Source organism: Sphaerochaeta sp. (assembly GCA_022482495.1).
GTDB lineage: Bacteria > Spirochaetota > Spirochaetia > Sphaerochaetales > Sphaerochaetaceae > RUG023.
In genome coordinates this window covers 1-57671 of sequence record JAKVPA010000008.1, presented here as the reverse complement: position 1 = coordinate 57671, position 57671 = coordinate 1, and the positions used below count along the sequence as shown (strand labels likewise).

The 57671-nt window shown below is 57.9% G+C and carries 54 protein-coding genes and 5 pseudogenes (1 of these 59 running past the window's edge); 44 read left to right on the top strand and 15 right to left on the bottom strand.

Going from position 1 to position 57671, the window contains the following annotated elements; translation table 11 throughout:
• A protein-coding gene (locus LKE28_09295) for a hypothetical protein (protein MCH3908408.1) crosses the window boundary here: on the bottom strand, positions 1-339 show its beginning. Its footprint begins 1137 nt before the window's first position; the window shows 339 of its 1476 coding nt (coding positions 1-339); it begins with the start codon at positions 337-339; its stop codon lies beyond the left edge, outside the window.
• A gap of 244 nt (positions 340-583) precedes the next feature.
• Here LKE28_09295 and LKE28_09290 point away from each other — a divergent pair, with 244 nt between their 5' ends.
• The 13 genes from LKE28_09290 to LKE28_09230 all read left to right on the top strand — a co-directional run bounded on the left by LKE28_09290 (position 584) and on the right by LKE28_09230 (position 12869).
• Positions 584-1804 carry an ATP-binding protein gene (locus tag LKE28_09290; protein MCH3908407.1) on the top strand — a complete coding sequence of 407 codons (1221 nt, stop codon included), beginning with the start codon at positions 584-586 and terminating at the stop codon, positions 1802-1804.
• A 75-nt stretch (positions 1805-1879) separates the two neighbouring features.
• Positions 1880-3235 (top strand): sigma-54 dependent transcriptional regulator, encoded by a 1356-nt coding sequence (locus tag LKE28_09285; GenBank protein ID MCH3908406.1) that lies wholly within the window; start codon positions 1880-1882, stop codon positions 3233-3235.
• Positions 3232-3570, top strand: coding sequence for a hypothetical protein (locus tag LKE28_09280; protein MCH3908405.1), 339 nt, complete (start codon positions 3232-3234; stop codon positions 3568-3570). The genes LKE28_09285 and LKE28_09280 overlap by 4 nt, the downstream gene beginning before the upstream one ends.
• Entirely contained in the window at positions 3525-4967 is a 1443-nt protein-coding gene (locus LKE28_09275; protein MCH3908404.1) for a M3 family oligoendopeptidase, read from the top strand. The genes LKE28_09280 and LKE28_09275 overlap by 46 nt, the downstream gene beginning before the upstream one ends.
• A complete protein-coding gene (locus LKE28_09270; GenBank protein ID MCH3908403.1) occupies positions 4951-5196 on the top strand; it encodes a TRAM domain-containing protein in 246 nt (81 codons plus the stop codon). The genes LKE28_09275 and LKE28_09270 overlap by 17 nt, the downstream gene beginning before the upstream one ends.
• Positions 5099-6082 (top strand): class I SAM-dependent RNA methyltransferase, encoded by a 984-nt coding sequence (locus tag LKE28_09265; GenBank protein ID MCH3908402.1) that lies wholly within the window; start codon positions 5099-5101, stop codon positions 6080-6082. Before LKE28_09270 ends, LKE28_09265 begins: the two co-directional genes overlap by 98 nt.
• Positions 6079-7992, top strand: a complete 1914-nt coding sequence (locus LKE28_09260) for an NAD(+) synthase (protein MCH3908401.1) — start codon at positions 6079-6081, stop codon at positions 7990-7992. The genes LKE28_09265 and LKE28_09260 overlap by 4 nt, the downstream gene beginning before the upstream one ends.
• 47 nt (positions 7993-8039) lie before the next feature.
• Positions 8040-8657, top strand: coding sequence for a hypothetical protein (locus LKE28_09255; protein ID MCH3908400.1), 618 nt, complete (start codon positions 8040-8042; stop codon positions 8655-8657).
• 14 nt (positions 8658-8671) lie between these two features.
• Entirely contained in the window at positions 8672-9235 is a 564-nt protein-coding gene (locus tag LKE28_09250) for a hypothetical protein (protein ID MCH3908399.1), read from the top strand.
• A gap of 55 nt (positions 9236-9290) precedes the next feature.
• Positions 9291-9902, top strand: coding sequence for a hypothetical protein (locus LKE28_09245; GenBank protein ID MCH3908398.1), 612 nt, complete (start codon positions 9291-9293; stop codon positions 9900-9902).
• Between the two features lie 113 nt (positions 9903-10015).
• Positions 10016-11023, top strand: a complete 1008-nt coding sequence (locus LKE28_09240) for an iron ABC transporter permease (protein MCH3908397.1) — start codon at positions 10016-10018, stop codon at positions 11021-11023.
• Positions 11020-11808, top strand: a complete 789-nt coding sequence (locus LKE28_09235; GenBank protein MCH3908396.1) for an ABC transporter ATP-binding protein — start codon at positions 11020-11022, stop codon at positions 11806-11808. The genes LKE28_09240 and LKE28_09235 overlap by 4 nt, the downstream gene beginning before the upstream one ends.
• Before the next feature lie 2 nt (positions 11809-11810).
• Positions 11811-12869 (top strand): ABC transporter substrate-binding protein, encoded by a 1059-nt coding sequence (locus LKE28_09230; GenBank protein ID MCH3908395.1) that lies wholly within the window; start codon positions 11811-11813, stop codon positions 12867-12869.
• On the opposite strand, the gene LKE28_09225 is transcribed toward LKE28_09230, so the two are convergent.
• Positions 12859-14010 carry a hypothetical protein gene (locus tag LKE28_09225; protein MCH3908394.1) on the bottom strand — a complete coding sequence of 384 codons (1152 nt, stop codon included), beginning with the start codon at positions 14008-14010 and terminating at the stop codon, positions 12859-12861. The genes LKE28_09230 and LKE28_09225 overlap by 11 nt on opposite strands.
• Positions 14011-14105: 95 nt before the next feature.
• Here LKE28_09225 and uxuA point away from each other — a divergent pair.
• The 8 genes and pseudogenes from uxuA to LKE28_09185 all read left to right on the top strand — a co-directional run bounded on the left by uxuA (position 14106) and on the right by LKE28_09185 (position 20705).
• A pseudogene (gene uxuA / locus LKE28_09220) lies at positions 14106-15183 on the top strand (mannonate dehydratase).
• Entirely contained in the window at positions 15173-15853 is a 681-nt protein-coding gene (locus LKE28_09215) for a GntR family transcriptional regulator (protein MCH3908393.1), read from the top strand. Before uxuA ends, LKE28_09215 begins: the two are co-directional and overlap by 11 nt.
• 13 nt (positions 15854-15866) lie before the next feature.
• Positions 15867-17477, top strand: a complete 1611-nt coding sequence (locus tag LKE28_09210; protein ID MCH3908392.1) for a mannitol dehydrogenase family protein — start codon at positions 15867-15869, stop codon at positions 17475-17477.
• 80 nt (positions 17478-17557) lie between these two features.
• Positions 17558-18544, top strand: coding sequence for a LacI family transcriptional regulator (locus tag LKE28_09205; GenBank protein MCH3908391.1), 987 nt, complete (start codon positions 17558-17560; stop codon positions 18542-18544).
• A gap of 66 nt (positions 18545-18610) precedes the next feature.
• Positions 18611-19081: a YhcH/YjgK/YiaL family protein gene (locus LKE28_09200; protein MCH3908390.1), complete on the top strand. Its 471-nt coding sequence runs from the start codon at positions 18611-18613 to the stop codon at positions 19079-19081.
• Complete coding sequence (locus tag LKE28_09195; protein ID MCH3908389.1) at positions 19081-19740, top strand: 2-dehydropantoate 2-reductase; 660 nt, start codon at positions 19081-19083, stop codon at positions 19738-19740. The genes LKE28_09200 and LKE28_09195 overlap by 1 nt, the downstream gene beginning before the upstream one ends.
• The gene (locus LKE28_09190) at positions 19691-19996 is read left to right on the top strand and encodes a hypothetical protein (protein MCH3908388.1); all 306 of its coding nucleotides are present in this window, start codon (positions 19691-19693) and stop codon (positions 19994-19996) included. Before LKE28_09195 ends, LKE28_09190 begins: the two co-directional genes overlap by 50 nt.
• 19 nt (positions 19997-20015) lie before the next feature.
• Positions 20016-20705 carry a cyclase family protein gene (locus LKE28_09185; GenBank protein MCH3908387.1) on the top strand — a complete coding sequence of 230 codons (690 nt, stop codon included), beginning with the start codon at positions 20016-20018 and terminating at the stop codon, positions 20703-20705.
• Between the two features lie 81 nt (positions 20706-20786).
• Here the strand turns inward: LKE28_09185 and LKE28_09180 are convergent.
• From LKE28_09180 to LKE28_09150, 7 genes and pseudogenes are all read right to left on the bottom strand, one after another.
• Positions 20787-22155: pseudogene (locus LKE28_09180) on the bottom strand (TRAP transporter large permease).
• 50 nt (positions 22156-22205) lie between these two features.
• Entirely contained in the window at positions 22206-22865 is a 660-nt protein-coding gene (locus LKE28_09175; protein ID MCH3908386.1) for a TRAP transporter small permease, read from the bottom strand.
• 166 nt (positions 22866-23031) lie between these two features.
• A complete protein-coding gene (gene dctP, locus LKE28_09170) occupies positions 23032-23976 on the bottom strand; it encodes a TRAP transporter substrate-binding protein DctP (GenBank protein ID MCH3908385.1) in 945 nt (314 codons plus the stop codon).
• 160 nt (positions 23977-24136) lie between these two features.
• On the bottom strand, positions 24137-25138 hold the full coding sequence (locus LKE28_09165; GenBank protein MCH3908384.1) for a TRAP transporter substrate-binding protein: 1002 nt from the start codon (positions 25136-25138) through the stop codon (positions 24137-24139).
• The gene (locus tag LKE28_09160; GenBank protein MCH3908383.1) at positions 25135-28059 is read right to left on the bottom strand and encodes a response regulator; all 2925 of its coding nucleotides are present in this window, start codon (positions 28057-28059) and stop codon (positions 25135-25137) included. Before LKE28_09160 ends, LKE28_09165 begins: the two co-directional genes overlap by 4 nt.
• A gap of 3 nt (positions 28060-28062) precedes the next feature.
• On the bottom strand, positions 28063-28470 hold the full coding sequence (locus LKE28_09155; GenBank protein ID MCH3908382.1) for a hypothetical protein: 408 nt from the start codon (positions 28468-28470) through the stop codon (positions 28063-28065).
• Between the two features lie 304 nt (positions 28471-28774).
• Positions 28775-29083, bottom strand: a pseudogene (locus LKE28_09150) (MFS transporter).
• A gap of 288 nt (positions 29084-29371) precedes the next feature.
• On the opposite strand from LKE28_09150, the gene LKE28_09145 reads away from it, so the two are divergent.
• The 7 genes from LKE28_09145 to LKE28_09115 are packed head-to-tail and all read left to right on the top strand — an operon-like array spanning position 29372 to position 35021.
• Positions 29372-29809, top strand: a complete 438-nt coding sequence (locus LKE28_09145; protein ID MCH3908381.1) for a hypothetical protein — start codon at positions 29372-29374, stop codon at positions 29807-29809.
• Positions 29806-30009, top strand: coding sequence for a hypothetical protein (locus LKE28_09140; GenBank protein ID MCH3908380.1), 204 nt, complete (start codon positions 29806-29808; stop codon positions 30007-30009). The genes LKE28_09145 and LKE28_09140 overlap by 4 nt, the downstream gene beginning before the upstream one ends.
• Complete coding sequence (locus tag LKE28_09135; protein ID MCH3908379.1) at positions 29999-30577, top strand: MBL fold metallo-hydrolase; 579 nt, start codon at positions 29999-30001, stop codon at positions 30575-30577. The genes LKE28_09140 and LKE28_09135 overlap by 11 nt, the downstream gene beginning before the upstream one ends.
• A gap of 1 nt (position 30578) precedes the next feature.
• Complete coding sequence (locus LKE28_09130) at positions 30579-31268, top strand: hypothetical protein (protein ID MCH3908378.1); 690 nt, start codon at positions 30579-30581, stop codon at positions 31266-31268.
• Positions 31265-33304 carry a DNA polymerase I gene (polA, locus tag LKE28_09125; GenBank protein ID MCH3908377.1) on the top strand — a complete coding sequence of 680 codons (2040 nt, stop codon included), beginning with the start codon at positions 31265-31267 and terminating at the stop codon, positions 33302-33304. Before LKE28_09130 ends, polA begins: the two co-directional genes overlap by 4 nt.
• Positions 33304-33921, top strand: a complete 618-nt coding sequence (gene coaE, locus LKE28_09120) for a dephospho-CoA kinase (protein ID MCH3908376.1) — start codon at positions 33304-33306, stop codon at positions 33919-33921. Before polA ends, coaE begins: the two co-directional genes overlap by 1 nt.
• Positions 33918-35021 carry a hypothetical protein gene (locus LKE28_09115; protein ID MCH3908375.1) on the top strand — a complete coding sequence of 368 codons (1104 nt, stop codon included), beginning with the start codon at positions 33918-33920 and terminating at the stop codon, positions 35019-35021. Before coaE ends, LKE28_09115 begins: the two co-directional genes overlap by 4 nt.
• Before the next feature lie 44 nt (positions 35022-35065).
• Here LKE28_09115 and LKE28_09110 read toward each other — a convergent pair whose 3' ends face one another.
• Entirely contained in the window at positions 35066-35911 is an 846-nt protein-coding gene (locus LKE28_09110) for a KamA family radical SAM protein (protein ID MCH3908374.1), read from the bottom strand.
• On the bottom strand, positions 35908-36093 hold the full coding sequence (locus tag LKE28_09105; GenBank protein ID MCH3908373.1) for a hypothetical protein: 186 nt from the start codon (positions 36091-36093) through the stop codon (positions 35908-35910). The genes LKE28_09110 and LKE28_09105 overlap by 4 nt, the downstream gene beginning before the upstream one ends.
• A 232-nt stretch (positions 36094-36325) precedes the next feature.
• On the opposite strand from LKE28_09105, the gene LKE28_09100 reads away from it, so the two are divergent.
• The 8 genes from LKE28_09100 (at position 36326) to LKE28_09065 (ending at position 44693) form a co-directional block, all read left to right on the top strand.
• A complete protein-coding gene (locus LKE28_09100; protein ID MCH3908372.1) occupies positions 36326-37624 on the top strand; it encodes an MFS transporter in 1299 nt (432 codons plus the stop codon).
• Positions 37617-38135 (top strand): hypothetical protein, encoded by a 519-nt coding sequence (locus LKE28_09095; protein MCH3908371.1) that lies wholly within the window; start codon positions 37617-37619, stop codon positions 38133-38135. Before LKE28_09100 ends, LKE28_09095 begins: the two co-directional genes overlap by 8 nt.
• Before the next feature lie 9 nt (positions 38136-38144).
• Positions 38145-39566, top strand: a complete 1422-nt coding sequence (locus LKE28_09090; GenBank protein MCH3908370.1) for a cysteine peptidase family C39 domain-containing protein — start codon at positions 38145-38147, stop codon at positions 39564-39566.
• Positions 39538-40299 (top strand): ATP-binding cassette domain-containing protein, encoded by a 762-nt coding sequence (locus LKE28_09085; protein MCH3908369.1) that lies wholly within the window; start codon positions 39538-39540, stop codon positions 40297-40299. Before LKE28_09090 ends, LKE28_09085 begins: the two co-directional genes overlap by 29 nt.
• Before the next feature lie 2 nt (positions 40300-40301).
• Entirely contained in the window at positions 40302-42425 is a 2124-nt protein-coding gene (locus LKE28_09080) for an ATP-binding cassette domain-containing protein (protein ID MCH3908368.1), read from the top strand.
• Positions 42426-42531: 106 nt separating this feature from the next.
• A complete protein-coding gene (locus LKE28_09075) occupies positions 42532-42780 on the top strand; it encodes a hypothetical protein (GenBank protein ID MCH3908367.1) in 249 nt (82 codons plus the stop codon).
• Between the two features lie 59 nt (positions 42781-42839).
• Positions 42840-43280, top strand: a complete 441-nt coding sequence (locus LKE28_09070) for a hypothetical protein (GenBank protein ID MCH3908366.1) — start codon at positions 42840-42842, stop codon at positions 43278-43280.
• A 45-nt stretch (positions 43281-43325) separates the two neighbouring features.
• Positions 43326-44693, top strand: coding sequence for a hypothetical protein (locus tag LKE28_09065; GenBank protein MCH3908365.1), 1368 nt, complete (start codon positions 43326-43328; stop codon positions 44691-44693).
• Here the strand turns inward: LKE28_09065 and LKE28_09060 are convergent.
• The 4 genes from LKE28_09060 to LKE28_09045 all read right to left on the bottom strand — a co-directional run bounded on the left by LKE28_09060 (position 44635) and on the right by LKE28_09045 (position 47940).
• Positions 44635-45612: a bile acid:sodium symporter family protein gene (locus tag LKE28_09060; GenBank protein ID MCH3908364.1), complete on the bottom strand. Its 978-nt coding sequence runs from the start codon at positions 45610-45612 to the stop codon at positions 44635-44637. The genes LKE28_09065 and LKE28_09060 overlap by 59 nt on opposite strands.
• 117 nt (positions 45613-45729) lie before the next feature.
• Complete coding sequence (locus LKE28_09055) at positions 45730-46314, bottom strand: manganese efflux pump MntP family protein (protein ID MCH3908363.1); 585 nt, start codon at positions 46312-46314, stop codon at positions 45730-45732.
• Positions 46315-46360: 46 nt separating this feature from the next.
• Positions 46361-46927 carry an elongation factor P gene (gene efp, locus LKE28_09050; GenBank protein MCH3908362.1) on the bottom strand — a complete coding sequence of 189 codons (567 nt, stop codon included), beginning with the start codon at positions 46925-46927 and terminating at the stop codon, positions 46361-46363.
• A gap of 20 nt (positions 46928-46947) precedes the next feature.
• Positions 46948-47940, bottom strand: a complete 993-nt coding sequence (locus LKE28_09045) for an elongation factor P--(R)-beta-lysine ligase (protein ID MCH3908361.1) — start codon at positions 47938-47940, stop codon at positions 46948-46950.
• 70 nt (positions 47941-48010) lie between these two features.
• Between LKE28_09045 and mnmE the strand changes: the two genes are divergently transcribed.
• From mnmE to LKE28_09005, 8 genes and pseudogenes are all read left to right on the top strand, one after another.
• Positions 48011-49324, top strand: a complete 1314-nt coding sequence (gene mnmE / locus LKE28_09040; protein MCH3908360.1) for a tRNA uridine-5-carboxymethylaminomethyl(34) synthesis GTPase MnmE — start codon at positions 48011-48013, stop codon at positions 49322-49324.
• Positions 49325-49328: 4 nt separating this feature from the next.
• A pseudogene (gene mnmG, locus LKE28_09035) lies at positions 49329-51157 on the top strand (tRNA uridine-5-carboxymethylaminomethyl(34) synthesis enzyme MnmG).
• Complete coding sequence (rsmG, locus tag LKE28_09030) at positions 51135-51782, top strand: 16S rRNA (guanine(527)-N(7))-methyltransferase RsmG (GenBank protein ID MCH3908359.1); 648 nt, start codon at positions 51135-51137, stop codon at positions 51780-51782. Before mnmG ends, rsmG begins: the two are co-directional and overlap by 23 nt.
• A gap of 2 nt (positions 51783-51784) precedes the next feature.
• Positions 51785-53230 (top strand): hypothetical protein, encoded by a 1446-nt coding sequence (locus LKE28_09025; GenBank protein ID MCH3908358.1) that lies wholly within the window; start codon positions 51785-51787, stop codon positions 53228-53230.
• A 103-nt stretch (positions 53231-53333) separates the two neighbouring features.
• A pseudogene (locus LKE28_09020) lies at positions 53334-54789 on the top strand (DUF87 domain-containing protein).
• Positions 54789-55607, top strand: a complete 819-nt coding sequence (locus tag LKE28_09015; protein MCH3908357.1) for an aminotransferase class IV — start codon at positions 54789-54791, stop codon at positions 55605-55607. The pseudogene LKE28_09020 and the gene LKE28_09015 overlap by 1 nt, the downstream one beginning before the upstream one ends.
• Positions 55608-55714: 107 nt before the next feature.
• Positions 55715-57346, top strand: a complete 1632-nt coding sequence (locus LKE28_09010) for a DEAD/DEAH box helicase (protein ID MCH3908356.1) — start codon at positions 55715-55717, stop codon at positions 57344-57346.
• 35 nt (positions 57347-57381) lie between these two features.
• Positions 57382-57671: 1-acyl-sn-glycerol-3-phosphate acyltransferase (locus tag LKE28_09005; protein ID MCH3908355.1), on the top strand; the 290-nt coding region annotated here is incomplete at its 3' end.

Below are 57671 nucleotides of genomic sequence, written 5' to 3'. Positions count from 1 at the left end.
GGAATCGGTGGCGTTTGAGGGGATGGTCAGGGAAAGCGAGGGGGATGCGGTGATGGCGGACAGATACGCCTGGTTGTCCCAATCGGAGGAGCTGTCATTGATGACGCTCGCTCCCTGGTAGGTCACGTCCCCGGAGGATACGGTGAGGGAAGTGGAATCGGTGAGCGTATCCGCTTTGGCAGCAAGCTTGCTGTTCTCCCTGGTCAACTGAGCCTGCTTCAGCGTCGGACTGTTCGCTTTCGCTGAAGAGAGGATTTCAGAAAGGTCCTTCGCGGAAAGAGGGCTCAACACCAGAAGGGAGAACATGATCAATGGCAGAATTCGGAAGCTTCGTTTCATCGGATACCTCATTGCCTTCAATCATAGTCAGGGAATTCCCCTTCGTATGCTTTGGCCACGGAATCGACACATAACTCTATACATGTTCACTTCCCTCCACAGGATTGTCACACAGGTCACCGCTTCCTCATATCCCCGGGGTCTTTGCCTTGTCCTCCCTCTTCGGTATCATGAAGCATGGGTCGGTTTCCGAACTTGACCCGGTATGGGCTTTGGACTATGAATGGAAAGAGGGAGGCGTGAGGTGAAACCGACCCGTTGGCTGATGGGAGACAAGACGGAGCTGTATCTGGTCATCATTTCGCTGGTGATCTCCTTCGCCATTCTGATCGCCATGGTGTTGTTCCTCTCCCAAGCCTTGATCGAACGGGAAGACCTGAAGATGCAGAGCGAGGCGGAACGCTCGTTCAATTCCATTTATCTCTCGTTGCAGGACGGAGACGCCCAGAAAGCCCAGAAGACGATGGAGGACGAGAAGGTCACCGGCATCGGCATCTATGACAGCACCGGCCGGCGGGTGATGAGCCTTGGCCAGGTACCCCAGGTGCTGGACATCACCGGCTTCTCACTGCACAACGGACAGCAGAGCATCGAGACGGGGATCATCAACTACAACACGACGACCGGCTTGATCGAATACCTCAGATACTCACGGCTGAACATCCTGCTGGATACCGGAAACCTCGCGCTGACCTCCAGCGGACTGCTCACCACACCGTTGGATTTCCCTGATGTGTTGTACGTGGTGCTCAACGGTACGGCATACCATCGTCGGATCGTGGGGCTGCGCATCCTGGGGTATGCCGCGTCGATCATCCTGGCGGCGCTTTTGTTTCTCGTCCTGCAGATTTATTTGAAGAACCGGGAATACCGGAGTGAATTGTCCAAGCAGGAGAATCTGGTCAGTCTGGGACAGGCTGCGCGTACGCTGACCCATGAGATCAAAAACCCGTTGTCCGCCATCACCATCCAGCTCGCGCTGTTGAAGAAGACGCTTCCGGCAAGCCATCACAAAGACCTGAAGGTGATGGAGAGCGAGGTGCAGCGGCTTACCCAGCTGACCAACAAGGTCAGCGATTTCCTGCGGAACCCGTTGGGAAACCCCACCGTCATCGACCTGAACGCGCTGTTCGGGGAGCTGTGCCAGACGTTTGAGCGTCCTGTTTCGTTCGTCGCCAAGGGGAACGAACGGATTCTGATGGATCCCGGGCGTGCCCGCTCGGTGTTTGAGAACCTGCTGAAGAACGCCATGGAAAGCTGCCAGGGACGTGATCCCCAGGTGTCGGTGGAGATCCGGGATGACAAACGGGGCAAGATCCACATTCTGGTGATGGACCGCGGGGATGGGATTCCCCGTCAGGATGCCAAGAAGATCTTCGATCCGTTCTTCACCACCAAGATCATGGCAGTGGCATCGGGCTGGCCATCAGCAGGCAGTTCGTCAAGGCGCGTGGCGGGGATCTGAAACTGTATGGAAGGGATGGCGGAGGAACCGTGGCGGAAGTGATTATGCCAAGCAGCCTCCATTTGGAGTAACGATATGAACGTATTGATCGTGGATGACGAGGAAGACATCAGGAATTCGTTGCAGCAGTACCTGAAGCTGGACGGGATCGACGGGGATGTGGCGGAGAACGGGTTGTCCGCCCAACGGATTCTCAGGGAGAAGCCGTATGACGCCGTGTTGGTTGACCTGAAGATGCCCGGCATGGACGGGCAGCAGTTGATCGAGTGGTTGCGCAAGGAAGGGTACCGGATGCCGGTGATCATGATGAGCGCCCATGGGGAGATTACCGACGCCGTCACCGCGCTGAAGGAAGGGGCCCAGGACTATGTGGTCAAACCGTTCGATCCTGAGGAACTGGTCATCCGGCTGAAGAAGCTCGTAGAGGCGCAGAACCTGAGGACCTTGGTGGAGGCGAAGAGCATGGAGGACGGGAAGACGCAAAGCGCCTTCATCGGCGAGAGCCCCGCCATCATGAAGATCAAGGCGTTGATCGCCAAGATCAAGGACACCACCTCCACCGTGTTGATCACCGGGGAGAGCGGCACCGGGAAGGAAGTGGTGGCCCGGGAGATACATGCCAACAGTCCGGTTTCCCAGGGGCCGTTCGTGGCCATCAACATCGGAGGAGTGCCGGAGAACCTGCTGGAAAGTGAGTTGTTCGGGTATGAGAAAGGAGCGTTCACCGGAGCGGTGAACCGCAAGACCGGCATGTTCGAGCTGGCCAATGGGGGCACGCTGTTCCTGGATGAGATCGGGGACATGCCGTTGTCGTTGCAGGTGAAGATTCTCAGGGTGCTGCAGGAGCGGAGGATCACCCGGCTGGGTGGTACGAGCGCCATGCCGATCAACGCGCGGATCATCGCGGCGACCAACAAGAATCTGGAGCAGATGGTCCGTGACGGGCAGTTCCGTGAGGATCTGTTCTACCGGCTCAACGTGGTCCGCATTGAGATACCACCGCTGCGGGAACGGAGCGGGGACATCCCGCTCCTGGCGGCGGGAATTCTTGCCCGGCTGAACCGGCAGGTGGGGCATAAGGTCAAAGGGTTCACCCCTGAGGCGCTGAAGCTTCTCTGTTCCTACCAGTTCTATGGAAACGTCCGGGAGTTGGAGAACATTCTGGAACGCGCCGTGATCTTCTCATCCGGGGATGAGATCACCCCGGATGACTTGGAGCTGAACAGCTCGGTGTTCACCAAGGAACAGAAACGCACCGAACAGCCGGTGGATGATGATCAGGCGAAAAGCCTGAAGGATGTGGAAGAGACGGCGATCATCCGGGCGCTCCAGCGGTGGGAGGGCAACCGGACCAAGGCCGCCCAGGAACTGGGCATTTCCCGCCGGACGTTGATCAACAAGATCGCCGAGTACGGATTGGAGGAATTATGACCGGTTGGAATATGGATACGTTGTACGGGACGGTGGGCAGCCCCCGTTTCCGCGGGGATCTCTCTCAGGTGGTGACGGATTCCCGCCGTCTGGAACGGGATATCAGACGGAAATCCTGTTCGCTTGTCGACGCATTGGATCGGTACCAGAAGATCCTGGATGTGATGGAGAGCCTTTCGGCGTTCGCATCAGCCGTCCGGTCGGTGGACACCACCGATGCCTTTCGCCATCCGCGCCTGTCTCCCATGTGGGGAAGGCCTCCCTTGCGGTGGACCATCTCCATGTCTCCATGCTTTCCTTCCTGGCTTCTCGTACGGAAGAAATCCATCGGTTGACGGAAGACGGACAGCCGTTGGCCTCCTACCGGTACGTATTGGAGGAGTTGTTGGAGGAGCAGCGTCATACGATGGATCCTGAACTGGAGGCGATTGCCTCCGACTTGAACCGGAGCGGCACGGACGCGTTCTCCCGCCTGCAGGAGTCTGTTTCGGCCAACGCCACAGTGGCGTGGACGGATGATGAGAAGAAGACGGCAACCGAACTCCGTGGCTACGCGTTCAGTCCGGACCGTACGCTCCGGGCGCTGGCGTTTTCCAAAGAAATTTCCATTTGGAAGGAACATCAGGACGCGTTTGCCGCGGCGCTGAACGGTGTCAAAGGAGCAACCATCACGCTGGATGGGAAGCGGGGCTATGCAAGCCCGCTTGCCCGCTCCCTGTCCCAGTCACGGATCGACCAGGCGACGTTTGATGCCCTGCTTTCCACGCTGCAGGACAACCTTCCGATGTTCCGCAGGTATCTCGAGACAAAGGCAAAGGTATTGGGGGTGGACCAGCTGGCGTTCTATGATCTGTTCGCCCCGGTGGGCAAGGGTGGAAGAACGTACACCTACGAAGAAGCCCAACAGTTTGTCATCCGGCAGATGGGCGCGTTCTCCCCGAAGATGGGATCGTTCGTCACCAAAGCGTTCCACGAGGGGTGGGTGGACCCGTTTCCGCACCAGGGCAAGGTGGGGGGCGCATATGATACCGCTTTCCCGGCGTTTGGACAGAGCCGTGTGATGGCCAATTTCGACGGAACGTACAATGGGGTGTCCACCTTCGCCCATGAGCTGGGCCATGCGTTCCACGACAGCATCGTGTTGCCGCTTCCCCATCTGCTTCGGACCTACCCGATGACATTGGCGGAGACGGCGTCGATCTTCAGTGAGTTCGTCGCCCTGAACGGGGCGTTGAAGGAAGGGGATTTCGATGAACGGCTTTCATTGACCGAGCACTTCCTGCAGGACGCCACCCAGGTGTGCGTCGACATCCTCTGCCGGTTCCTGTTTGAACAGGAGGTGTTCCACAAGCGGGCCAAGGAAGAGCTCACCGCTGATGCGTTCTGCCGTCTGATGGTCTCCTGCCAGAGGCGGACGTACGGGGAATTATCCGTCTACCACCCGTACATGTGGGCGGTGAAGAGCCACTACTACAGCAGTGATTTCAGCTTTTACAACTATCCGTACGCGTTCGGCCAGCTGTTCGGGCTGGGGCTGTACGCCATCTACGAGAAGCATCCCGAGGACTTTGAGGATACCTATGTCTCGTTGCTTTCCAAGACGGGATCGATGAGCGCCATGGATGTGGCCGCTTCCGTCGGCATTGATATCCGGGATCCCGCGTTCTGGCAACAGGGGATGGATGTCATCGGTTCGTTTGTGGACAGGTTCGCCGATGGTTGCCGTCTGTGAGCGCCTCGTCCAGGGAGGGCTGGGGTTTTCCCGCTCCTCGGATGGAAAGATCCTTCTCATTGAGGGCGCGTTGCCAGGAGAGACGGTGGAATGCCAGGTGGACCGGGTCACCCCGGACTACCAGGTCGCCCATGTCACCGGGGTGCTCGCCCCGTCTCCTGATCGCGTCCAGCCTCGCTGTCCGTACTACGGGAATCTGTGGCGGGTGCGACCTGCAGATTCTCTCTGACGCCCGTCAGGCGCAGACAAAAGAGGACCTGGTGCGTGAAAATCTCCGGAGAATCGGCGGAATCGCTGAGCTTCCGTCTCTTGGCGTTGCCTGCGGACCGGCGTGGGGCTATCGGTGCCGGGCTCGTTTCCATGTGCGCCTGACTTCCAAAGAGGTGGGGTTCCTGGGACGGCGGAGCAATACGCTGGTTCCGGTGGAGGATTGTCCCGTTCTGGTCCACCCGCTTCGGGATCTGCTGAAGGACAAGCATCGGCTCTGGGATGCGGCACGTCAGGTGATGTTCTCCGGTGGTGGCGAGGACGGCGTGTTTGCCGTCAATGCGTTTGCAGGGGATGATGGAGTGACGACGGACCGTACCGTGGTGCACCTGGAGGCCGGTGGGGTTCGTTTCTGTGTGGATGGTCAGGTGTTTTTCCAGGGAAACCGGTTCGTGCTGCCCCAGATGGGGGAATTCGTCCGGAACGCCGTAGTCGGGGAACGGGTGATGGACCTGTACGGAGGCGTGGGGACGTTCAGCGCGTTCATCGGGAAAGACAAACAAATCGTGTTGGTGGAGAAGGATCGTTCCTGCCTGCGCCTGGCCAAGGAGAACGCGCCGTTCGCCCGTTCCTATGCCGGGGATGTGAAGGATTGGGTCAGCAAGGAAGGGGTGGATACCGTGGTGTTGGATCCCCCGCGGATCGGACTGGACAGGAATGTCCCGTCCTTGGTGGCGGGATGGAAGCCCCAACGGATCATCTACATGTCCTGCAACAGCGTCACGCTGGCGCGGGACTTGGCGTTGTTCGCCTCCACGGGGTACCATCCCCTACAGATGAAGGTGTTCGACATGTATCCACAGACCTTTGGGCAGGAAGCGTGTGTGGTGTTGGGGAGGATGGAATGAGGGATGGATTCATTTCGGTCGGTACATATTCTCCGTTGGTGCACGTGGCGGATTGCCCGTACAACGTAGAGCGGATCAAAGAGGGGATCGAGAAGGCCTCCAAAGCCGGTGTTCGGCTTCTGGTCTTCCCTGAGCTCTGTCTGACAGGATACACCTGCGCTGATTTGTTTCTCCAACAGACATTGCAGCAGGGGGCCTTGGAAGGGTTGGCCGATCTGGTGATGTTCAGCCGAGGATTCGACCTGGTGATGGTCGTCGGTTGTCCTCTTTCGTTCTCCGGACGCTTGTACAACTGTGCGGTGGTCCTGTACAACGGCAAGATCCTTGGGGTGGTTCCCAAGCGGAACCTTCCCACCTACCAGGAGTTCTATGAAAAGCGGTGGTTCACCCCGGGGGAGGATGGGGTGCGGGAAGTGATGCTCTGCCGCCAGCTGGTTCCGTTCGGTTTTCCCTTGGTGTTCACGTGCGCATCACAACGGGAGTTTGGCTTTGGCGTGGAGGTGTGCGAGGATCTGTGGGTTCCTTCCTCCCCATCGGTGGATCTTGCCTTGGGCGGCGCCACGGTGATCGTCAACCCCAGCGCCAGTGATGAGCTGGTGGGGAAGGCGGAGTACCGAAGAAACCTGGTCGCCAGCCAGAGCGCCAAGTTGATCGCCGGCTACGTGTACGCCGACGCCGGATTCGGGGAATCCTCCACCGATCTGGTGTTTTCCTCGCATAACCTGATCGCGGAGAACGGTACGGTGCTTGCCCAGTCGTTCGCCCAGAGCGGGGAGGTGCTGAAGAGCGAGATCGACGTCAACCGGTTGACGCTGGAACGCCAGAAGGTGACGACGTTCGCCCAGAGCCATCGCGAATGCCATGTGGTGGAGTTCGCCATGCCGGTGAAGGAAGCGGTCCTGACCCGGCACGTGGACCGGAGTCCGTTCGTGCCCGCCGATGATGGGGCGAGGGATCAGCGGTGCGCTTTGATCCTTCGTCTGCAACGGCTGGGTTTGGAGAAACGGTTGGCCCACGTGCAGGGGAAAACCGTGGTGGTGGGCTTGTCCGGGGGACTGGACTCCACGCTTGCGTTGATGGTTTGTGTCGGCGCCTTTGATGATCTCAAGCTGGAACGCAAGGGAATCATCGCCGTGACGATGCCGGGTTTCGGGACGACCAGCCGGACGAAAAGCAACGCGACGCGGCTTGCCAAGGCGTTGGGGGTGACGCTCCGCGAGGTGGACATCTCCGCCGCGGTGCGGCAGCATTTCTCCGACATAGGTCAGGATGAGACGGTGCGGGACGTCACCTATGAGAACTGCCAGGCGCGTGAACGGACACAGATTTTGATGGACATCGCCAACCAACAGGGGGGACTGGTCATCGGAACGGGAGACCTGTCCGAACTGGCGTTGGGATGGGCGACGTACAACGGGGATCACATGTCGATGTACGGGGTGAACTGCTCCGTGCCGAAGACGTTGGTCCGGTTTCTGGTGCATTACGTGGCGGTGCAGTCCCCGGAGCAGGTCAAGGCGATCCTCCTGGACGTCATCGCAACTCCGGTCAGTCCGGAGTTGCTTCCCGCCAACGGGGATGGGACGATCAGCCAGGTGACGGAGGATATCGTCGGTCCGTATGAACTGCATGATTTCTTCTTGTACTACCTGGTTCGCTGGGGATTCTCTCCTGCGAAAATCTACCGGTTGGCCCGGTACGCGTTTGACGGAGCGTACGCCGATGGGGAGATTCTCAAATGGCTGAAGGTGTTCTGCAAGCGGTTCTTCGCCCAGCAGTTCAAGCGTTCCTGTCTGCCCGATGGCCCGAAGGTGGGTTCGGTGACCCTCTCTCCCCGTGGGGACTGGCGGATGCCTAGTGATGCCTGCGCCACTCTGTGGCTCGCCGAGTTGGACCGTATCATTTCTTAAAGGTTTTTTGTATCTTTCTTATATGATTCTTGTTTGAGTTTATGCATATGAAACTCAAACGATTGTTCAGCATCATGCTGCTGTGCCTCCTTTGTGGCGCCGTGGGCGCCCGATCCCTTTCCACCGCGTCGTTGCAGGTGGTGGGCGGGTATCTGTACCCCGGAGATGGTGGCTATGGTGCAGGAATGCAGTCGTTTGACAATTGGCATATTGGCGGTGGGATGGCATTTCGCTTTTCCTTGATGACGGTGGAAGCGTCGTTTTTGCCGTTCTCTTACTCGGATGACGAAAGCAAACTGCTCATCCTGATGATGCCTGGTGTTTCCATTCCGCTCTCCGTCGTGTCCAATCTGGAATTTGGGTTCGGCCCGTCGCTGGGGATGCTTGTGCCGACCAAGAGTGAAAGTGACAGCGCCTTCCGCTATGAACTCGCCGATGGTTCCGTGGTGGATTCTTCCACGTCGTTCGGTTCGTTGCTGATGCACAGTCGTATGTATTGGAAGATCGGGCTTTCCGCGCAGGTGGGGAATTTCGGGTTTCATGCCGGGTATCTTTGTCCTACGAACCTTTCCCTCTCCACGCTTCGTTCGTCCCCCAGCATTTCTGATTTCTTCAGGACAAGCGAGGGGATGTTGACCTTCGCGTTGAGTCTGGACATTTATTGAGCATGAGGTGGGGTATGGGCAAACGGTTCGGGATGGTCCTCGTAGCTCTGTCGTTGATGGGTGTGTTGTGTGCGGAGGGGGATGTGGGTGGCGGTTTTGGTGCGGGCGTCACGACACCGTTTCCTGTTTCCTCTTCTGATTGGGGTATCCAGCTGGGTGGGTACGCCCACGTGATGTGGTTTGGATTCAGCCTCACCGGGGAAGCCCGGATGGAAGAGAACGACGTCTCTGAGTTTTCCGTGTTCCCCAGTCTGGGACCATCCCTGAAACTTGGTCCGGTGCGGCTGGGTATTGAGGCGGGACCTCGTTTCCGTGTGGTTCGTGATGGTGATGGCAACTTCTGGCGCTACGATAATGACGGGTTCCTCACCGAGGCGGAGAAGGTCATCGAATATTTTTCCTATTCCCCGGTGGCGTACCGCGCATCAGCCGAATGGCAGACCGGACCGGTGGCGTTCGGTGTAACCTATCAGGTGGATACGTTGTTTCGTTTTAAACACTGGTATGAGGTGAAGGACCTGCTGGATGTGGATTGGAACACGGGAAGATACGGTTTTCTCATCAAATACCTTTGGTGAGTTTCTTGTGGATTTGGAAAAATCCCGATAGACTGATACAACAAGGAGAAACATTATGAAAAAAAGAATGATACTTGCATTGGTGCTTGTCGTACTGTTGATACCCTCCCTGCTGTTTGCGAAAGCCATCAGCCTGAGTCTGGGAGGAATCGCCATGTACAGCGTCAACGCAGGCAGTGTTACGGATGATACGGAAGCATTCAAGGACATTAATAACTATACGTTTGGCGCGGACGTACGTCTGAAGCTGCTGATGCTTGACATCACCGCCATGGGATTGTACAGCGGCTCGTCCACCGACGGTTCCGGAATGCCGGAAATCTCCGGCATCGTCACCGCCGGCTTGGCGATGGACCTGTTGGACACCATCCGTGTCGGTGTCGGTCTTGGACCCCGTCTCCGCGCGGAGAACAACGATGGTACATGGCAGGTGAAGACGCAGGATGGTACCGTGGTCGATGGCGCCTCGTTCCAGAATGTCGTGATGAACGCTCCGATGACCTATCGCGCCATGGTTGACTTCATGCTGGGCGGGCTCTCCGTAGGAGCCAGCTACATGGTGGATACCTCCTACACGTTCAATGATTACACCAATGTCCAGAATCTGATTGACGTGGATTGGGACAGTGGGAAGTTTGGTGTTTCGTTGTTGCTGAATCTGCAGTAAGCAAACAAGGAAAAAGTTATGATGGGCATGCGCTTCGGCGCATGCTTTTTTTATGATTTTTGCGGATTATTTCTTCCATTGTGTTGCATTGGAAATAATGCTACCATCGATGCATGACACGCCGTGGCCCATTCATTTGGATTGTCACCACCCTGTTGCTTTTGGTGGTGTTCTGTCTCTCCATCACGTGGGGACGGTATGCCTTGTCCATGGGGGATGTGGTGCGGATCCTGCTGTCACGGATCGTGCCGATCCATCGGACCTGGACAGTCGCCATGGAACGGGTCGTGTTCTCCATCCGTCTGCCGCGCATCGTCATGGCGATGTTGGCCGGGCTGGCGTTGTCCCTTTCCGGCGCGACGTACCAGGGGGTGTTCCAGAACCCGATGGCCAGCCCTGACATCCTGGGATCGTCCAATGGCGCAGCGTTCGGCGCGGCGCTTGCCATTCTGCTGGGCTTTCCTGCCTCCGGGGTGATGGCCCTCTCATTTCTTGCCAGCTTGGCTACGGTGATGTTGGTCTATGCCCTGTCCCGGGCGCTGAAGACCCGCCGCACCACCGGGTTGATCCTCTCCGGCATCATGGTCGGTTCGCTGTGCGGTTCGGGCACCTCGTTCATAAAGCTGGTCGCCGACCCCACCAACCAATTGCCTGCCATCACCTACTGGTTGATGGGAAGCCTTTCCGGAACGGACTGGCACACCGTGGCGATCGCCGTGGTGCCGCTTGCCATCGGGGTGGTGCCGTTGTTGTTTCTTTCCTGGAAAACCGATCTTCTCAGTCTGGGGGACGAAGACGCATTGACGCTGGGGGTGGATGTCAACCGGCTCCGGGGGGTGTTGGTCATCAGCGCCACGTTGGCCACTTCGGCGGTCATCGCCACCTGTGGCTTGATCGGCTGGGTTGGTCTGGTGGTTCCGCACTTGGCGCGCAAGGTCACCGGCAGCTCCCATACCAAGGTGTTCCCCGCATCGGCGTTGTTCGGCGCATTGTTCCTGCTCCTGGTGGATGACATCGCCCGGTGTGCCGCGACCAGCGAGATCCCCATCGGCATCCTTACGGCGTTCGTCGGGGCTCCGTTCTTCCTCTTTTTGATGCTTCGGGGAAAGGAGCACCTATGAGTATTGTGGTATCCGGACTGACCTATGGGTATGGAGAGGGGAAGCTTGCCCTGGACCATGTGGATTTCTCCGCCCGTGACGGGCAGGTCACGTCGGTGATCGGCTCCAACGGAGCGGGAAAGACGACGCTCCTGAAGTGCGTGCTTGGCATCCGTTCGGGATGGACGGGGCGCATCATGGTGGATGGAACGGATGTCCGCACCCTCTCGCGCAAAGCGCTGTCCCGCCAGTTGGCCTATGTTCCCCAGATATCGTATCCGACGTTCAACTATCCTTGTGTGGAAATGGTCTTGATGGGTGCCAACAACCGGGTCGGTGCATTGGGAAGCCCGGGAGCGCGGGAACGGGAAGAGGCGTTGGCCACGATGGATGGTCTTGGGATCGCCTCATTGGCCGACCGGCTGTTTCTGGAAGTATCCGGAGGGGAGCGGCAGTTGGTGCTGGTCGCCCGGTCGTTGATGCAGAAAGCGAAGAACCTGCTGTTGGATGAGCCGGTGGCCAATCTGGATCTGGGCAACCAGATCAAGGTGCTGGAGGAAGTGTCCCATCTGGCCGAACAAGGATACGCCGTGGTGATGACCACCCATAATCCCGAACAGGCCTACCAGTATTCGTCATCGATCGCGGTGTTCAAGGATGGTCGGTTGTTCTCCCAGGGGACGCCCCAGGAAGTGATGACCGAAGGAATGATCAAATCAGTGTATGGCGTGGATGTCCGGATGGAGAGCCTGTATGATGACGCCATCCGGGTGTGTGTCCACAGGAAACAGGGAGAGGAGAAATGAATTTGAATCTGAAACGAAATGTGTTTGTCGTAGTGCTGGCATGCCTGATGGCATGGTCGCTTTTTGCACAACCGGTTGTGGAACAGGCACCGCCTGCGGCAACAACGGTGGAATTCACCGATGATCTGGGGCGGACCGTCACGTTGCCGTCCAAGGTGGAGCGGATCCTTCCCTCCGGCTTGATCTCCCAGTACGTGTTGTTCCCGCTGGCGGCAGACCGCTTCGTCGGGATCTCCGTCCGGTGGAACGATTCGGCGAAGGGAATTGTCGACGCGAAGTATCTGGATCTCCCGTTCGCCGGCCAGATCTACGGAGGGAAAGCGACGTTCAACATGGAGGAAGTGTTGAATCTGGATCCCCAGGTGGTCTTCGACGTCGGGGAACGGAAGAACAACATGACGGAAGATCTGGACAAAATCCAGGCTCAGCTGGGCATCCCGGTGATCCACATCGACGCGACCACGGCGACGATGGACCAGACCTATGCCAAGTTGGGATCGCTCCTTGGGTTGGAAAAGGAAGCCAAGACGCTGGGTGATTACTGCAGCGAGACGCTCTCGCGCATCAAGACCATCACCGATGGGGGAAAGGTGCAGGGTATCTACGTCGTGGGCGAGAAAGGCATCAACGTGCTTGCCAAGAACAGCTACCAGGGAGAGGCGGTGGACATGATCCTGGATAACCTCGCCGTGGTGGAGAATCCGTCCGCCAAGGGAACGGGAAACGAAGTGGACATGGAGGCGATCCTCGGGTGGAATCCGCCGTATGTGATCTTCGCCGGGGACGCGGCGCCCGCCTACGAGAAGGCGAAGACGGATCCCCTGTGGCCCCAGGTGGAGGCAATCAAACGGGGAACATACTATCTGTCGCCGGATGTGCCTGCCGGTTGGCTTGCCAACCCGCCGTCCGTCAACCGGTTCCTCGGTTTGCTGTGGGGGGCGAAACTGCTGTATCCCGATCGCGCCACGTATGATATGGCTGAAGAGGCCAAACGGTATTTCTCATTGTTCTATCACGCCACGCTGAGCGACGAACAGGTGCAGAGCCTTCTCAGCCGTTGAGCCGCCTGCCAAGCGGCCAGTTGAGATTCGCCGTTACGGAGCGCAAAAGGTCCTCCGTGACGGCGTTTCTGTTTTCCGGAGTGAGGTGGACGCACAAGGAAGCGGCATCGCTCCGGATGGCGTCCAGAAACGGGGTGCTCCGGTCCTTCACCACGGCGATGGTGTCCACCCCGTCGTGCAGCGCGTCCCTCACCGCCTTCTGGAACCGCAGGGCGTCCCGCTCCATGTATCCCAGCTCATCCATGATCCTCAGCTTTCCCGGTGTTTGCAGCGCCTGGACGCCCAACGTATCAAAACCGTCGGCCCGTATCTGGCCTGGTTTTCCGACGATGCCATGTATGTTACTTGAGATGCCGTCCAGTACGACGACGTCGTCCTGTTTGTGGGTGAGAAATCCTGTCTGGGGAGCCGTGCAGTGTGCGACAAGCCGGGTGCGGAGCGTGCTCTTCCCGATCCCCTGGGAACCGGAGATGACCAGGAGGTGGTTGGTCCGGATGGTTGGGATGTCCGAGCGGCGGATGAAAAACAGACGCATCACGCCTTCCCTGTGGTACAGAAAGGGAAACGATCCCGCTTGGACTTGAAGCGGCGGGACGGTATCGTTGCCCCACAGCTGAAAGAATCGGACGGCGTCGGCACGACTTCGGAACCGTTGTCCTGCTTCTACCGTCACCTGCTCTTCCTCCCAAGGGATGGAGAGGGCGTCCAGCATCATCGCGGTACGGGATGCCGGATTGGATTCTGGCGCGTCCGGTCGGAAGCGGTGGCCCCCCCAGTTCTGCCTTACCAGACAGAGTGTCTTCGATGCATGGATTTCCCCCAACTCGAGGCATTCCACCGTGGAGCCGAAGTTGCAGCATGCCACCGTGTCCACCACGAGCGAAGGGGAAAGCTGGTGGACATCCTCCACCCGAGTGGGGAAGACGGCCGAAGCGGCGACCAATGGGTTCTGTTCCACAGCGATGACAGAACACCCCAGGGAGGCGAACGCCGCGGAAAGGAACCCCAGGCCGCTTCCGGCGTCCAACAAGGTTGTCCCGCTCCCATGGCGGACGATGGCCCGGGCGATGTCCCGGTACATCGGGTTCTGGGAGAACTCGTCTTTTTGGTAGGGGATTGCATCCGGTTTCCAGGTGAACATGGGAAAAGTGTACCCGGTTTCGGGAAAAGGGAAAAGATTCTTGTGGACAACTAATATATTAGTATGTTAATATAGGGCGAAAGGAGTTTCGTCCTATGCAGATGACATTACGTTGGTACGGTTCGAAGTTCGATACCGTCACCTTGCAGCAGATTCGGCAGATCCCCGGAGTGAAGGGGGTCATCACCACGTTGTACGATCTTCCCGCCGGCACGCTGTGGCCTCGGGAACGGATTCATGCCCTGAAGGAAGAGGTGGAGGCCTCCGGCCTGTCCATCCTGGGCATCGAGAGCGTCAACGTTCATGACGACATCAAGATCGGGCTTCCATCCCGTGACAAATACATCGACAACTATATCAAGACCTTGGAGAATCTGGCCTTGGAAGGCATCCACATGGTTTGTTACAACTTCATGCCGGTGTTTGACTGGACGCGGACCGACTTGGCGAAAGTTCGACCGGATGGTTCTACCGGTGCTGGCCTACGACCAGAAGGTAGTCGATTCCATCGATCCCCAGACGTTCTTCGACCAGACAAACAACCAGAGCGGCGGGCATGTGATGCCCGGTTGGGAGCCGGAGCGGCTTGCCCATGTGAAGGAGCTGTTCGCAGCCTACAAGGATGTGGACGCCGACAAGCTGTTCGCCAACCTGGTGTACTTCCTCGAGGCCATCGGGCCGGTGTGCGAGAAGTACGGCATCAAGATGGCCATCCATCCGGATGATCCCGCATGGCCGGTGTTCGGGCTTCCCCGGATCATCACCGGCAAGGAGTCGATCCTCAAGCTGATGAAAGCGGTGGACAAGCCGTACAACGGGCTGACGTTCTGCGCCGGTTCCTTGGGAACCAACCCGAAGAACGATCTTCCCGGCATCATCCGCGCGCTTCCCGGACGGGTGCATTTCGCCCATGTGCGCAACCTGCACCATTTCGCGCCGGGGGTGTTCGAAGAGGCTGCGCACCTTTCCAGTGACGGCTCGTTCGACCTGTACGAGATCTGTCGCGCCCTGTACGACATCGGTTTTGACGGACCGATCCGGCCGGACCACGGACGGATGATCTGGGGCGAGAAGGCGATGCCCGGGTACGGATTGTATGACCGCGCGTTGGGTGCAACGTACATCAACGGACTGTGGGAAGCGATCGACAAGAACGCGCGGCGTGGCCACTAAGATGGAACGGATGACGGCCAGCGAGCAGATTTTCCGTACACTGCGCGGGAAGATTCTGTCCACGGTGTTGCAACCGGGACAGATGCTGAACGTGCAGACGCTGGCCGACGAACTGGGGGTGAGCCGCTCTCCCGTCAGGGATGCCTTGCTGAAGCTCCGGGAGGAGCGCCTGGTGGAAATCCTGCCGCAGAGCGGGACCCGCGTGGCGCCGATCGACATGGAACAGGTGCAGGTGGAGCGGTTCCTTCGCACCAGCCTGGAGACCAACGCGGCCGTGCCGTTCTGTCGCAAGCGGACGGAACGGGATCTTTCCGACATGGCCTTGGCCATCGACGGACAGCGGAACGCCTGGCAGCGGGAGGACATGCAGATGTTCCTCTCCTATGACGACGCGTTCCACGCCGTGGTGTTCCAAAGTCAGGGACTGGGCAGGCTGTGGGATTTGATCCAGGACCAAAGCGGCAACTACCATCGCATCCGGCTTCTTTCGTTCAGCGTGCCGGATGTCTGTCCGTCCATCATGGAGAAGCACCAGGTGATGATCCAGGCGTTCCGTGACCGTGACGAAGCTGCGGTGACGGAGCTGGAGAAGACGCATCTGGGAAGATTGGATGCAGAGGCCGGGGAGATCGAACGCCAGCATCCCGGCTATTTCAGAAACCATACGTAATGAGGGGGTACTCATGCAATTGAATGCAGAAGGGATTGTGGATCAATCGGAATGGAAACGTAAAGGATTTGAGATGCCGCGGTTTGACCGTGACGCCATGGTGAAGGCGACGCTCGCTTCGCCCGTGTGGATCCATTTCGGAGCGGGAAACATTTTCCGCGGTTTTCCCGCGATGCTGATGCAGCACCTGCTGAACCAAGGGGATGCCAAGAAAGGCATCATCGTCGGGGAAGGGTTCGATTATGAGATCATCGACAAAATCTATGCGCCGCATGATGACATCTCATTGCTTGTCACGCTGAAGGCCGACGGTTCCATCGCCAAGACGGTGGTCGGCTCGGTGGCGGCGGCATACAAGTGCGACTCCTCGTTTGCCGACGAATGGAAGAAGTTCCAGGATGCGTTTGCATCCCCGTCGTTGCAGATGGTGAGCTTCACCATCACGGAGAAAGGCTACGGTCTGAAGGGAAAGGACGGACAGTTCTTCCCGTTCATCGTCTCCGATATGGAGAATGGCCCGGAAGGCAAGCTTGCCAGCATGATGAGCAAGGTGACGGCGCTGGTATACCATCGTTTCCTCACCGGCAAGGCGAAGCTGGCTCTCTGCTCGATGGACAACTGTTCCCACAACGGGGAGAAGCTGGAGACGGCGGTGAAAGCCATTGCCTCTGCGTGGGTGGAGAAGGGACGTTGCCAGAAGGGCTTCCTGACCTATCTTGACCAGGACGTGTCGTTCCCTTGGTCGATGATCGACAAGATCACGCCGCGTCCGGACGCCAAGGTGAAGGAGATGCTGGAGAAGGATGGTTTCACCGATACGGCGGTGGTGGTGACCTCCAAGAACACCTACATTGCTCCGTTCGTCAATGCGGAGGAGCCTCAGTACCTGGTCATCGAGGATGATTTCCCCAATGGCCGGCCTGCGCTGGAGAAGGCAGGGGTCTACTTCACCGACCGTGACACGGTGAACAAGGTGGAGAAGATGAAGGTATGCACCTGTCTGAACCCGCTGCACACCTCCTTGGCTGTTTTCGGGTGCCTGCTCGGCTACACGTTGATCGCCGACGAGATGAAGGATCCCCAGCTGAAGGAAATGGTCAAAATCATCGGCTACCGGGAAGGCATGCCGGTGGTGGTCAACCCGGGGATCATCGATCCCAAGGCGTTCATCGACGAAGTGGTGGACAAGCGCATCCCCAACCCGTTCATGCCGGACACGCCGCAGCGTATCGCCTGTGATACCAGCCAGAAGCTTCCCATCCGTTTCGGGGAGACGATCAAGGCGTATCAGGCCAATCCCGCGTTGCATCTGTCCGATCTGAAGGTGATCCCGCTGGTCTTTGCCGGTTGGTGCCGCTATCTGATGGGCATCGACGACCAAGGCAACGCTTTCACCCCCAGTCCCGATCCGCGGCTTGCCGAAGAGAGCGCCTATGTGGCGTCGGTGAAGCTGGGGGACAAGGGACCGTTTGACGAGGTGCTTCGCCCGATCCTCTCCGATACGACGCTGTTTGGTGTGGATCTGTACGCCACCGGCCTTGCTCCACTGGTCATCCGGTACTTCACCGAGATGGTCGAGGCGCCCGGTGCGGTACGCGCTACGTTGCAACGATACGTCCACTGACAAGACGACCCGCCGGTACCTCGGCGGGTTTTGTTTGTCCTTGTGTTGCAATCGATTGCGTCCCGATGTATCCTTTGTCTGTGACCATTTATGATATCGCTAAGGAAGCGGGGGTTTCGGGCAGTACCGTCTCTCGTGTGCTGAATGGAAAGCCAGGTGTCAACGCACAGACCCGCAAAAAGGTGCAGGCGTTGTTGGAGACCCATCATTTTTTCGCCAATGAGGCGGCCCGTGGGCTGGTGATGCAGACGCCCCGGATGATGGGGATTCTGGTGGCGGACATCCGCAACTCCCATTATGCCGAGGGTGCCTACCTGATCGCCCAGGAGTTCGCCAATCATGGCTATGGCGCGTTGATCTGCAACACCGGGGATGATGATCCTTCCAAGGTGGATTCCCTCCGGGTTCTGGCTTCTCGTCGTGTCGATGGCGTCGCGTTGATCGGTTCCACATTCCAGTGTGACGCCGTACGGGATGCCCTGCAGTTGTATTTTGCCACCACGCCGGTGGTCATCGCCAACGGCTATGTGGACCTGCCCCAGGCATACGGCGTGGTCGCCGACGAGGCGGAGGGGATCGCTTCCTGCGTTCGGTTGCTTTTAGGGCAGGGAAGGCGGCATCTTGCGTTCGTCAACGGGACGGACACGCCGAGCAACCGCATCAAGCAGCAGGGGTTCCTCAACGAGGTGGGAAAGGATCCTTCCGTCACGTCCTGGATCATCCCGGCATCTTCGTCGGACTACCAGGCGGGATATGACGCCACTGCCAGCTTGCTTGTCCAGCATCCCCAGGTGGATGGCATCATCTATGCCGTCGATCTTTTGGCTGCGGGAGGCCTGCGAGCTGTGCAGGATGCGGGGAGGGCTGTGCCCCAGTCCGTAGCGGTCATAGGCGTGGACAACAGTCCGTACGCGTACGTGACCACCCCCCGGCTGACCAGTCTGGATACCAAACTGGGGGAGCTTTCCCTCGGGTGTGCCCGCGCGTTGGTGGATGCCGTCGAAGGAAAACCGGGGAAAAAGAAGCAGGTGATCGTCTCATCCATCGTTCTCCGAGAGACAACCTGAACTTGACCAAGGAAGCGAAGATACCTATACTTTGGTGGATTGCAATCGATTGCAAAAGGAGCTGGCATGATTACCACACGATTGGATCGCGATGACAGTTGGCTTCCTGGCGTGCTTCGCCGGGTGTTCCAATACTTGCGCACCCATGATTTCTCTTCCATGGAGCCAGGGGAGTATCCCATTGAGGGGAAGGATCTGTTCGCAAGGGTGTTCACCCTTGAGACCAAGGACATCACCCAATGCAAAGCGGAGTTCCACGACATCTATCTGGACGTACAGTACTGGGTGGAGGGCGAGGAGCTGTTGGGGTGCTCCGAACGGCAGGGGAACGAGCCGATTGTCGGAGGAAACCCCAAGGATGACCTGTACTATTGTCCTGTGGCCGACGAAGAGTCCCGGGTGTACACCCGCAAGGGTGATGTCGTGATCTTCTTCCCGACGGACATCCATCGTCCCGGTGGGGCTTGGAATGGTCGGAGCGTCACCTGCAAGAAAGTGGTGGTCAAGGTGCGCTCTTCCCTGCTTGGAGGTGCGTGATGCGTATCGCTGTGCTTGGGGATGGCGCCATGGGATGCCTGTTTGGCAGCCTGTTGTCCGTCAGGAACCACGTGGTGCTTGTTGGCGTACATCCGGAAAAATCCGAACTGCTCCGCCGGGAAGGCGTGCGTATCGTCCAGGCGGATGGAGAGCACCTGTACCATCCTGACACGACGACGGATACCTCCGGAATGTCTCCGGTGGATCTGGTAATTCTGTTCGTCAAATCAATGCATACCCGGGAGGCGCTGCAGACAAACGCCGGTTTGATCGGCCCATCCACATTGGTCGCCACGTTCCAGAACGGAGCCGGTCATGATGAGTTGATTCTCCCGTTCGTCCCCCGGACCCGGATCATCATCGGCACGACGCAGGACAACGCGTCGGTACGGGATGTAGGGGTGGTGGTCCATGGTGGCTCCGGTGTGACGGTCATCGGACTGGTGGAAGGGGAAAGCAGTATCCTGGAGCCCATAGCGGCGGAATTCACCGCCTGCGGATTCCCGACCAAGGTCTCTTCCGAAGTGATGCGCAGCGTCTGGCGCAAGCTGTTCAACAATACCAGCATCAGCGCGTTGACCGCCGTCCTGCAGTGTTCGATGGAATATCTTGGGACAGCATCAGGAAACGTGGGATGCCGTCGTGTCATTGGTGGATGAGGCGCTTTCCGTCGCCAAGGCGGACGGGTATCCGTTTGACCGGGAGGACGTGAGGCGCGATATCCGTGGCGTTCTGGATCGTGCCCATGGCGGATATACGTCGATCTACTCCGACATCAAGGCGGGGCGAAAGACGGAAGTGGATATGATCAGCGGCTATGTGGTCCGCAGGGCGAAGGCCCTGCAGGTGCCCGTGCCGCGACAAGAGTTGATGGTGCGTCTGATCCACGCGCTGGAGACCAAACCCAGGGATTGACCCTGAAGGAGAAGGATATATGGATTGTGTGTATGAAATGCATGGGTTGAGGATCGTTGATCTTTCCAAGGAACTGGATCCCGCAACGGAAACCAGAAGGTGCAAGCTGTACCGTTTCAACACCGGAGGGCCGATCCCTGACTACCACACCAACATGGATTTGATGAGCCATCTTGGGACGCACTGTGAGTGTCCGTACCATCACAATGACGCCTGGCCGTCCGTGGCGGACCTGCCGCTCACCACGTTCTTCGGGAGAGCCATCTACGTGACGTTTTCCGACGCAAAGCCCAATACCTACATCACGGCGAAAATGCTGGATGCGGTGTGCGCCCCGAAGATGAAGGATGGGGACATCGTCATTCTGGATTCCCCATACAAACTCACGCCGTTCACGCCGAAGACCAATACGGCGGAGGACAAGCGGCTGCTGGTCAACGGGGAGACGGCCCAGTGGCTGAAGGAGCATCACGCCAAATGTGTCGGTTTCGGTGATGGCGTGTCCATCGAGAACCGAAATGAGGACGTCAAGCCGTTCCATGACATCCTTTTGGCGGAGAACATCGTGTTCCTGGAAGTGCTGAAGCATTTGGATCGGCTTTCCACCGATACGTTCTTCATGAGTTACGCTCCACTGCCCATCAAAGGGCTGGACTCCTGTCCGGTGCGGGCGTATGCCATCGAGGGATTGTCGGAGTTTTCCGCGTAACAGGTTGTTTCTTCCCTGCATTGCAAAAGGCTGCCGGTTTGGCAGCCTTTTGTGTTTTGGAAGAGGAAAACGGTTTTCCCGTTACGCTTTGGTGACCGACGGAAGCCAGGTGGACAGTGGCGGCCAGAAGGTGACGACCATCAGGGCGAACACCATGGTCAGGAACAATCCCATCATCCGCTTGCTGGTCGGTCCGAGTTCTGTTTTTCCAACAGCGCATCCGACGAACAACGCCGTTCCTACCGGAGGCGTGCACAGACCGATGGCCAGGTTGAAGATCAACATGATGCCAAACTGGATCTCAGACATGTGGATGATCGGGCCGGTCACGACCGGCAACAGGATCGGCGTCATGATCATGATCAGCGGAGCCATGTCCATGAAGCAGCCCAAGAGCAGCAACATCAGGTTGATGACCAGAAGGAGCAACACACGGTTGTCCGTCAGGGAGATCAACGAATTGGTGATCATCTCCGGGATGCGGAGGTTGGTCATCATGTAGGCGAACCCTTTTGCCGTGGCGATCAGAGAAAGCACCGTAGCCAGTGTCTTCAACGTGTTCTTCAGAACCTGGGGAAAATGTGAGATCCTGTCCGAACGATAAATCACATAGGTCAGCAGGAAGGCGTAGACACAGGCGATGGCGGCCGATTCCGTCGCGGTGAACACACCGGCGGCGACACCGACCATGATGATGACCAGCGTGAACATCGGCAGGATGGCGTTGAGGATCACTCCGACGCATTTGCCCATCTCACAGGTGAACTTCGGATTGGACAGAATCCTCCAGCCCTCCGGATTCTTCACGTTGGACCATTTGGTGCCAGCCGGACTCTTGGAAAACTTCAGCCAGCGCATCTTGTCTCCCGGGCCGATGATGATGCCTTTGGGGAAGTTCAGCCGTTTCCCGATAAAGAAGCAGTACACCATGAAGCACAGCCCCAGGAACAGACCGGGGAACAGGCCGGCCATGAACATGGCGCCGATGGACACGCCGCCACCAGCGGCAAGCGCGTAGATGACCATGTTGTGGCTGGGCGGGATCAACACGCCTTGGCAGGCGGTGGTGACGGTCAGGCCGACAGAGAATTCATGGTCGTATCCCTGCTTGTACATCATCGGGACGACGACGGTACCCAGGGATGCCACATCAGGCGACCGCTGAGCCGGAAACACCGCCGAACAGGGTGGAGGAGACGACGTTGACGTACGCCAGGCCTCCCCGGAATTTGCCGACCAACAGGTTGGCGAAATCGATGATCCGGTCGGAAATCTTTCCGGCGGCCATAATCTCTCCCATCAGAATGAAGAACGGGATGGCCAGCAGGGAGAAGTTGCTCACGCCGTCCAGCATCGGGGAGATCAACGCTGCGATGTTCAGTCCGGAAAGGGTCGCGGAGATCAACGTTGCGATCAAAAGCGCGAAGGTTACGGGGATGTGGAGGAACATCAGGATGAAGAATCCTCCGAGAAGGGCGAACGACGCCCAGCCTGTCATGCTCATTTGGAGGCCTCCTTGAGTTGTCTCGCCGCTTCACGCTGTTTCACGATGGCGACGTAATCCACTTCCTTCGCGCTGTACAGCAGGTCTCCTTTGTCCAAGACCCCTGTCAAGAACAGGATACAGTCGAACGTGATCAGGAAGCCGGCAAGCGGAATGGGAAGGTACTGCAGCCAGGTCGGCCAGCCGGTCATCGGCAGGGTACCGGGGAACTTCATCATCATCAGCATGCGTCTGCCGCCGAAGTACAGGAAGTATATTCCACAGACCAGCATGGAGGTGTCACACAGATAATCAAAAAACTTCTTGCCCCATTTGCCGCAACGGTTGTACAGCAGGTTGACGGAGATGTGGATGTGGTCGCGCACTCCGAACGCCATGGCGAGGAACGCGAACAACGTCACCAGGAGACGGGGGACCTCCTCCGCCCAACCGATGCCGGTATTGAAGACGTACCGAAGCAGTACGGTCATGAAGACGATGACGATCATCGAGGCAAGCGCGACTTCGGCGATGATCAACATGATGAAATGGGCCCAGTGGTTGATGACCCGCAACCATTCAGAGAACATGTGTCCTTGATTATTCGCGTAATCAGGCACCATGTTCTTGGCTACCGCCCATTCGTGGAATGATTGTTTGGAATGTCTTTCTTGCATGAAATTCCCCCGTGAGAACCAATACAGAGAACCAGGGAAGCGGATTTCCGCCTCCCTGGTGTGCATCAAACCTTAGTAGTTCTTTCCAATCTCTTGGATTTTCTGGATGACGTCGGTGTAATCCTTGCCATACTTGGCATACACGCCGCTCATCCGGCTCTGGAACTCAGCCTTGGCTTCCGGAGTCAGCTCGATGACCACCGTACCCTTGGCGCGGACGATCTCTTCGGACTCTTTCTCTTTGGCGGCCCAGGCTTTCTTCTCGAAATTCCTCGGTGTCCTTGGCGCACTGCTTGATGATGGCAAGATCATCGGCACTGACAGCCTTCAGGGCAGCGACGGAACCAAGCAGAATCTCAGGGACTCTGGTGTGCTCGTCAAGAATGTAGTACTTGGCGGCTTCGTAGTCACCCATGTTCTGGTAGGTCGGCCAGTTGTTCTCTGCACCGTCGATCACTTTCTGGGTGATGGCAGAGTAGACGTCGTTCGGTCCGATACCGGTCACACCGGTGGCTCCCAGGGAAGTGACCATATCAACCATCATCTGGTTGTTCTGCATACGAATCTTCAAGCCCTTCATGTCGGCGACGGAATGGACTTCCTTGGTCAGATAGAAGGAACGGGCACCTGCATCATAGTAGCAGAGACCCATCAGGCCGGAACCAGACTTCTCGATGTCAGCAAGCATCTGCTGGCCGATTTCGCCATCAAGGACTGCCCACTGGTGAGCGGCGTTCTTGTACAGGAACGGCATCTGAATGGCGTTGAGGGCGGGAACGTACGAAGCAACGGGGGATGCGGATACACGAGCGAAAGCAAGGTCACCAGCCTGCATGGCTTCGATGGATCCCGTTTCCTGTCCGTACAGCGTTCCGCCGGTGTACACTTCAATTTTTACTCTGCCATTGGTGCGCTCTTCGACCAAGCGGGCGAACTCGTGATCAGCAAGTGCCGTGGGATATCCTTCGGCGTGCACTTCGGAAAGCTTCAAGGTGACCGTTTTGGCGGGAGCAGTGGTTTTGGTGCCTGCGGCTTCCGTTCCACCTTGCGCGGCGACTGACAGGGTGAATACCGTCAGCACCATCAACAGAGCGACGAACAGTTTTTTCATACAAACCTCCTGAAAAATGGGACGCCGATACCGGCGTGCCGGATGTGGCGCGTCAGGACTTTTCCCATCGCTCCACATTCCGATTCATTTTCCCATTGGGTTTTTCACCTGTGAAGATGGAATTTTATGGAATCGGGCAAAATTTTTTCAGAAATGTACACTATGGAGTAGCTTGGATCTGTTGGATGATGTCCTGGTATCCCGAACCGAACGTGGTGTACAGCGGACGTACCGCTTCCTCAAACTTCTCCCGTTCTCCGGGAGCGAGTTCGGTGACCACCACGCCTTTGGAAAGGACGTGTTCCCTGGCCGTCTGTTCCTTCTCCGCCCAAAGTTTCCGCTCAATGGCGGAGGATTCCCTGGCGCACTGGGCAATGATGTCCCGGTCTTCCTGGCTCAGGCTGTCCCACGTCATGGCGCTGACGATCTGCATTTCCGGAACCCGGTTGTGCCCGTCGGTGACAAAGTACTTGGCAACCTCGTAGTGGCGGGTGGCTTCGTAGCTTGGCCAGTTGTTTTCCGCGCCATCCACTTCTCCGGTCTGCAGACTGGCGTACACGTTTCCATAGGGCATCTGCACCGGTGTGGCGCCCAGGGCAATGATCATCGCGCTCATCAGTTGGGATTCCTGGACACGGATCTTCAGGTGTTGCATGTCCTGGAGCGTGGTGATGGAATGTCCGGAGGTGTAGAAGTTCCGTGAACCTGCGTCATACCAGGAAAGCCCGATGATTCCTTTTGGCTCCAGGGAGCGGAGGAACTGGTCGCCGATCGCCCCGTCCAGGACATTCCACATGTGCTGGGCGTCCCGGTACAGGTAGGGGAGCTGGAGGATGTTCAGCGACGGCGCGAGTTCGGAGAGCGGGGAAAGCGAGCCACGGGCAAAATCAATCGCGCCGAATTCCATCTGTTCGAACACCGATTTCTCATCGCCCAGTTTTGCGTCCGGGTAGACGATGATGGAAATCCGCCCGTCCGTCCGTTGGTTGACCTGCTCGGCGAACCACAGGGCGGCCTGGGTGGTCGGGTACTCCAGTGGTTGGTTTTCCGCATATCTGAGTACCAGTTGCGGACTGGGTTGCTGGGTGGTGGCTGGTTCCTGTTTGGAACAGGAGAGAAGCAACAGCGGGATGAGCAGGAGGCACGGTATCAGACGTTTCATCCTTGCACCTTCTTGAAGTCCGTCGGGGAAACCCCGTATTTCTGTTTGAACACCCGGGCAAAATAGGTGTGGTCGGAGAACCCGGTCTTCTCCGCCGTGGTCTGCACGCTTTCTCCGCTGGAAAGAAGCGCCTTTGCTTTTTCCAACCGAATGTCCGTCAGGTACTCCACATAGGACTTGTGGAAGTATTCCTTGAACAATTTGGAGAAATAACTGGGGTTGATCTGCATCATTTCCGAAAGGGTGTTCACCCCCACCTGGTCGGCGTAGTGCAGGTGAAGATACCGGTCCACCATGGCGAACGAACGGCTGTACTTGTTGCGGTTGTCTTCTCGTACGGCGGATACCGCGGCGTCGATGTAGTCCATCAGATACACTTCCATCTCCCGAATGGAGGCTTTCTCCGGATCGGCGCGGAAGAAGTAGGGGATTTCCGCTTTCAACGTGTAGGTGAACACCACAATGGCTTGGTAGGCGGTCTCTTCGGGGTCGGGAAGTTCCTGGGAGATATCCAGAATGACGTGCGCTTCCTGCCTGGCCTGCTGCAGATCCCCGGCAAGCACCGCCTCCCGTGCCTTGGCGACGGAGTTGGCGATCTGCTGGGTTGCGATCTGGGTGTCCAATCCTTTGCGTTCCTGGAACCGCAGGGAACGCGCGCCTTCCTGACCGGCCCAGAGTCGTGCCATGGACGCGGAATGGATGGAACGGGGGATTTCTTTGAGGTTCTGGAACGGAAGCCCGATACCCTGGATGATTCCCGAATCCTGGGAAACTGCCTGCTCACACCGTTCCATCAACGCTTCCGTCCGGTTGGTGAACAGCAGAATGGTGATGCGGTCGAAACTGGAGTAATAGCAGAGTTTTGTCTCTTCAAGCAGAGGATCCGCCTGTTGGATTTCCTGCAACCGCGCCGTGGTGAGGTTGCTCACCACGATGGCAAAGCCGCATTCCAACGTGATCTGCAGCAGGCGGAAGTACTGGCGCGCTTTCTCTTCGTCCACCGTGCCGTATTTCAACGAGGCAAAGAAGTCCCGGGTGAATGCCCCAAGGACGGAACGCATCCGCTCCTCCGGTTGCTTCTGTCGGGCGATATAGGCCATCACTTTGTCCAACGTGCTGTTGAGCGCCTGTTGGGTGGTCGGTTTTACCAGATAATCCGTCGCGCCCAATTGGAGCGCTTCCTTGGCGAAATCGAACGTTCCCCAGGCGGTGAGAAACACGATGGCGATCCGCTGGTCGTATGCCTTGATCTGCCTGGCAGCCTCCAGACCGGAGAGCACCGGCATCTGGATGTCCATGAACACCACCTGCGGGTCATGCTCATGGACCATGTTGACCGCTTCCTCCCCGTTGGCTGCTTTCAGACAGGTGAAGGGACGCCCGCTGCGGAAGATCATCAAGGCGATGGCATCCCGTTCCAGATTCTCATCATCGACGATCAATGCCGTGTAGGTCATGTCAGTCCTCCTGTCGGGATGGTGATGGTAACCCGTGTGCCGCCTTCCTCGGATATCCGTTGCATGGTGAAGGATCCTTTTCCTCCGGTGAACATGGAAAGGCGATCCCGTACATTGACGATGCCGATGTGTTTCCCGTCGGATTGCAGATTCTCCACGGAGAAATCCGCTTTGATCCCCACACCGCTGTCTTCCACGATGATGGTGGCGCGGCCTAAGTCTTCCGTCGCCGTGACGGTGAGGAAAGCCCCCTTCGGGAAGCGGTTCAAGCCCATGCTTGATGGCATTTTCCACCAACGGTTGGAGGAACAACGGGGGAGCCATCAACGACCGGAGCGACGGAGCCAATGAAAGCGAATAGGCGAGCCGGTCGTTGAACCGCGCCTTCTGCAGTTCCAGGTATTGGCGGGTGAAGGCGAACTCCATCTCCAGGGGAACACTGTCCTTGTATTCCAGCGGATACCGGAGGAACCCTGCCAGCGTGTTGATCAACGTGACGGTCTTGTCCGCCTTCTCGAACAGCGCGGTATGACTGATCGTGGTCAGGGTGTTGAACAAAAAGTGTGGGTTGATCTGGCTTTGCAGGGAGAGGAACTGGGCCCGTTCCAACTCCCGGTGCATCTTCTCCTGCTGGAGCGTGTGCTGGTACAGCTGTTGTTCCAGTGAAATCCGCTCCTTCAGGCTCTGTTTCATCGTGTTCATGCTGGATTCCAGAAAGAGCAGTTCCCGAGGTCCGGAGGGAAGCAGGTCCGGGGTGTCCAGGTTTCCCTTGGTGATCTCCCCCGCGGTTTCCACCATGTCTCTCAGCGGATTGGTCAGCCGGTGGGTGATGCCCACACTGGCGATGATGGCGGTCGCGCAGACGACGAGGAGCACCAAAATCACCAGCACACGAAGGCGGGTCATCATTTCCTGGTTCCGGATGGATGCCAGGGAATCGGCACGCACCGCCTGGCTGAGCAATTGGTTGTAGCAGTATCCATCCAGGTAGGTGAAGACCTTCAGTCCCCAGTAATAGTCGCTGAATTCCGCTTCACTCTGCAGCGGGAAGGATTTGCCCATCATCGTATCGACGTAAGTGGTGAGGTAATCCAAGCCGTTCTGGATGGCCCGGACCAGAAAGTACCGGTCTTGGTTTTCCTGGTAGGTGACGGCAAGGTTGTTCGCTTCCGCTTTGGCCCGGTAGAGCGCGTCCCGGATGTTTCCACCGCCATGGGATATCTCCTCCAGAGTTTCCGCACCGGTCAACCCGGTGAAAAACTGCTGGTAGGTCTCTCCTGCTTCGCTGATGTTCCGGGACAATTGGTTGATCGTCTGGTAGGTGGAGATGCTTTGCTGCATGTTCCCGGCGATGGCGTAGACCCGGGAAAGCAGAATGAAGGACACGGCAAGCGTACAGGCCAGGATGGACAGACACAAGGTCAGGATGATCGTCTGGAATGTCGGCCTGAGGCGCCCTCCCATTGGTTACTCCTTTCCGTCCTTTTCCAGGATCCGTTTGGTGACCATCAGGGCCACCATGCAGAACAGCGCGATGGAAATGGTGGCGATGCCGCCGGCGATTCCCGTTTTCTCCGCGACAGCCCCGACGATGATCGGCATCAGGATGCCCCCGATGGACGCGATGGCGATGCAGTTCCCTGTAGCCACGGTGGAGCTGTTGTACCGGTTGGGCATCGTGCCCAGCGTTGTCGGGTAGGTGGCGCTCATGAACAGGCCGAGAAGCAGGACGGAGACCAACGTAACGGTTTTGTTTCCGCTGGTCAGCATCACCAAAAAGCAGGCCGTCTGGGCAAGACCCAGCACCAGCAACAGGGAATTCTTGTGGAGTTTGCCGCTGACGGCGGCACAGGTCAGTCTGCCGGCCAGCATCATCAACCACAGCAGGGAGGATGAGATCTGGGCGACGGCGGGAGCAAGTCTGCCCTGTTTCCTTGAAGTAGGTGATCAACCACCCCATGATGGACGCTTCATTGCACAGATAGAAGAACAGGATGCCGGTGTTGATCCACCAGTGGGCATCCTTGAAGTATCCCCGTCCCTGGTCCTGACTCTTCTTCATCGGCGTGTCGGAGAGGTTGGAGGTATCGATGGCGCCCAGGGAGAAGATTTCCAACTCGACGATCAAGGCGACGGAAATCCACCACCACGACGGGTTGTGGCGGGTCAACGCCAGGACGATGATCGGGGAAATGAACGCTCCGACGGCGAACGTGGAATGGAGAATGTTCAACGCGCTGGTCTTTTTGGTGGAAATCTCCGCCGTCACCACGTTGGTGATGTTGGACAATGTTCCCCGTCCCACACCGGTCAGGAGGAATGCGAAGAGCAGCAACACCGGGTTGCCGGTCAATACGATCATGGTAAGCCCGATGGCTTTCCCCGCGGTCAGGTACATGGTGCTTCGTTTTCTGCCGATGGCATAGGGCAGGTAGCCTGCGACAAACACGGCGATCAGGTTGCCTGCCTGATGGGCGGAGAGCAACATGCCCCGGAAGGTGTAGGAAAGGTGATACTCCTCCTGGAGGAAGGGAGGATTGCTCCGAAGAGCTGGCTCATCAGGCCACTGCAGAAAAACGCGAAATACATCGCGTACATCAGACGCTTGTTCTCGTTGGATACCCCCAATGAGGTGGCGATGGAACGCATGGGATACTTCCTTTTTGTGAATGGTGATTCTCATCCGTATTTGTACCGGTATTGGAGCGGTTTGTCCAGCGATTGGACTTGCATCGGCCGTCCGCAGCTGATAGGCTGGATGACAAGGAGTTCAGGTATGGCGAAACGGGGTTTCTTTGGTTCGTTCCTCCGGGCGTTGCTGATCGCCGTGGTGGTGTTTTTCCTGTTGTTTTTCTTCTGGCCGAATACCGCGGAGCGCTATTTGGGGGCCAGTTACCGGCACGCAAAGACATCGGTGGACGCGGCAGTGTCCCAAACGGTGGGACGGGCCATGGCGGCGGTGAAACAGAAACTTTCGGATCCTGCCATTCAAAAAAGGCTCGCGTCATTTGCTTCCCAAGCGGGAGACGCGTTCACCGACGAGGTGAAGAAGATCGTCCAGGATGCCGGGGATCTGACCAAGGAGCAGACGGCCAAGTTGCAGAAGGCGCTGTCTGATCCCGCGACGGTACAGAAACTCAAGGATGCGGCTGTAAAAGGTGGAGACGCGCTGGAACAGGGCATCGATTCCCTGGTGGAAACGGTAAAACAATGAACGTGACGTTTCTGGGGACGGGAACCAGCCATGGAATTCCCGTGCCTACCTGTACCTGTCCGGTCTGCACTTCTTCCGATCCCCGTGACAACCGCTACCGTTCCTCGGTGATGATCCAGCAGGATGACCGCGTGTTGGTCATCGACACCGGGCCGGAGTTCCGGCTCCAGGCGCTTCGGCGCCCACATCATGCACATTGACGCCGTGTTGTACACCCATACTCATGCCGACCATTTCTACGGCATCGATGACCTGAGGATGTACGCCAATGACAAACCGCTTCCCGTCTACGGCAACCAGGCGGTCAGCGATGACATGCATCGGCGATTCCCCTATGTCATCCATGCCCAGGCGATCCATGACGGGCTTCCCCATCTGGTTCCCACCGTGCTTCCTTCCTTGACGGAGGTGGAGATCGCCGGGTTCCCGGTGATGGAGATTCCCATCCACCATGGAGGGCACATCATCTCCGCCTATCGGATCGGGGACCTGGTGTACGCCACGGACTGCAGCGGCATCGACGCGCCATCCCTCCAAGCGATGCTGCATCCGTCCGTGCTGGTCATCGGGGCGCTCCGCTATCGTCCCCATCCCACCCATTTCTCCATCGACCAGGCGATCCAGGTCAGTGAGCAAATTGGTGCCAAGCGGACCTATTTCATCCATATGTGCCACGACATCAGCCACCAGAAGCTGTGTGATGAGCTTCAAAGCGCGGGCAGGACGACAATTCTTCCCTCGTATGATATGCTGTCCATCGAGGTGTAAGGTGAGCGAAGAACTGTTTTCTCCCAAGAAGAAGCTGTACATCATTGACGGATACGCGTTGATTTACCGGTCCTACTTCGCGTTGATCTCTTCTCCGATACGCGATGGGGAAGGGAACAACGTCTCCGCAGTGTTCGGGTTTTTCAAAACGGTGATGAAGTTGCTCAGGGAGTACCATCCCGATTATTTGGTGGTGGCGTTGGACAGCCACGCGCCGACGTTCCGCCACCAGCTGTATCCTGCCTACAAGGCAAACCGGGACAAGGCGCCGGACGACCTGCATGCCCAGGTGCCGGTGATCGAACGGATTCTGGAAGAAATGCATGTGCCGCACATCAACAAGCCGGGTTTCGAGGCGGATGACATCATCGCCACGCTCAGTGATGAGGCGAAGCGACAGGACATCGACACGGTGATCTTCACCGGTGACAAGGATCTGCTCCAGCTGGTGGACGATCGTGTCAAGGCGCTCCGTCCTCCCAAACCAAAAACCAACGATTACCGCATGTTCGGAGAGAAAGAAGTCAAAGAGGAGTACGGCGTCATGCCTGGGCAGATCGTCGACTACCTGTCGTTGATCGGAGATTCCAGCGACAACGTGCCGGGGGTGGCCGGCATCGGACCGGTGGGGGCCGTCAAGCTCCTGGCCTCCTATGGGACGCTGAAAGGGGTGTACCAGCATCTGGAATGATCTCTCCCCATCGGTGCGGGACCAAGCTGCTTGCCGCCAAGGATCATATGGACCTGACCCGTACGTTGATCGAGCTGAAGCACGATGTCATGGCCGTCGATTCGTTCGACACCCCGCAGTTCCTCTGCAAGGACATCGACTATCGTACGGCAAGCCAGGTGTTCGACCGCCTGAAGCTTGCGTCTTTGTCCAAGGAAGCCATCAGCATGGCTCCCCAGGCAGCCCAGGATGCCCAAAAGCAGGAGAATGACGATGCCAAGGCGGGCAAGCGGGGCGTGTATCATGGCGTGACGGACATGGGAGAACTTTCTCGGCTTCTTTCCGTTGCCCGTTCGGAGAGCGCATACCTGGCTTTTGATACGGAGACCAATTCCCTGGATGAAATGAACGCCACGTTGCTGGGCTTTTCCTTCGCGTGGAAGGAAGGGGAGGCGTACTACGTGCCGGTGGGTGACGATAACCGGAATGTGGTGAAGGCCATCCTTTCCGACGCGCTTTCCGTTTTCCAGATCATCGGGCAGAACGTCAAATACGACTACAAGGTGATGAAACGGTTGGGTGTGACGATGGCCCATCCGTACTTTGATACGATGATCGCCGCCTGGCTTCTGGACAGCGCGGGCCGGGCGTTCAACCTGGACTATCTGGCGGACAGATACCTGAACTACAAGACGATCCACTACGACGATCTCATCCCCAAGGGGAAGACCATCGCCGACGTGCCGCTTCAGCAAGCCAAGGAATACGGCGGGGAGGACAGTGACCTGGCCTTCCGTCTGTGGCGTCTGTTTGAGCCACAGCTCAAGGAGCGGCATCTGGACCGGCTGATGCGGGACGTGGAGATGCCCCTGATCACCGTGCTGGCTGAGATGGAATGGGCCGGCATCACGTTGGATGTCGGACGGGTGAAAAAGTTGGACGGAGAGTTCTCTTCCATGATGCAGACATCGGAAGCGCAAATCTACGCCTATGCCGGCACGCAGTTCAACCTGAACTCCCCTGCGCAGATGCAGAAGGTGCTGTTCACCGACCTGAAGATTCCTCCCGGGGCGAAGACCCGCACCGGCTACTCCACTTCGAGTGATGTCCTCGAGCCGCTTGCCGACACCTATCCGATCGTCAAGGAGATCCTTGCCTACCGTCAGGTGAGCAAACTGAAGAACACCTATGTGGATACGTTGCCTGGGATGATCGAGCAGACGGATGGCAGGATTCATCCCCACTTTCTGCAGACCGGGACGGAGACGGGGCGTCTTTCCTGCAACAATCCCAACCTGCAGAACATTCCGGTGCGCAGTGAGGAAGGGCGGAAGATCCGAAGCGCGTTCGTCGCGTCCCCGGGATGTGTGTTCCTTTCGGCGGACTATTCGCAGATCGAACTGGTCGTCCTGTCCCACATGGCTCAGGATACCGAGTTGATGGACGCGTTCCGGGCCGGAGAGGACATTCACCGCAGCACGGCGGCGAAGATTTACCATGAGTTCGACGCGTTCGTCACGCCAGAGCAGCGACGGGTGGCCAAGACGATCAACTTCGGCGTGGTGTACGGCATCAGCGCCCACAGCCTGTCGATAGATCTGGGCATCACCCACGCCGAGGCGAAGTCGTTCATCGACAACTACTTCGATACGTACAAGGGGGTTGCCGCCTACATCGATCGGATCCATACAGAGGCGGAAAAGAACGGATTCGTCACCACGCTTCTGGGACACCAGCGGGAGATCAAGGAGATTCGCAGCGCCAACCATACGGAGAAGGCCAAAGCCCAGCGGGTATCGGTCAACACGGTGATCCAAGGGTCGGCGGCGGACATCGTCAAGCTTGCCATGCTGAAGGTGACAGGCGCCATGCGGGAAGCGAAGGTGCGATCCCGCCTGCTGCTGCAGATCCACGATGAGTTGATCTTCGAAGTTCCCAACGAGGAAGTGGAGATGATGACGAGCCTGGTGAAGAAAGCGATGGAAGGGGCGTATCAGCTGTCCGTTCCGCTGAAGGTGAGCATTGAGACGGCGCCGGATTGGGGAGGCATGCACTGATGGTGGTGGTTGGTTTGACCGGCAAAGCCTGTTCGGGGAAAAATGTCATTGCGGGGATGCTGGCGGACAAGGGATGGCGCATCGTCGATGTGGACAAGCTGGGGCATCCGATCCTCCAGCAGGCGGCCGACGAGGTGCGTCGGGATTTCGGACCGGAGACGATCGGTCCGGATGGTGTGGTGAACCGCAAGGCGTTGGGGGCGCTGGTGTTCGCCGATCCTTCCAAGCTGAAGACGCTGGAGGCCATCACCCATCCACGGATGGTCGCCGAATGCAAACGGATCATCGCTGAGGAGACCGCTTCCGGAGGACAGGTGGTCGTGTTGAACGCGGCGCTTTTGTCCCGGATGCACCTGGATGGACTTTGCGATCTTGTGGTGTTCGTGCGTGTGCCGTGGTACATCCGTTACCGTCGGGCCCAGATGCGTGACGGAATGGATCTTGCTCGGTTCCGTAACCGTGATGCGTCGCAAAAAGACATCGCCATCGACACCATCGCGCCAGGGCGCAAGGTGGTGGTTCTGGACAATGCGGGGAGTTTGGAGTCGATTCATCGACAAGTAGCGGCGTTGTGTGATACCATAACCCAAGCGATGGGCAAGGACTGGCAGGTATGAAACAAGCAGGACGGATCAGAATATTGGTGTTCACCACGATGTTGGCGGCCATGACGTTCGCCGTAGTATGGCTGACGCGTCCGGCAGCGGACAATGAGATGATCGAGATCGCAAAATCCCGGCAGCTGCAGCCGTTGATGGAAATCGATCAACCGGCCCGGCTCTCCAAGACGGTGGATGATGAGAATCGTCAGACGGCCGAGGATCTCTACCCATACCTTTCGGAAAAGATCAAAGCGGACAAAACGCTGACCGATTTCTTGGTCGCCACGGTAGGGGATGAGTTCGACCAGCGCCTGTCCACCTATACGAACACCACATTGCCCAACACACTCTCCACCTTCCAGAAATCCGTACAGCAACAGGTGGACCAGGCACTCGCCGCTCAGAAAAACGCCACGGACGCGCAGCTTGCCCAGTTGCAGAAAGATGTGCGATCCCAGATCGAAAAGCAGGTACCCCAGGCGGTGGATGCCATGATACCTTCATTGGTCACCGCGTTGGTCAAGGAGTTCAGCGATCATCAGGATACCTACCTGCCCCAGCTTGCCGAGGCGCTCAAACCGTACCAGAGTCTGGATGAGGAGCAACTGAAGAGCGTCTATCTTGCCTATCGGAACGCCATCATCGCCGATCTGGTACCGGCCATCCTGGATCAGGGTGAAGCGGAAGTGAAAGCGGAGATCGACACGTATCTGGACAGCCGGTTCGCCGAGTTTGCCACGACGTATCCTGCTGCAACGGAAGCCACGCAACCCGCAGCCACGCTCGAAGCGGAGAGCCAGGCCCCCACAGCGGAAGAAACGTCTGCCGTGGTGACGGAAAGCGCTCAACCTGTGGCTTCGGAAGCGACAGCCCAGACGGAAAAAGCGGCCACTGCGGAGCCGGTGGCGGAAACCTCTGCCACTACGGAGGAAGAGACGGAATCCACCACTGTGGCCGTGGCGGAAACGACGGAGACGAGTGTCATCTCGGCTCCTGAGATTACGGAGAAAGAAACTCCTGTGACCCTTACGCAGGAAGATTACATGACCCAGCGGGAGAAGATCCGGCAACAGGCCATTCAGGACGTACTGAACAAGATTGGATCAGGAACGTGAACCGCGTTGACGGGAAAGATGAGGACCGGGAAACCGGTCCTTTTTCATGTCTGCGGGTCGCGGTAATGACGGATTCCACCTTCCGGGGTGCGGAACGTCCATACTCCGTCTTCCTGGGAGACAATGTATGACTGGCAGAGGGGGATTTTTCCGCCGCCATGGGGGAGATCGGCTGCGTAGACCGGCATGGCCAGGCCGGAAAGCCTCCGTCTGAGTTCCTGCTCGATCTCCATGCCGCGGGCCAGTGGAACGCGGAAATAATCCGTACCGGAAACCAGATCCCCCTGGAACAGGTAGTACGGTTTGATTCGGTTTGCAACCAGTTTGTTGCAGAGTTCTTCCAGCACATCAGGGGCATCATTCACACCACGGAGCAACACTGTCTGGTTCATCGCGGGAATCCCATGGTCGACGAACCGGGCGACGGCTTCACGCGCCGCGTCGGTCAGTTCCCGGGGATGGTTGAACTGGGTCATTACATAGAAGGGGGCGGTGTGGTGGGAGGTGATCATTTCCACCAGGCTGTCCGTCACCCGCTGGGGCTGGGAGACGCAGATGCGGGTACAGAGCCGGATGACCAGATCGGCTCGCGCCGTACGGAAGATGGTGATCATCCGGTCGATCGCCTGGTCGGAGAGGGTCATCATGTCCCCACCGGTGAACAGGATTTCCGTCACTTCCGGGTGGGCCTTGCAGTATGCGGCTGCTTCCTCCATTTCCTTTTCGCTTGCCGGTCCTTGGAACGTCCCGGTGAAGCGTCGGCGGAAACAGTGCCTGCAGTACATCGGGCAGATGTCGGTCACCAGGAACGCCACACGGCTGCGGTAGCGATGGATCAGGCGACTGGTGACGCTGTGGCTCACCTTCTTCCAACGGGTCGAGATCCTCATAGGGCTGGGATGTCTGTTCGTAGCGGGTGGGGACCACCTGGCGTCGGAGCGGGTCGTTCGGGGTCGTTGGGATCGATCAACGAAAAGAAATAATCGGTGATGTTCACCGGGAGGTGGGGTTTCCGCTCATCAAATGCACGTTCATCATCGGTCAGATCGAGACGCCCGGCCAATTCTTGCATGGAATGAATTCCGCTCATATGTTCTCAGTTATAGGGAAAAAGCGGAAAGATTGCAACGAAGAGGGAAAAGAGGGAAAGGTTCGTGGTGTTGCTGGTTTGTACGAGAAAACCATCAATTCCTCCGAAGGAAAGCGTTTCTCCATGGACGTGTGCGCTTCTCGGGGGTAGCATGGAAGAATCAACGTTCCCAAACAGAAAAAATATGGTATGCTTGGGGACATCGGAGACGGTTATGCAGCAGGAAGCGAAAAAAAAGAAAGATCTGAAAGGGTACTATCTGACCACGTTCCTCATTGGGTTGGGTTTCTTCACCATGGGGTTGATGGATCCCCTGTACGACACGTACGTGCCGATTTTCTTGGGAAAATTCATCCAACGGAACTCGGTGATCGGCACCATCATGACGTTGGACAACATCCTTGCCATCTTCTTGATTCCTGTGTTCAGCACCCTGTCCGACCATACCCATACCAGGATTGGGCGGCGCATGCCGTACATCATCACCTGCCTGCCCATCAGCGCGGTAGCCTATGCGTTGATGCCGTACGCGGCGTTGAAGAGCCTGGTGTTGCTGGTTACGTTGATTTTCATCCTGAATCTGTTCAAACAGGCCGTCAGGGGCCCGGTCGTCGCCCTGATGCCTGACATGATCCCCGGAGACCTTCGCAGTGAGGCCAACGGGGTGATCAACACCATGGGGGGCATCGCCACCATCGTCGGTACGGTAGGGCTCGCCCGGCTGATGAACGTGCCGGTCTCTGTGCCTGGGTTCGCGGAGAAGCAGACCGGCATTCTGGCGTTCCCGTTCGCGTCCCTGTTGGTGTTGCTCGCCGTGTTGCTGCTGTTCCTGTTCGTCAAGGAATCCAAGGGGCAGGGAGGCGGTCAGGCCTCTGAGAAACGGGAACCGATCTGGGCTTCCATCAAGGCGGTGGTTGGGGAGAAGGACAAGAGCGCGTTGTTCATTCTCCTTTCCCTGTTGTTCTGGTTCATTGGGTATCAGGGGATTCTGCCGTTCGTCGGCAAGTATTCTCTGGAAGTGCTGCATACCAGCAAGGGAACGGCATCCCTGGCTGCCGGCATGGTGGGCATCGCCTACGCGCTGTTCGCCATTCCTTCCGGACGCTTCGCCCACCTGCACGGCAGGAAGAAGACGATCCGCGGCGCGTTGGTCTGCCTGGTGGTTGTCCTCCTGTTGATCTTCATCCAAGGGGGGCTTTCCCTCTCTTCGTCCGTGGCAAAATACACGTTCTGGTTGCTGCTGTTCCTGTTTGGCATCTTCTGGGTCACTGTGGTGACCAACAGCTTCCCGATGCTCTGGCAGATGTCCACCTATGAAACGGTGGGGATCTACACCGGGTTGTACTACTTCTTCAGCCAGCTGGCGTCGATCATCTCGCCGCCCATCGCCGGGGCGTGTATCGACCGCTTCGGCTATCGTTCCTTGTTCATCTACGGTTGCGTCTCCATGCTGGTGGCGTTCTTCCTGATGGCCAAGGTGGACAAAGGCGAACCGGAGGATGCCAATGCCTGACGATGGCCTGTTCCGCAAGGAAAGTCTGGAGCACATCACCAACCCCCAGCAGCTGGACAGCTACATCGTGGTGACCCACACCGGCTGGTGGTTTCTGCTGGCCGCGCTTCTCGTCCTGATGGTCTCCGTGTTCATCTGGGCGGCGGTAGGGAGCATTCCTGAGACGATCAACGCCAAGGCGTTGGTGGTGGATGGCACGCATCTGGTTGCCTATCTTCCCGTGTCGGAGAACAACTTGTATCTGGTGGGCAAGCAGGTTGCCATCACTCCTCCCCGTGGCAAGCAATCCTATGATGCTCGGGTGTATGCCGTTTCCCAGACGCCGCTCTCCCGGCAGGAAGTTGCCTCCACCGTTTCCAGTGACTGGCTGTTGTTCAACTTGATGACCAGCAACTATGCGGACCGGGTGACGATCATCTCCAACCAATCCCTTCCCGTCGCGACGGGTACGTTGTGTGACGTGAATATTCTGTTGGGACGGATCAAACCGATCCAATACATCCTCCAGTAGGGGGCGGAAATGGGCGGAAGAATGGTTCGGGTTCCCCAGGTGATGCAGATGGAAGCGGAGGAGTGCGGCGCCGCGTGTCTGGACATGGTCTGCTGCTTCTACCACAAATGGTTGCCGCTCGAGCAGGTCAGGCTGGACTGTGGCGTCAGCCGTGATGGCGCAAACGCGCTTGCCATGGTCAAGACAGCCCGTTTGTACGGGCTTGGACCGAAAGCCGTATCCTGCAATCTGCAATATCTGAAGGAAAAGGCAAAGCTTCCCGCCATCCTCCACTGGGAATTCAACCATTTTGTCGTGCTTGCGGGATTCTTCCGGGGTAAAGCGGTGATCAACGATCCTGCGGTAGGCCGTCGCACCGTGACGATGCAGCAACTCTCCGATTCGTTTACCGGCATCTGTCTGGAGTTCTCCCCTGACGAAACATTTGTCCCCGAGGGGAAAAAGCCCAGTGTGTGGCGGTTCATCGGTTCCCGAATCGCCGGCATACGCCGTTCCCTGGTATTTGTCATGCTGGCCACGTTGCTCTCTTCCGCTACGGCGGTGGTGATGCCGGCGTTCTACCGATTCTATCTTGACCGGATCCTGGGAAAGGATAAACCGGGGTATCTGTCCCCATTCCTGATGGCCCTCCTGCTGTTGATCATCTTCCAGGTGGTGGCATCCTTGTTGGACGAGGTGGCCATCCGGAAGTTCCGGGGAAAACTGACCATTCTGTCCAATGTGAAGTTCATGTGGCACAGCCTCTGCCTGCCGCTTTCATTCTTTTCCCAGCGCTCCAGCGTGGATGTGGCGGCCCGTCAAACCGAAAATGACGAGGTGTCCTCCACCATCACCACCAAACTGGCTCCGTTGTTGGTCAACCTGGTGATGATCTGCGTGTACCTGTATCTGATGGTTTCCTACAGTGTCCCGTTGGCGTTGGTGGCGTTGTGCGCCACAGGCGTCAACCTGATCGCCGGAAAGATTGCTTCGGCAGGCCGTATCGCCTATTCCAACGCCACGATGATCAACCAGTCGAAGCTTCGTTCCACCACGGTCAGCGGCATCGACATGATCGATACGATCAAGGCAAGCGGCGCGGAGAACGGGTTCTTCAACCGATGGGCCGGCATGCGGAGCCTGTTGACCCGGACGACCGTTTCGTTTGCCCGGCGTAACGCCGTCACCAATGCCGTTCCCATGCTGGTGCACCGTCTTTCCGAACTCATCGTACTCGCCTTGGGCTCGGAGATGATCATCAACGGGCAGATGACGGTGGGTATGCTGATGGCCTTCCAGGCGTTCATGAACCAGTTCCTCGCCCCGGCGGAGAACCTCCTGGCGGACCAGCAGAGTCTGGAGGAGATGGCCACTTCGGTGGAACGGATCTGGGACGTGATGGATTATCCGGAGGATCCGTTGCTTGAGGAACGGAAAGGTCCAGGAAGGTGAGGAACTCACCCCGTTGGAAGGGAACATCGATGTGAAGGGACTGCAGTTCGGCTACAGCAGGATGCTGCCACCGGTGATCCCGTCGCTGGATCTTTCCATCAAGAAGGGACAGACCATCGCCTTGGTCGGGCCGACGGGAAGTGGCAAATCCACGCTGGCCAAGTTGATCCTTGGGTTGTACCAGCCGTGGAGCGGGGATATCCGCTTTGACGGAAAACTGCGCAGGGAGTATCCCCGTGAGGTGATGACCTCTTCCATCGCGGTGATCGACCAGGATTGCAAGATGTTCGAAGGGACGTTGATGGAGAATCTGAAGCTGTGGGATGACACCATCGAGGATTCCACGGTGATCCAGGCGTGCCGGGACGCCATGATCCATGGCGACATCATGCTCCGGCAGGGTGGGTACAGTTGTCGGGTGGCCGAGGATGGCCGGAACTTCTCCGGAGGACAGTTGCAACGGTTTGAGATCGCCAGGGTGCTTGCCTCATCCCCTTCCATCTTGTTGCTGGATGAGGCCACCAGCGCGCTGGACGCTGATACGGAATACCAGGTGATGCGCAACATCAAGGCCCATGGCGTGACGATGCTGGTGATCAGCCACCGGCTCTCCGCCATTCGGGACAGTGACGAGATCATTGTTCTCGATCATGGACAGATCGTCGAACGGGGAAGGCACGAAGAACTGTTCAAGGCAGGTGGGTTGTATTCCCACCTGGTCACGGTGGAGTAGGTATGGACAACGGACGCAAGCGGATCATTCGGAAGATCGAAAACGACAACGACACGGTGGAGAGTTCGTTCTTCAATGTCGCGTCCCTGATCATGGGCGGCAGGCAGACGATGGCCACCGAAGAACTCAGGCGGCAGAGCGCCCGTACGTCGGTGGAGGAGCTGTGCCGGTATTTTCATGTTCCCTATGCAAAGAGCGCCGACCGGCTGGATGACGTGGATGTGCAGATCGATCGGATGCTTCGACCCGCCGGGTACATGCGACGCGCGGTGACGTTGGATGCGTCGTGGTGGAAAAACAGCCGTTCCGCCATGCTCTGCCATGCCAAGGATGGCACGACCGTCGCCTTGATCCCCCGCTCCTACAGCGGGTACACCTTCTTTGATTATTCCCAAGGTAAACGGCTCAAGGTCGATGCCCAGACGGCGTCCCTGTTGACGGAGAAAGCGGTGATGTTCTATCGTCCGCTTCCCCAGCGGGCGCTCTCCCGTCATGATCTCTTCTCGTTCTTCCTGACGTTGTCCAACGGACGGGACTACCTGTTGTTCCTGCTTCTTGCCTTGGCGTTGACAGCCCTGTCGTTGGTCATGCCGTGGGCGATCCGTTTCCTGTTTTCCAAACTGGTGCCGGTCGGTGAGGTTTCCCTGGTCGTCACGCTGTTTTTGATGCTCAGTGGCGTCGCCGTCTCCCAGGCGTTGGTGGGCGTCAGCCGGGATTTGGTGCGCAGTCGGATTTCCCTGGGGGTGGAGGATGGGTTCCAGAGTGCCGTCATGGCTCGCATGATGTATTTCCCGTCTTCCTTTTTCTCCCGCTACTCCAGCGGAGAACTGACCGAGGTTACCGACGCGTTCAACCGGCTTCCGTCCCTGATGGCAAATCTGCTTCTTGGCTCCGGCTTGACGGTGCTGCTCAGTCTGGTCTATCTGGCCCAGATTCATCTGTTCGGGCCCTACCTGGTTGTTCCTGCCCTGACGGTCCTCGTCGTCCAGTTGGTCCTGTCGGTGATCAGCATCGTGCTGTTCCAAGGGATCCAGGACAAGAAAATCCGGTTGGAGAGCAAGTTGTACGCATTCGTTTACAACTTGTATTCCGGTATCCAGAAAGTAAAGAACGCCGGTGCAGAGAAACGGGCGTTCGGCAGGTGGGCATCATTGTACAAGGAGGCGCAGGAACCGGAATACGGAATGCCGGTGTTCCTGCGCGTCTCCCAGGTGATCATCGGAGCCGTCTCCCTGCTTGGAACGATCTGGTTCGCGTTCGTCGGCGTGACGAGAAATGTCAGCGTGCCGGATTTCGTGGCGTTCAATTTGGTCTATGGATTGCTCAGTGGAGCGTTGCTTTCGTTCGTCCAGCTTGCTTCGGTGTTCGCCCAGATCAGACCGGCGCTGAAGATCGGCAAACCCTTGATGGAAACGGTGCCGGAACTGACCAGCGGCAAGCAGTTTGTGGAAGAGGTTGCCGGGAAGATCGAGGTGAACAACGTCAGTTTCCGGTATGAGGACCAGAACACCAAGGTGTTTGATGACCTCAGCCTGACCATCCAGCCTGGACAGTACGTCGCGTTCGTCGGACGGACCGGGTGTGGCAAGAGCACGTTGATCCGTTTGCTGCTCGGTTTCGGCAAACCGCAGGAGGGAGCCATCTACTACGACGGCAAGGACATCAACACGTTGGATCTTCCTTCCCTTCGCTCCCACATCGGCGTGGTGTTGCAGAACGGCAAGCTGTTCTCCGGGGACATCCTGTCCAACATCACCATCATGGACAGCAGCATCTCGGACGACGAGGTGTGGCGCGCGGCGGAGATCGCCGGCATTGCCGACGACATCCGGCGGATGCCGATGGGCATGTACACCCACATCAGTGAAGGTTCCCGGCGGTATTTCCGGAGGTCAGAAACAGCGGATCATGATCGCCCGGGCACTGGTTTCCCATCCGTCCGTGTTGATCTTCGACGAGGCGATGAGCGCCTTGGATTATCTGACGCAGAAGAAGGTTTCCGAATCATTGGAAAAGCTCTCCTGCACCCGTATCATTGTGGCCCATCGGCTTTCCACCATCCGCCAGTGCGATCGGATCTTTGTCTTGGATGGAGGGAGGATTGCGGAGGAAGGAACGTTCGATGAACTGAACACCGACGACCACCTGTTCACCTCTCTGATCACCCGGCAACAGCTGTAGGATGGACTTTTGGGAACATCTGGGATATATTCCAGGTAAGAGGAAAACGAGATGAAGGCCAAAGTAATGCGAAACGCTGGCCGAGTCCCGGCAAAGGCGGTTCCCGTCTCTGACGAGGATCTGGCCAAAGTCCAGGGCGGCAAGCAGGTTGCGGTGCTCCGTTTGCACGCGGTGGTACCGGAGCGGATTTCTGTCATTCCCACGGCAAATGGATTCACCGTTGCGTCCAACAATCCGTTGACGACGGTCACCACGCAGGAGACTGCAGATGGAACGACGGTGACGATAATGGGAAGTTGATGGAATATCTCTGAACGATACGGGCTACCTTGCGAGGGTAGCCCTTTTTTATGGAGTACATGGTGGAGAAGGAACCTTTTCGCGATGATGTGTTCCGGGCGTTGCTTCGTCGGGCCTATACGTTGGAATCCAACGATTGGTTCGGGTGCTCGGCCAATGAAGCATGGGGGCTGTTTTACACGTACATGCGCATCCAGGGAGTCGCCGCGTGCTCCGAGTTCGTCAGCAAGCGCGCCACCTACGAGGATTTCGTCATGTTCGGCATGCACATGCATCGGTTTTGCTCGGTGTTCGGGACGTTGTTTTGCGGGGATGGCGACATCTTCATGGATCATGTCTGGGAAGGATTTGACAAGTACAAGGACCGGTTGGGGAAGACGGAGATCCGGCAGGGACTGATCGACACCGAGCACGACATCTCCATGGAGGACTTTGACAAGCGCTACCACCCCGAGGTGCACATCTACGGTCCGTTTCGTGATTACGATCCGTTGGCCTGACAGTCGCGCTTGCCATCATCGTGCTTCTCTCGTCATACTGTATCCGTGACCTACACGCCGCTTCCCGTCAATCGGGCACAATCATTGCTTACCGAACTCTGTTCCCGTCTGGACCAGTACCATGCGATGGACTGGGAGACGGAGGGAAAGGTTTCCACCGATTATCTGTTCTCTCCCGCCCGAGGGCATATGCTCGGGGTCCTGCTGGCCCGGGACGCTTCCGGTTCCCCCCACATTCTCAAGGCGTTCAGCGGCCAGTATGACGGCAGGTGGGTGATTCCCGGCTGGGTGCCTCCGTGCCTGGATCCCGCAGCATGGGAGGATGTGAAACAGCAGTGGGACAAGAGCCTTTCCTCCGCCGAAGCGAACCGCCAGTGTCTGGAAGCATACTTCAACTTGTACCGGTTTTCCGCCATTGATGGCTCCGTGCTGACGCTCAGGACGCTGTTCCCCCAGGCGATGCCTCCGGTAGGGACGGGAGACTGTTGCGCTCCCAAACTGCTCTCATACTGTTTTTCCCAAGGCTGGCTTCCCGTCAGCATGGCGGAGTGTTTCTACGGCAGGGACAACGCATCCGGCACCCGGATCCATAAGGAATGCTATCCCCCCTGTCAGGAACGGTGCCGGCCGTTGATCAAAGGGATGCTGGGCATCGACGTGGTGTACGCCGATGATGCGGTGGTCGTGGTGGACAAACCGGCGGGATTGCTCTCCGTCCCGGGAATCGGGGAGGAGAAGCAGGACTGCGTGGAAAAGCGGGTGACCCGGCTGTTCCCGTTCTCCATCGTCCAGCCATCCGTCCATCGTCTGGACATGGACACGTCCGGCCTGTTGGTCTACGGCCTGACCCGCCGTCTCCCAGTCCGATCTCTCCCGTCAGTTTGCGGAAGGGAAGATCCACAAACAGTACATCGCCGTGTTGGATGGCATTCTGAAGGAGAAGGGTGGGACGATCAACCTGGCAATCCGGCAGGATCGGGAACACCGGCCGTACCAGGTGATCGATCCGGTGGGAGGCAAACAAGCCGTCACCGATTGGGAGAATCTCGGGGTGTTCGACCTCTCCCCCGGCCGGGTGGTGACCCGGGTGCGGTTCACTCCCCATACCGGTCGGACCCACCAGCTCAGGGTGCACAGCCGCTACGGACTGGGCATCCCCATCGTCGGGGACCGCCTGTACGGAACGCGGGCGGAAGGGGAGCGTCTGATGCTCCACGCAAGCTTCCTGTCATTCGTCCATCCGGCGACCCACCAGGTGATGGAATTCACCTCTCCCGCTCCGTTCTGAGCAAAAAAAAGACGCACGCGATCGCGTGCGTCAAGCTTGCGGAAGAAAACCGTCACGCGTTGGGCGCTACGGTTTCCTTCGCGGGGACCTCCACCTTCTTCGGCTCTTCGACGAACCGGTTGTAGATGTTGGCCAGAATGGCTCCGGAGATGTTGTGCCAGACACTGAAGACAGGCGCCCGGTACCGGTCGCCAGCGGATAGGCGGCGAAACTGGTCTTGGCCAAGCTGACGGCGAGTCCGCTGTTCTGCATGCCCACCTCGATGGACAACGCTTTCTTCTTGGCAAGCGGCAGGTGGAGCAACGAGGCAAGGCCGAAGCCCAACGCATATCCCAGGATATTGTGGAGGATCACGACGACGAACACGATGGCGCTGGATCCCATGATGGCTTTGCTGTTGGCCGAAACGACCGCCGCGATGATCATGACGATTGCGGTGACGGAGATCAACGGCAGGACGGCCACGGCGTCCTGTGTCTGCTTCTCAAAGAAATGGTTGATGAGAAGACCCAGTCCGATAGGGATCAACACCACTTTCACGATGGAAAGAAACATGGCCAGGATGTTGACTTCAACGGTCTGTCGGAGGATCAGATAGGTGATCAGCGGCGTCATGATCGGCGCGAGCAGCGTGGAGACGCAGGTCATGCCGACGGAGAGGGGAACGTCCCCTTTGGACAGATAGGTCATCACGTTGCTGGACGTTCCTCCCGGGCAGGTGCCGACCAATACAACACCAATGAGAAGTTCAGGGGGCAGGTGGAACGCTTTGCCAAGCATCCATGCAAGGAGCGGCATGATGCCGAACTGGGCGCAGAACCCAATGATGATGTCCCTGGGGCGTTTGAACACCACGGCGAAATCGCTGGGTTTGATGGTCAATCCCATACCGAACATGACGAGCATCAACAGCGGATTGACCCATTTGGTGGTCAGCCAACCGGTGAATGCCGTCGGAACGAACAGGGCGAATGCGGCGATGACGAACGCGATGATCGCCATCCATTTGCCCACGAAACTACTGATCTTTTTCAAGACTTCCATAGGTACTTCCCTCAATCACAAAGAATGATTGAGGAAAGCATAGACTTTTCCAGAAATTGTGTAAAGAGGTATTTTTGCATGAATATGCAATACTCATGCAATATTATGCATACAAATTCAAAAACTAAGGATTCCCAGATGCTCAAGCAGGATTTTGGTGCCGATCAGGATCAACATGCATCCGCCAAGAACTTTTGCTCCTTTTTGGAATTTGGTGCCGAACCGGTTGCCGATGGCCACCCCGGCGAACGAGATGATGAATGTGGTGACCCCGATGATGGACGAAGCCTGCCAGATGTTCACCGAAAGGAATGCCAGCGTGATGCCGACGGCCAGCGCGTCGATGGAGGTGGCGATGGCCATCAACAGCAGTTCCTTCATATCCAGTTTGGGATCGGTGGGGCAGGAGGAGGCGTCCTCCACCTTCTCATGCTTGGCGTCCCACAGCATCTTGCCTCCCAGATACCCAAGCAGGGCGAAGGCGATCCAGTGGTCGATGCTGGTGATGTATTTCTCAAAGCGGACACCCAGCGCCCAGCCGATGACTGGCATGAGGAACTGGAAGAACCCGAAGAATCCCGAAATGACCAATGCATCCCGGTACTTGATGCCGCCATGCATGCACAGTCCCTTGCACAGGGCGATGGCAAACGCGTCCATGGAGAGGCTTACACCAAGCAAAATGAAGTCAAGTATTCCCATAGGCAAAAAAAAGGAGCTGTCTTCCAGCTCCTTTCGGGTCCCTCCCTTAGTCGTTCACCCTTTCCAGGTATTCTTTCGTTTCCGTGTTGACACGGATCTTTTCTCCCGCCTTGATGAAGATCGGGACGCGGACTTTCAGACCGGTGTCGGTGACGGCGTTCTTCGTCGTCCCGGTGACGGTGTCGCCACGGACCGCTTCCTCCGCCTCAGCGACGGTGTAGACCACCTTGCTGGGGATCTGGATGTCCAGAAGCTCATCTTCCCAGAAGGTGCAGCGATACGTATCGCCTTCCTTCATCAGATACTGGTAATCGGGGAAGGTGGTCATCGGGCACGTCACTTCCTCGAACGTGGTGGTGTTCTGGAAATGGAACAATTCACCATCCTGATACAGGTACTGGCAGTCGCGGTCCTCGACGGAGATGTCTTCCACCGTATCCTGGGTCTTGATGGTATCAGAGAGCGTCTGGCCGGTCGTGGGGCTCTTCATCTTGATACGAACAAACGCCGAGCCTTTGCCCGGGTTCACAAACTCACGTTCCACGACGACGTACGGCTGACCCTTCACCAGAAGTGCGGTTCCCTTGTCGATCTGACCTGCTTTCATTGACATATTGATCTACCTCTATATCCCTAATTGGTTTTTTTGCCGGAAGATAGCATAGCAGAGAAGGGGAAAAGAATCAAATCCCCCAGCTGATGAGCTCCGCTTTGGACCATCAACAGACGGTCGATCCCCATGGCGACCCCGCTGGTCTGGGGAAAATGGGCGAAGATATCGGCGAAGGCGGGATCCACGTCGGGGATGGCTTGTCCACTCTTGGCGCGCTCGTCCACCAGACGGGCGTATTCCTTCTCATAGTAGGCGCGCACCGTCTCCACATCCCGCTCCTCGTCGTAGCAATTGGCGATCTCCACGCCTTTCATGTACATCTCCCAGCGCTTGCGGTAGGCGCCGTCCCGTTTGGCCAGACAGTCGATCTGGGCCGGGTAGCGGTCCAAGACCAGCGGCTTGTCCTGGGGGAGGTTGGGTTCCACCAAGGTGAGGAACAGCCGGTTGAACGTCTCTTCCCAGCTTTCCGGGCTGGTGGGTGCCATCAGGCCGTGCTTTCGGCACTCCTCGGCAAGGGCGCTCTGCTTTTGGCAGGCATCCAGGTCGACGTGGGCGTACTCCCACATCGCTTCCTTCATCGTGATGCGCCGAAACGGAGGAAGCACCGCCTGGTCGGCATCCTTCGGACTGGAAGTTGCAACCAGCTCTTCGGTAAGGGGAATGGAATCCTGTTCGTCGAACCCGACGGTGTAGTACTCCAACATGGTGAACTCCGGGTTGTGGTTCTCCCCGATCTGCTCGTCGTTGCGAAAGCAGTGGCAGAACTGGTAGATCGAACCGGAGCCGTCGGCGATCAGGCGTTTCATGAACACTTCCGGGCTGGGGATCAAGTACAGGTTCCTGCTACCGACGAACTCGTTGGAGAAGGTCGTCTCAAAGTTCTGGATGGTCGGCTCGGGGATCAGATCCGGCGAGAGACTGGGGGTATCCACTTCCAGATATCCTTTGGCATCAAAGAAATTCCGCATGGCTCGGAGCAGTTGGCTCCGGCGTTTGATCATCTCGGTACGCATACGGTACGGCATTGTAGTTTGGTCCTTGTCGCATTGCAAGACATCGCCCCGGCCGATATACTTGCCGGGTATGCAGCGGTATGAGACGGACGACATCATCTATGCCCTGGCCACCGGGTGGACACGTAGCGCGCTGGCCATCATCCGGGTCAGCGGAAACGGCGCGTTGGAACGCGTTGCAAACGCGTTTTCCCGGCCTGAGGCCTTGCGGAAAGCGTCCAACGCCACATTGGTCCACGGGTTTGTCCAGGATGCCTCCGGCGATGCGGTGGATGAAGTGGTCGTCGCCGTAAACCGCGCGCCCCATGGGTATACCGGAGAGGACGCGCTGGAGATCACCTGCCACGGGTCGGTGGTCGTCATCGGCAGGATCCTCTCCGTCCTCGGGGCGTTGGGGCTTCGGGCCGCCCAGCCGGGGGAGTTCACCTACCGGGCGTTCCTCCATGGGAAAATGGATCTCACCCAGGCAGAGGCGGTGGAGGAGCTGGTCGACGCCCAGAGCGATGTCGGCTCCCGCATGGCGCTCAATCGCCTGCGCGGCGTATTGGGCGAGCGGCTGGGAAACCTTCGGGAGAAGTTCCTTACCGTGATGGCCGCCATCGAAGTGCAGTTGGATTACAGCGAGGATGAACTGGACGCTTTCACCTTTCCGGAGGAGCAGTTGGAGGAGATCGCCACGGAGATCGAACGGATTTCCTCCACCTACCAGGTGGGGCGTCTGTACGGCAGTGGCGCCAAAGTGGTGCTTGCCGGCCGCACCAACGCGGGAAAGAGCTCGTTGTTCAACTTGCTGTTGAAGGAAAACCGTTCCATTGTCTCCGAAGTGCCTGGCACCACCCGGGATTACATTGAAGAAGCCTGCGTCATCGACGGGTTCCCCGTGCGGTTGTACGATACGGCGGGACTCAGGGAGAGCGGGGATGTGGTGGAGCGGGAGGGAATTGGGCGGACCAAGGATCTGATCGCCCAGGCGGATGTGGTCGTCTATCTCCGGGAAGACGGGGATCCCGTTCCTCCGGAAGATGGCCGGACGGTGGTCGTCTGGAGCAAAAATGATTTGCAGAAGCATTCCGGACTTTCCGTCTCCTCCCTCACGGGAGAAGGAGTTCCTCAGTTGCTTGCCGCCATCGGGGCGAAACTCCGCCAGAGCGCTCCGCGTGGGGAAGAGGATGTGGTGGTCCAGTCGGAGCGGCAACACACGCTTCTGGACGCCACGGCATCCTCCATCCGCGGCGCGTTGGAGCTGAACGCCCAGAAGGTTCCGCTGGATATCGTCGCTGCCCTGTTGCAACAGGGGCTGGAAAGCCTGGGGGAGATCTCCGGAGCGGTGACAACGGAAGATATCCTGAACAAGATTTTCTCCGGGTTCTGTGTAGGGAAGTGAAATCATGGAATATGACGCGATCGTAGTGGGAGGTGGGCACGCAGGCATCGAAGCCTGTCTGGCGCTCTCCCGCATGGGGTTTGAGACATTGCTGGTCACCCAGAGTCTGGATACCATCGGGCGGCTTTCCTGCAATCCTGCCGTCGGCGGGCTTGCCAAGGGAAATCTGGTTCGGGAAGTGGATGCCCTGGGCGGGGAGATGGCCCATCTGATCGACAAGAGCATGATCCAGTACCGGATCCTCAACCGTCGTCGTGGCCCTGCCGTCCAGGCGCCCCGCGCCCAGGCGGACAAGTTCACCTACAGCAGGACGGCCAAGGAAACGCTGGAAGGGCAGCACCACCTTCACCTGTTCATGGATACCGTGGTGGACATTATGGAGGACGATGACAACCATCGCTACCAGGGGGTGGTCACCCAGCGTGGCCACCGCATCACCAGCCGGGTGATGGTGCTGACCACCGGGACGTTCATGGAAGGCAAGATCTTCATCGGCGAGTACGACGCACCCTGCGGGCGGCTCAACGAGCTGGCCTGCCATCGGACTAGGGACGGCCCTCCGGAAAAAAGGGGTTTGACGTGGGGCGTCTGAAGACCGGCACTCCGGCACGGGTACGCAAGAGTTCGTTGGATCTGGATGTCATGGAAAAGCAGGATGCCGACGAGAAAGTCATGCCGTTCTCGTTTGATTACGATACGGTGGATCGCCCGATGGTACCCTGTTACATCACTTGGACGAACAGCGAGACCCATCGGATCATCCGGGAGAACATCGGCCGCAGCCCGCTGTACGGAGGCAAGATCGTCGGCAAAGGGCCACGGTACTGCCCGTCCATCGAGGACAAGGTAGTCCGCTTCCCCCAGCGTGACCGGCACCAGGTGTTCATCGAACCGGAAGGGTTGGGGACGGAGGAGATGTACCTGAACGGGCTTTCCTCCTCGCTTCCCGAGGATGTGCAGGACGCGTTCATCCACACCGTCCGGGGCCTGGAGCACGCCGAGATCATGCGTCCCGCCTACGCGGTGGAGTATGATTACCTCAATCCCAAGGGGTTGTATCCGTCGCTGGAAAGCAAGCGGATGGAAGGGTTGTTCGTCGCCGGTCAGACCAACGGGACAAGCGGCTATGAGGAAGCGGCGTGCCAGGGCTTGATGGCCGGCATCAACGCGGCGCAGAAACTGCGGGGCGAAGCGCCGTTGATCCTGAAGCGCAGCGAGGCGTACATCGGCGTGTTGATCGACGATTTGGTAACGATGGGCACCACCGAGCCGTACCGGATGTTCACCAGCCGTGCCGAATACCGTCTGCATCTGGGCCACGACACCAGTGACCAGCGGCTCACCCAAAAAGGGTGTGATGTCGGATTGCAGAAAGAAGAGGCGTTGGAACGGCTAAGGCGGAAGGTTGCAGACATCGATGCGGTGAAGGAGTTGCTCCACCAGCATGGATACCAGCAGAAAAACGCCTACGAGGCGTTGAAGAACCCCGAGGTAACCATCACCGACATGATTCCGGTAATCCCGGAACTGGCTTCGTACCGGGAGGCGATCCGCTACCAGGCGGAGCTGGAGGTGAAGTACCAGGGCTACATTGACAAAGAGGATCGAGAAATCGCCCGGTTTGAGAAGCTGGAGAACCTTGCCATCCCGGAAGATTTCTCCTACGATGAGGTGGTGGGGTTGTCCAGTGAAGGCAGGGAGAAGCTGAAGAGCGTGCGTCCTGCTTCCGTCGGACAGGCGTCCCGGGTCAATGGGGTGCGTATGAGCGACCTGGCGTTGTTGATCCTCCATCTGAAAAAAGGAACGTTCCATGGGAAAACCGATCAATCATGAACTGCTGGATGCCTGTCTGGACAAGCTCTCTCTGTCCTTCTCCGATGGACAGAAAGACCAGCTGGTCCGGTACTACGACCTTTTGGATCGGTACAATCCCGTCCTGAAGATGGTCAAGGCGGAGGGGGATGATTTCATCGTCCGCCACTTCGCCGACTCTCTGGCGGGACTCCCGACGCTGAAGGCACTTGCCAAAGGGTATCAAGACCCGACGGTTGCCGATCTGGGAAGCGGGGCGGGACTACCCGGCATTCCGCTTGCCATCGGGCTTCCTTCGGTGCGCTTCGCGTTGATCGAGCGGATGGAGAAGCGTGCCCGGTTCCTGCAGATGGCCATCCAGGGGTGCCATTTGGACAACGTCCAGGTGGTCTGCAAGCGGCTCTGCGAGGTGGAGCAGCAGTATGAGATTGTAACCTGCAGGGCGTTCCATCCCTTTTATGAGAGTGAGGATGAAGTCGTCCCTATCCTGAAACGGGGTGGCGTCGTCATGCTGTACAAAGGTCGTGAGGAAGTGTTCAGGGAGGAGTTGTCCCACCTGAATCGTCCGTGGAAATTTAAGCAGGTCAAACTTTCCGTGCCGTTCCTTGACGCGGAGCGTTCGCTGTGTGTGGGGAGATTGGACTGAAGATGGGGAAACGGCGGAAAGGCGGGTGGTTTTCGATGATATTCGGCGTCGTGATGCTGGGCGCGTGCCTGGTGTTGCTGACGATGGTTGGTCTCTCGCTTTCCGGGCGTCTTCCCGCATTCCTTGCCTCAGCGTTTTCTCCGGTGATCGCGGCGCTGGGATTCGGTTATTCCTCCGCCTTTGCGTTGCTTCCGCTTGCCGTCTTCTGCGGCGCGCTGGGAATCTGCACGTTTCTGTTCCGGCATCGGAAACCGTTCTCGTTCTTGACGTTCCCCGTTTGGATCCTGTTGTTCGCCACGGCGAATTTCTTCTCGGGGATCCAAAGCGGGCACGCGTTTCCCCAGCTTGCCTACCAACGGCTTCTTTCCGATGGCAAACCGCTTCGGGAAGCGGCGCTCTGGGTGGTCCTCTTGATGATTGCCGAACTGGTCGTTTTGGTCTTGTTGATCCTCCTTGCCAAACCGCTCAACGCCCATTATCGGAAGAAGCAGGAATTCAAAGCCAAGCAGGAAGCGGCCCGACTGGCATCCCAGCCGGAAGAGACTGCAGCACCGGTTCTCTCCAAACGACAGATGCGTAGGGAAGAGAAACGGAAGGCGAAAGAAGCGAAGAAGCTGGCCAAGGCGGCCGGCAAAAAAGGCACCTCGGGAGATGATGTTCCGGAACCAGGGGAAGAACGGACCACGGTGGTCGTCCCTGACCGTGCAAGCCGGGAGGAAGCGCTGAGGTTTCCCTCGTTCATGGAAGTCCCCAAGCTGGACCATCTGAAACGGAAAAATCCGGAAGTGCCAACGGAAGATCCTGCGCCTTTGCAGGATTCTTCTCCCGCGCAAGGAGCGTCCAATCCGTTGGGGAAGGGTGTGGTGTCGCTGAAGACCTTGGAGGTGATCCGTGACGAGGTGACTCGGACCAATCCGATCGATCCTCCCCCGGTAGCCGCGGCGGACGTGAAGGAAAAACCGGTGCCCCGGAAAACACTTTCCGGATTTCTTCAAGGGGCGTTGGAAGCAGTAGGCAAAGCGCCGAAATCCCAGACGAAGACAGCTTCAGAGTCCACTCCAGCCTTCGGTCATGGGAAAGGTCTCCTCTTTGAAGCGGTGGAGGAGAACCAGCGCAAGCACAAGGATCTGGCGAAGATGGGATCTTCGTTCTCCAAACCGATTGAGGATGTCCCAGAGCTTTCGGAAACCCCGCCTGCGCCATTACAGCAACCGGCTCCTGTCCTGTCTTCCCGCCAACCGGTGTTCTTCACGCCCTCCGGGCCGATTGATATTCCCGCTTCCGCTCCCGAAAAGCCGGCCTCTCCACCGCCTGAGATGGCGGTGCGTCAGGAGAGCGGTCGGTGCCCCCTGCAGCTCCCAATCCTCCGGCCCCGCTACGTCAAAACCGGCGTCCCAACCCGTGGCGCAGACACCAGAGAAACAGGAAGAGGCGGCTGTGGAAGATGAACTGCAGAGTGAATCCGGGGTCGGAGGGTTGTCCTCCGCCAACGCGGGAAAGAGCGCGCTCCTTAATCGTCTAAATCTGGACTACCACATTCCACCGACCAGCATCCTGACGGATTACCCCTCATCGGGAAGTGATGTGGATGCCGCCACGGTGGAAAAAGGTGATCGTCTGGTCCAGACATTGGACGAGTTTCATGTGAAGGTGGAACTGAAGGACATCATCAAGGGGCCGACGGTGACGATGTTCGAGATCATGCCGGCACCCGGGGTGCGGGTGACGCAGATCGAGAACCTGGCGGACAACATCCAGCTGAGGCTTCCCGCCACACAGGTTCGTATTGTGGCGCCGATTCCCGGCAAGACGGTCGTCGGGGTGGAAATCCCCAACGCCAAGCGGGATACGGTGGGATTCAAGGAAATGATTCCTGCCATGGATCTGAAGAACTACATGATTCCGATGGTGCTGGGACGAAACCTGCTGGGACAGCCGGTGGTCATCGACGTCTCCACTACGCCGCACCTGCTCATCGCGGGAGCCACGGGCAGTGGCAAATCGGTCTGCGTCAACAGCCTGATCTGCTCCATTTTGTTCCGGAAGAGCCCCAAAGACGTGCGTCTGATTCTGGTGGATCCGAAGATCGTCGAACTGCAGATCTACAATGGCATCCCCCACCTGCTCACGCCGGTCATCACCGATCCCAAACGTACGCTGAAGGCGCTTGACTTCTGCCTGTGGGAGATGGAGCGGCGGTACAAACTGCTGCAGGGGCTGAACGCCCGGAACATTCTGGGGTACAACGAGAAGGTGTCGCCAGGGGCACATCCTCAGAGAGAAGCTTCCGTACATCGTGGTGATCATCGATGAGTTCGCCGATCTGATGCATACGGTGGGCAAGGAGATGGAGACCAAGGTGTCCCGCCTGACTGCCATGAGCCGGGCGGTGGGCATCCATCTGGTGCTCGCCACCCAGCGGCCCAGCGTCAATGTCATCACCGGAATCATCAAGACCAACATCCCCAGCCGCATCGCCTTCGCCGTCACCAGCGGACAGGACAGCAGGATCATCATCGAGCAGATGGGAGCGGAGAAACTGTTGGGCAAAGGCGATATGTTGTATCTCTCTTCCTCTGATCCCGCAGCGGCCCGCATCCAGGGGGCTTTCCTCTCCGATGGCGAGGTGGAGCGGGTGGTGGACTTCGCCAAACAGCAAGGGGTGGAGGATTACATCGACGAGTCGTTCTTTGAAGACGAGCCGGAGAAGGGCGACCAGAGTGATGTCGACGATGGCGAGATGATCGGCGGCGATGACGACAACGACGATGAGTTGATGCGCAAGGCGCTGGACATCGTTGTGGAACGGAAGGCGGCCTCCGCCTCCTACCTGCAGCGGCGGCTGCGCATCGGGTACAACCGCGCAGCCCGCCTGGTGGAGGAGATGGAGGAACAGGGGTACGTCGGACCGGCCAATGGTTCGAAGCCCCGTCCTTTGCTCCGCTATCCCGGCTCGGTCAGCCTCGGCCAACAGGACGCCGGGGATATTGTCCAGGGAGGACCGTAATGCTTGGAACGCATGTCGTGTATAACGGGAAGGTGGTCGATGTGGCCGCCGCGGTGGTGCCGGTGACCAACCGGGAGGTGCAGTACGGATTCTGCACCTATGAATCGCTTCGGGTGCTGGGAGGAAAGGTGGTCCATCTGGATGACCATCTCGCCCGTCTCAAGGCATCCTGTGATGGCATCCATCTGGCCCATCCGTTCACCTCAGGGGAGATCGGCTCCTGGGTGTTCCGTCTGATCGATGCCGATGGCCTCCAGGACGCGACGATGAAGATTCTGATGTACGGCGGGCCGGAGCCACGGTGCTTCGTCATCGCTTCTCCGCTTCTTGCCTATCCGGATAGCTTCTACACCAACGGGGTCGGGGTGATCACCTACCATGGGGAGCGGCTTCTTCCCAACTGCAAGACGGGGAACCTGCTTCTCAACTACATGGCGGTCGAGGAAGCCAAACGTCAGGGCTGTTTCGAAGCTGTTTTGATCGACCGGGAGGAAGAGGCGCTGGAGGGAACGCGCAGTAATTTCTACGCGTTCCGTTCCGGAACGTTGTACACCGCGCCGGATGAGAAGGTGCTCCTGGGTGTGACCCGGAGCAGGGTGCTCAAGGCTGCCGCCCAGCTGCACATCCCGGTGGTGTTTCAGGCGCCCAAGGAAGCGGATTTGCTCTCTGGACTTTACGACGAGTGCTTTATCAGCGCCACCAGCATGGCTGCGATGCCAATTGCCCGTATTGGGTCGGTGAAGCTCCCCCCCTCCCACCAACGGACCCTTTCCATCTGCAAAATGGTCCGTACCTGGGAATTGGATGACCGGAACTGAATTCCGCCCAAGGTAGACAGAGCATCAGATTTGGCATAAACTTGCCCATGAGTGCAGGTTTTGATGACCGTTGTGTCATTATCCTATAAGGAAAAACAAGGTTTTGTATGAAATTCAATGAATTACCGTTATCACAACCGGTTCTTGATGGCGTCGCCGACGCCGGATTCACCGACTGTACCGAGGTACAGGAGAAAATCCTTCCCATCTCCCTTCAGGGCAAGGATGTCATGGTGCAGTCCAAGACCGGTTCGGGAAAAACCGCCATTTACCTGTTGACGATTCTCCAGGCATTCGTCAAGGCGAAGGAAGCGGGCAAGGATACCCCCAAGGCGTTGATCGTAGCTCCAACTCGTGAACTCGCCGTCCAGATCGAAGAGGACGCCATCAAGTTGGCAAGCCATGTGGAAGGCATCATCATCGGCTGTTTCTACGGCGGTGTGGGCTATGAAAAGCAGGATGCGTTGCTCAAGCAAGGGTGCGACCTGTTCGTCTGCACACCGGGCCGCATCCTGGATTACCAGAAGGCGCACAAGATTGATTTCCGCCAGTTCGATTTCTTCGTGGTGGACGAGGCGGACCGCCTGTTCGACATGGGCTTTTATCCGGATATCCAGAAGATGTTCAGTTTGCTTCGTGACAACCGGGAACGGCAGACGATGCTGTTCTCCGCCACGCTGGGCACCCAAGTGCAGAACCTCGCCTGGCAGTACATGAATGAACCGCAGGAGATCGCCATCCATCCGGAAGAAGTGACGGTGGACAAGATCACCCAGGAACTGTACCACGTAAGCAAGGACGAGAAGTTCGGCCTGTTCCTGCAGGTGATGACCAAGGAAAACCCGGAAAGCTGCCTGATCTTCACCAACACCAAGGCGCGCTGCATTGAAGTCGCCAAGCGGCTTACGCTGAACGGATTCCCCACCAGCTATCTGATGGGGGACATGCCGCAGGCCAAACGGCTGGCTACCATCGACCGGATGAAAGAGGGGAAGATCAAATACCTGGTGGCCACCGATGTGGCTGCCCGTGGACTGCAGATCGATGACCTGCCCATGGTGGTGAACTACGATATTCCCGAGGATTATGAGAGTTACGTCCATCGTATCGGACGAACGGCCCGTGCCGGAAAGAGCGGCAAGGCCATCACGTTCGCCGATGAAGAGTACGTATATGGGCTGGAAGCCATCGAGAACTTCATCAAGATGAAGATTCCTGTAATCTGGCCGGAAAACGGTGATCTTCCCACCGTGGTGGACAAGACCAAGGGGATGCGTTTCCGTGACATCGTCTCGGAGCGTGAGTACAGCTCCCATGATCCCGATGCCCCCTATTCCCGCTCTCGCTCCGGATCCCGCCAAGGTGGCGGCAGATACTCAGGTTCCCGTCGAAGCGGATCTGGTTCTTCCGAACGGCCGCGCAGTGGAAGCCGTCCGTCCCGTAGGGGAGAAGGTCCTCGTGGCGGCCGGAGAGGAGAAGCTCCTTCCCGTGGCGGCGCTCCTCGTGGACGTGAACAAGGGGCACAAGAGCTATACGGAGATCCAGAATCTTTCCTTGGAAGAGCGCCTTGCCTACTACAAGCAGGAATACCAGGCGGAGAGCCGGCCGATGAACGCCGAGCATCCGCTTCCACCCAAGCAGAAGGCAAAGGTGGTCAAACCGACAGCCGCGCCGCAGAATGCCGAGAAACCCCTGCCTCCGAAGAAGACAGGGTTCTTCGCCCGCCTGTTTGGGCATAAACAAAAGAAAAACGGTACGTGAGAGGGAATGCATCATGGCAAAGATCCGCGTCATCATTGGATTCATATTGTTTTTCCCCGTGTTGTTGGCAAGTGTCGTCTATGCCTTGATCCCAGGATCCCTGCTTCGGTTGTTGCATGCCCGCAAGGCTGCTGACCGTTGGACCGACCTGTGCGCCCGTTTTTCCAGCAACGCCCTGTTGTTCCTGGTAGGGGTGAAGGTGACGGTGGACGGGCGGGAGAACCTGCCCAAGGATACCGGACGGGTCTGCTACATCGCCAACCACCAGAGTGATCTGGATATTCCCTCGTTGTTCGGCAAGGT

Excerpts from the sequence above, each read along its gene's own strand:
- LKE28_09275 (MCH3908404.1), top strand. The coding sequence starts at position 3,525 with ATGCTTTCCTTCCTGGCTTCTCGTACGGAAGAAATCCATCGGTTGACG.
- LKE28_09270 (MCH3908403.1), top strand. The coding sequence starts at position 4,951 with ATGGTTGCCGTCTGTGAGCGCCTCGTCCAGGGAGGGCTGGGGTTTTCC.
- LKE28_09095 (MCH3908371.1), top strand. The coding sequence starts at position 37,617 with ATGCCTGACGATGGCCTGTTCCGCAAGGAAAGTCTGGAGCACATCACC.
- dctP (MCH3908385.1), bottom strand. The coding sequence starts at position 23,976 with ATGAAAAAACTGTTCGTCGCTCTGTTGATGGTGCTGACGGTATTCACC.
- LKE28_09115 (MCH3908375.1), top strand. The coding sequence starts at position 33,918 with ATGAAACAAGCAGGACGGATCAGAATATTGGTGTTCACCACGATGTTG.
- coaE (MCH3908376.1), top strand. The coding sequence starts at position 33,304 with ATGGTGGTGGTTGGTTTGACCGGCAAAGCCTGTTCGGGGAAAAATGTC.
- LKE28_09240 (MCH3908397.1), top strand. The coding sequence starts at position 10,016 with ATGACACGCCGTGGCCCATTCATTTGGATTGTCACCACCCTGTTGCTT.
- LKE28_09135 (MCH3908379.1), top strand. The coding sequence starts at position 29,999 with ATGCACATTGACGCCGTGTTGTACACCCATACTCATGCCGACCATTTC.
- LKE28_09110 (MCH3908374.1), bottom strand. The coding sequence starts at position 35,911 with ATGAGGATCTCGACCCGTTGGAAGAAGGTGAGCCACAGCGTCACCAGT.
- LKE28_09175 (MCH3908386.1), bottom strand. The coding sequence starts at position 22,865 with ATGCAAGAAAGACATTCCAAACAATCATTCCACGAATGGGCGGTAGCC.
- LKE28_09060 (MCH3908364.1), bottom strand. The coding sequence starts at position 45,612 with ATGGAAGTCTTGAAAAAGATCAGTAGTTTCGTGGGCAAATGGATGGCG.
- LKE28_09075 (MCH3908367.1), top strand. The coding sequence starts at position 42,532 with ATGAAGGCCAAAGTAATGCGAAACGCTGGCCGAGTCCCGGCAAAGGCG.
- LKE28_09010 (MCH3908356.1), top strand. The coding sequence starts at position 55,715 with ATGAAATTCAATGAATTACCGTTATCACAACCGGTTCTTGATGGCGTC.
- LKE28_09245 (MCH3908398.1), top strand. The coding sequence starts at position 9,291 with ATGAAAAAAAGAATGATACTTGCATTGGTGCTTGTCGTACTGTTGATA.
- LKE28_09100 (MCH3908372.1), top strand. The coding sequence starts at position 36,326 with ATGCAGCAGGAAGCGAAAAAAAAGAAAGATCTGAAAGGGTACTATCTG.
- LKE28_09260 (MCH3908401.1), top strand. The coding sequence starts at position 6,079 with ATGAGGGATGGATTCATTTCGGTCGGTACATATTCTCCGTTGGTGCAC.
- LKE28_09160 (MCH3908383.1), bottom strand. The coding sequence starts at position 28,059 with ATGGGAGGGCGCCTCAGGCCGACATTCCAGACGATCATCCTGACCTTG.
- LKE28_09200 (MCH3908390.1), top strand. The coding sequence starts at position 18,611 with ATGATTACCACACGATTGGATCGCGATGACAGTTGGCTTCCTGGCGTG.
- LKE28_09265 (MCH3908402.1), top strand. The coding sequence starts at position 5,099 with ATGTCACCGGGGTGCTCGCCCCGTCTCCTGATCGCGTCCAGCCTCGCT.
- LKE28_09080 (MCH3908368.1), top strand. The coding sequence starts at position 40,302 with ATGGACAACGGACGCAAGCGGATCATTCGGAAGATCGAAAACGACAAC.
- LKE28_09015 (MCH3908357.1), top strand. The coding sequence starts at position 54,789 with ATGCTTGGAACGCATGTCGTGTATAACGGGAAGGTGGTCGATGTGGCC.
- LKE28_09105 (MCH3908373.1), bottom strand. The coding sequence starts at position 36,093 with ATGCAAGAATTGGCCGGGCGTCTCGATCTGACCGATGATGAACGTGCA.
- LKE28_09165 (MCH3908384.1), bottom strand. The coding sequence starts at position 25,138 with ATGAAACGTCTGATACCGTGCCTCCTGCTCATCCCGCTGTTGCTTCTC.
- LKE28_09255 (MCH3908400.1), top strand. The coding sequence starts at position 8,040 with ATGAAACTCAAACGATTGTTCAGCATCATGCTGCTGTGCCTCCTTTGT.
- LKE28_09055 (MCH3908363.1), bottom strand. The coding sequence starts at position 46,314 with ATGGGAATACTTGACTTCATTTTGCTTGGTGTAAGCCTCTCCATGGAC.
- LKE28_09045 (MCH3908361.1), bottom strand. The coding sequence starts at position 47,940 with ATGCGTACCGAGATGATCAAACGCCGGAGCCAACTGCTCCGAGCCATG.
- LKE28_09235 (MCH3908396.1), top strand. The coding sequence starts at position 11,020 with ATGAGTATTGTGGTATCCGGACTGACCTATGGGTATGGAGAGGGGAAG.
- LKE28_09025 (MCH3908358.1), top strand. The coding sequence starts at position 51,785 with ATGGGGAAACGGCGGAAAGGCGGGTGGTTTTCGATGATATTCGGCGTC.
- LKE28_09185 (MCH3908387.1), top strand. The coding sequence starts at position 20,016 with ATGGATTGTGTGTATGAAATGCATGGGTTGAGGATCGTTGATCTTTCC.
- LKE28_09090 (MCH3908370.1), top strand. The coding sequence starts at position 38,145 with ATGGGCGGAAGAATGGTTCGGGTTCCCCAGGTGATGCAGATGGAAGCG.
- LKE28_09145 (MCH3908381.1), top strand. The coding sequence starts at position 29,372 with ATGGCGAAACGGGGTTTCTTTGGTTCGTTCCTCCGGGCGTTGCTGATC.
- LKE28_09280 (MCH3908405.1), top strand. The coding sequence starts at position 3,232 with ATGACCGGTTGGAATATGGATACGTTGTACGGGACGGTGGGCAGCCCC.
- mnmE (MCH3908360.1), top strand. The coding sequence starts at position 48,011 with ATGCAGCGGTATGAGACGGACGACATCATCTATGCCCTGGCCACCGGG.
- LKE28_09155 (MCH3908382.1), bottom strand. The coding sequence starts at position 28,470 with ATGATGCTGGCCGGCAGACTGACCTGTGCCGCCGTCAGCGGCAAACTC.
- LKE28_09250 (MCH3908399.1), top strand. The coding sequence starts at position 8,672 with ATGGGCAAACGGTTCGGGATGGTCCTCGTAGCTCTGTCGTTGATGGGT.
- LKE28_09070 (MCH3908366.1), top strand. The coding sequence starts at position 42,840 with ATGGTGGAGAAGGAACCTTTTCGCGATGATGTGTTCCGGGCGTTGCTT.
- LKE28_09225 (MCH3908394.1), bottom strand. The coding sequence starts at position 14,010 with ATGTTCACCTGGAAACCGGATGCAATCCCCTACCAAAAAGACGAGTTC.
- LKE28_09285 (MCH3908406.1), top strand. The coding sequence starts at position 1,880 with ATGAACGTATTGATCGTGGATGACGAGGAAGACATCAGGAATTCGTTG.
- rsmG (MCH3908359.1), top strand. The coding sequence starts at position 51,135 with ATGGGAAAACCGATCAATCATGAACTGCTGGATGCCTGTCTGGACAAG.
- polA (MCH3908377.1), top strand. The coding sequence starts at position 31,265 with ATGATCTCTCCCCATCGGTGCGGGACCAAGCTGCTTGCCGCCAAGGAT.
- LKE28_09210 (MCH3908392.1), top strand. The coding sequence starts at position 15,867 with ATGCAATTGAATGCAGAAGGGATTGTGGATCAATCGGAATGGAAACGT.
- LKE28_09140 (MCH3908380.1), top strand. The coding sequence starts at position 29,806 with ATGAACGTGACGTTTCTGGGGACGGGAACCAGCCATGGAATTCCCGTG.
- LKE28_09195 (MCH3908389.1), top strand. The coding sequence starts at position 19,081 with ATGCGTATCGCTGTGCTTGGGGATGGCGCCATGGGATGCCTGTTTGGC.
- efp (MCH3908362.1), bottom strand. The coding sequence starts at position 46,927 with ATGTCAATGAAAGCAGGTCAGATCGACAAGGGAACCGCACTTCTGGTG.